This is a genomic window from Kordia sp. (assembly GCF_022447245.1).
Lineage (GTDB): Bacteria > Bacteroidota > Bacteroidia > Flavobacteriales > Flavobacteriaceae > Kordia.
The window spans coordinates 230686-276732 of record NZ_JAKVBC010000003.1 but is presented as its reverse complement, the minus strand read 5'-3'; the positions used below and the strand labels follow the sequence as shown (position 1 = coordinate 276732).

52 protein-coding genes (1 of these 52 only partly in view) are annotated in these 46047 nt (G+C 32.8%); 27 read left to right on the top strand and 25 right to left on the bottom strand.

What is annotated here, in order from left to right:
- Positions 1-327 precede the first annotated feature (327 nt).
- The 10 genes from MK119_RS04015 (at position 328) to MK119_RS03970 (ending at position 8901) form a co-directional block, all read left to right on the top strand.
- The gene (locus MK119_RS04015) at positions 328-2823 is read left to right on the top strand and encodes a zinc-dependent metalloprotease (RefSeq protein WP_290671127.1); all 2496 of its coding nucleotides are present in this window, start codon (positions 328-330) and stop codon (positions 2821-2823) included.
- A gap of 132 nt (positions 2824-2955) precedes the next feature.
- Complete coding sequence (locus MK119_RS04010) at positions 2956-4221, top strand: Y-family DNA polymerase (RefSeq protein WP_290671125.1); 1266 nt, start codon at positions 2956-2958, stop codon at positions 4219-4221.
- Between the two features lie 12 nt (positions 4222-4233).
- Positions 4234-4674, top strand: coding sequence for a translesion error-prone DNA polymerase V autoproteolytic subunit (gene umuD, locus MK119_RS04005; RefSeq protein WP_290671123.1), 441 nt, complete (start codon positions 4234-4236; stop codon positions 4672-4674).
- A gap of 96 nt (positions 4675-4770) precedes the next feature.
- Positions 4771-5859, top strand: a complete 1089-nt coding sequence (locus MK119_RS04000; RefSeq protein ID WP_290671121.1) for a hypothetical protein — start codon at positions 4771-4773, stop codon at positions 5857-5859.
- 62 nt (positions 5860-5921) lie between these two features.
- Entirely contained in the window at positions 5922-6116 is a 195-nt protein-coding gene (locus MK119_RS03995) for a hypothetical protein (protein ID WP_290671119.1), read from the top strand.
- Positions 6104-6388, top strand: coding sequence for a hypothetical protein (locus MK119_RS03990; protein ID WP_290671117.1), 285 nt, complete (start codon positions 6104-6106; stop codon positions 6386-6388). Before MK119_RS03995 ends, MK119_RS03990 begins: the two co-directional genes overlap by 13 nt.
- A gap of 24 nt (positions 6389-6412) precedes the next feature.
- Positions 6413-6907: a GNAT family N-acetyltransferase gene (locus MK119_RS03985; RefSeq protein ID WP_290671115.1), complete on the top strand. Its 495-nt coding sequence runs from the start codon at positions 6413-6415 to the stop codon at positions 6905-6907.
- 68 nt (positions 6908-6975) lie between these two features.
- On the top strand, positions 6976-7938 hold the full coding sequence (locus MK119_RS03980; protein WP_290671113.1) for a hypothetical protein: 963 nt from the start codon (positions 6976-6978) through the stop codon (positions 7936-7938).
- Positions 7939-7988: 50 nt separating this feature from the next.
- On the top strand, positions 7989-8444 hold the full coding sequence (locus tag MK119_RS03975; protein ID WP_290671112.1) for a hypothetical protein: 456 nt from the start codon (positions 7989-7991) through the stop codon (positions 8442-8444).
- Positions 8445-8448: 4 nt separating this feature from the next.
- Positions 8449-8901, top strand: coding sequence for a hypothetical protein (locus tag MK119_RS03970; RefSeq protein WP_290671111.1), 453 nt, complete (start codon positions 8449-8451; stop codon positions 8899-8901).
- A gap of 93 nt (positions 8902-8994) precedes the next feature.
- On the opposite strand, the gene MK119_RS03965 is transcribed toward MK119_RS03970, so the two are convergent.
- The 6 genes from MK119_RS03965 to MK119_RS03940 form a co-directional block, all read right to left on the bottom strand.
- The gene (locus tag MK119_RS03965; protein WP_290671110.1) at positions 8995-9177 is read right to left on the bottom strand and encodes a hypothetical protein; all 183 of its coding nucleotides are present in this window, start codon (positions 9175-9177) and stop codon (positions 8995-8997) included.
- A gap of 34 nt (positions 9178-9211) precedes the next feature.
- A complete protein-coding gene (locus MK119_RS03960) occupies positions 9212-9946 on the bottom strand; it encodes a TlpA disulfide reductase family protein (protein ID WP_290671109.1) in 735 nt (244 codons plus the stop codon).
- A 213-nt stretch (positions 9947-10159) separates the two neighbouring features.
- The gene (locus MK119_RS03955) at positions 10160-10588 is read right to left on the bottom strand and encodes a DUF4268 domain-containing protein (protein ID WP_290671107.1); all 429 of its coding nucleotides are present in this window, start codon (positions 10586-10588) and stop codon (positions 10160-10162) included.
- Positions 10589-10701: 113 nt separating this feature from the next.
- The gene (locus MK119_RS03950; RefSeq protein WP_290671106.1) at positions 10702-11373 is read right to left on the bottom strand and encodes a ZIP family metal transporter; all 672 of its coding nucleotides are present in this window, start codon (positions 11371-11373) and stop codon (positions 10702-10704) included.
- A complete protein-coding gene (locus MK119_RS03945) occupies positions 11370-12101 on the bottom strand; it encodes a class I SAM-dependent methyltransferase (RefSeq protein ID WP_290671104.1) in 732 nt (243 codons plus the stop codon). The genes MK119_RS03950 and MK119_RS03945 overlap by 4 nt, the downstream gene beginning before the upstream one ends.
- A 197-nt stretch (positions 12102-12298) precedes the next feature.
- The gene (locus tag MK119_RS03940) at positions 12299-13015 is read right to left on the bottom strand and encodes a hypothetical protein (protein WP_290671102.1); all 717 of its coding nucleotides are present in this window, start codon (positions 13013-13015) and stop codon (positions 12299-12301) included.
- Between the two features lie 132 nt (positions 13016-13147).
- On the opposite strand from MK119_RS03940, the gene MK119_RS03935 reads away from it, so the two are divergent.
- From MK119_RS03935 to MK119_RS03925, 3 genes are all read left to right on the top strand, one after another.
- On the top strand, positions 13148-13705 hold the full coding sequence (locus MK119_RS03935; protein WP_290671100.1) for a PAS domain-containing protein: 558 nt from the start codon (positions 13148-13150) through the stop codon (positions 13703-13705).
- Positions 13706-13888: 183 nt separating this feature from the next.
- A complete protein-coding gene (locus MK119_RS03930) occupies positions 13889-14566 on the top strand; it encodes a hypothetical protein (RefSeq protein ID WP_290671098.1) in 678 nt (225 codons plus the stop codon).
- A gap of 175 nt (positions 14567-14741) precedes the next feature.
- Positions 14742-15137, top strand: coding sequence for an HU family DNA-binding protein (locus MK119_RS03925; RefSeq protein ID WP_290671096.1), 396 nt, complete (start codon positions 14742-14744; stop codon positions 15135-15137).
- A gap of 295 nt (positions 15138-15432) precedes the next feature.
- Here the strand turns inward: MK119_RS03925 and MK119_RS03920 are convergent, their stop codons facing one another.
- The 3 genes from MK119_RS03920 to MK119_RS03910 all read right to left on the bottom strand — a co-directional run bounded on the left by MK119_RS03920 (position 15433) and on the right by MK119_RS03910 (position 16423).
- Complete coding sequence (locus MK119_RS03920) at positions 15433-15735, bottom strand: integrase core domain-containing protein (RefSeq protein WP_290671095.1); 303 nt, start codon at positions 15733-15735, stop codon at positions 15433-15435.
- The gene (locus MK119_RS03915; protein ID WP_290671093.1) at positions 15705-16118 is read right to left on the bottom strand and encodes a hypothetical protein; all 414 of its coding nucleotides are present in this window, start codon (positions 16116-16118) and stop codon (positions 15705-15707) included. The genes MK119_RS03920 and MK119_RS03915 overlap by 31 nt, the downstream gene beginning before the upstream one ends.
- A 77-nt stretch (positions 16119-16195) precedes the next feature.
- Positions 16196-16423 (bottom strand): transposase, encoded by a 228-nt coding sequence (locus MK119_RS03910; protein ID WP_290671091.1) that lies wholly within the window; start codon positions 16421-16423, stop codon positions 16196-16198.
- 244 nt (positions 16424-16667) lie between these two features.
- Here MK119_RS03910 and MK119_RS24200 point away from each other — a divergent pair, with 244 nt between their 5' ends.
- The 6 genes from MK119_RS24200 to MK119_RS03880 all read left to right on the top strand — a co-directional run bounded on the left by MK119_RS24200 (position 16668) and on the right by MK119_RS03880 (position 22885).
- Positions 16668-16805: a hypothetical protein gene (locus MK119_RS24200; RefSeq protein WP_366512766.1), complete on the top strand. Its 138-nt coding sequence runs from the start codon at positions 16668-16670 to the stop codon at positions 16803-16805.
- A 432-nt stretch (positions 16806-17237) separates the two neighbouring features.
- The gene (locus MK119_RS03900; protein WP_290671089.1) at positions 17238-20609 is read left to right on the top strand and encodes an endonuclease; all 3372 of its coding nucleotides are present in this window, start codon (positions 17238-17240) and stop codon (positions 20607-20609) included.
- 158 nt (positions 20610-20767) lie between these two features.
- Positions 20768-21172 (top strand): hypothetical protein, encoded by a 405-nt coding sequence (locus tag MK119_RS03895; protein WP_290671087.1) that lies wholly within the window; start codon positions 20768-20770, stop codon positions 21170-21172.
- A gap of 151 nt (positions 21173-21323) precedes the next feature.
- A complete protein-coding gene (locus MK119_RS03890) occupies positions 21324-21866 on the top strand; it encodes a hypothetical protein (protein ID WP_290671085.1) in 543 nt (180 codons plus the stop codon).
- Between the two features lie 81 nt (positions 21867-21947).
- Entirely contained in the window at positions 21948-22421 is a 474-nt protein-coding gene (locus MK119_RS03885) for a hypothetical protein (RefSeq protein ID WP_290671083.1), read from the top strand.
- Positions 22422-22465: 44 nt separating this feature from the next.
- Complete coding sequence (locus MK119_RS03880; protein ID WP_290671081.1) at positions 22466-22885, top strand: DUF4174 domain-containing protein; 420 nt, start codon at positions 22466-22468, stop codon at positions 22883-22885.
- Positions 22886-22990: 105 nt separating this feature from the next.
- Here MK119_RS03880 and MK119_RS03875 read toward each other — a convergent pair whose 3' ends face one another.
- Positions 22991-23749, bottom strand: a complete 759-nt coding sequence (locus MK119_RS03875) for a DUF481 domain-containing protein (RefSeq protein WP_290671079.1) — start codon at positions 23747-23749, stop codon at positions 22991-22993.
- Positions 23750-23927: 178 nt separating this feature from the next.
- On the opposite strand from MK119_RS03875, the gene MK119_RS03870 reads away from it, so the two are divergent.
- Positions 23928-24215, top strand: coding sequence for a DUF2911 domain-containing protein (locus MK119_RS03870; protein WP_290671077.1), 288 nt, complete (start codon positions 23928-23930; stop codon positions 24213-24215).
- The gene (locus MK119_RS03865; protein ID WP_290671075.1) at positions 24130-25038 is read left to right on the top strand and encodes a DUF2911 domain-containing protein; all 909 of its coding nucleotides are present in this window, start codon (positions 24130-24132) and stop codon (positions 25036-25038) included. Before MK119_RS03870 ends, MK119_RS03865 begins: the two co-directional genes overlap by 86 nt.
- A gap of 114 nt (positions 25039-25152) precedes the next feature.
- On the opposite strand, the gene MK119_RS03860 is transcribed toward MK119_RS03865, so the two are convergent.
- From MK119_RS03860 to MK119_RS03850, 3 genes are all read right to left on the bottom strand, one after another.
- On the bottom strand, positions 25153-25524 hold the full coding sequence (locus MK119_RS03860) for a VOC family protein (RefSeq protein WP_290671074.1): 372 nt from the start codon (positions 25522-25524) through the stop codon (positions 25153-25155).
- Positions 25525-25700: 176 nt separating this feature from the next.
- Complete coding sequence (locus MK119_RS03855; protein ID WP_290671072.1) at positions 25701-27194, bottom strand: ankyrin repeat domain-containing protein; 1494 nt, start codon at positions 27192-27194, stop codon at positions 25701-25703.
- A 36-nt stretch (positions 27195-27230) separates the two neighbouring features.
- Positions 27231-28391, bottom strand: a complete 1161-nt coding sequence (locus MK119_RS03850) for an acyl-CoA dehydrogenase family protein (protein ID WP_290671071.1) — start codon at positions 28389-28391, stop codon at positions 27231-27233.
- 250 nt (positions 28392-28641) lie between these two features.
- Here MK119_RS03850 and MK119_RS03845 point away from each other — a divergent pair, with 250 nt between their 5' ends.
- Positions 28642-29916, top strand: coding sequence for a ribonucleotide-diphosphate reductase subunit beta (locus tag MK119_RS03845; protein WP_290671069.1), 1275 nt, complete (start codon positions 28642-28644; stop codon positions 29914-29916).
- A 3-nt stretch (positions 29917-29919) separates the two neighbouring features.
- Positions 29920-31707 carry a ribonucleoside-diphosphate reductase subunit alpha gene (locus MK119_RS03840; RefSeq protein ID WP_290671067.1) on the top strand — a complete coding sequence of 596 codons (1788 nt, stop codon included), beginning with the start codon at positions 29920-29922 and terminating at the stop codon, positions 31705-31707.
- A 312-nt stretch (positions 31708-32019) separates the two neighbouring features.
- On the opposite strand, the gene recG is transcribed toward MK119_RS03840, so the two are convergent.
- The gene (gene recG, locus MK119_RS03835) at positions 32020-34125 is read right to left on the bottom strand and encodes an ATP-dependent DNA helicase RecG (RefSeq protein WP_290671066.1); all 2106 of its coding nucleotides are present in this window, start codon (positions 34123-34125) and stop codon (positions 32020-32022) included.
- A 316-nt stretch (positions 34126-34441) separates the two neighbouring features.
- Between recG and MK119_RS03830 the strand changes: the two genes are divergently transcribed.
- The gene (locus tag MK119_RS03830; RefSeq protein WP_290671064.1) at positions 34442-34813 is read left to right on the top strand and encodes a DUF1842 domain-containing protein; all 372 of its coding nucleotides are present in this window, start codon (positions 34442-34444) and stop codon (positions 34811-34813) included.
- 79 nt (positions 34814-34892) lie between these two features.
- Here the strand turns inward: MK119_RS03830 and MK119_RS03825 are convergent, their stop codons facing one another.
- The 9 genes from MK119_RS03825 to MK119_RS03785 form a co-directional block, all read right to left on the bottom strand.
- The gene (locus tag MK119_RS03825; protein WP_290671062.1) at positions 34893-35429 is read right to left on the bottom strand and encodes a CAP domain-containing protein; all 537 of its coding nucleotides are present in this window, start codon (positions 35427-35429) and stop codon (positions 34893-34895) included.
- Between the two features lie 69 nt (positions 35430-35498).
- Positions 35499-35750 (bottom strand): GlsB/YeaQ/YmgE family stress response membrane protein, encoded by a 252-nt coding sequence (locus MK119_RS03820; RefSeq protein WP_290671060.1) that lies wholly within the window; start codon positions 35748-35750, stop codon positions 35499-35501.
- Positions 35751-35879: 129 nt separating this feature from the next.
- The gene (locus MK119_RS03815) at positions 35880-36320 is read right to left on the bottom strand and encodes a hypothetical protein (protein WP_290671059.1); all 441 of its coding nucleotides are present in this window, start codon (positions 36318-36320) and stop codon (positions 35880-35882) included.
- A gap of 191 nt (positions 36321-36511) precedes the next feature.
- On the bottom strand, positions 36512-37075 hold the full coding sequence (locus MK119_RS03810; protein WP_290671057.1) for a hypothetical protein: 564 nt from the start codon (positions 37073-37075) through the stop codon (positions 36512-36514).
- A gap of 54 nt (positions 37076-37129) precedes the next feature.
- Entirely contained in the window at positions 37130-37480 is a 351-nt protein-coding gene (locus MK119_RS03805; protein ID WP_290671055.1) for a ribose-5-phosphate isomerase, read from the bottom strand.
- Positions 37481-37556: 76 nt separating this feature from the next.
- A complete protein-coding gene (locus MK119_RS03800) occupies positions 37557-39071 on the bottom strand; it encodes a M20/M25/M40 family metallo-hydrolase (RefSeq protein WP_290671053.1) in 1515 nt (504 codons plus the stop codon).
- Positions 39072-39140: 69 nt separating this feature from the next.
- Complete coding sequence (locus tag MK119_RS03795) at positions 39141-39524, bottom strand: DUF3037 domain-containing protein (protein ID WP_290671051.1); 384 nt, start codon at positions 39522-39524, stop codon at positions 39141-39143.
- A complete protein-coding gene (locus MK119_RS03790; RefSeq protein WP_290671050.1) occupies positions 39514-40293 on the bottom strand; it encodes a HipA family kinase in 780 nt (259 codons plus the stop codon). Before MK119_RS03790 ends, MK119_RS03795 begins: the two co-directional genes overlap by 11 nt.
- Positions 40294-40378: 85 nt before the next feature.
- Positions 40379-40663, bottom strand: a complete 285-nt coding sequence (locus MK119_RS03785; RefSeq protein ID WP_290671048.1) for a hypothetical protein — start codon at positions 40661-40663, stop codon at positions 40379-40381.
- 398 nt (positions 40664-41061) lie between these two features.
- On the opposite strand from MK119_RS03785, the gene MK119_RS03780 reads away from it, so the two are divergent.
- Positions 41062-41364, top strand: coding sequence for a hypothetical protein (locus MK119_RS03780; RefSeq protein WP_290671047.1), 303 nt, complete (start codon positions 41062-41064; stop codon positions 41362-41364).
- A gap of 36 nt (positions 41365-41400) precedes the next feature.
- Here MK119_RS03780 and MK119_RS03775 read toward each other — a convergent pair whose 3' ends face one another.
- Both MK119_RS03775 and MK119_RS03770 read right to left on the bottom strand, forming a co-directional pair.
- Positions 41401-41697: a hypothetical protein gene (locus MK119_RS03775; protein WP_290671045.1), complete on the bottom strand. Its 297-nt coding sequence runs from the start codon at positions 41695-41697 to the stop codon at positions 41401-41403.
- 437 nt (positions 41698-42134) lie between these two features.
- Positions 42135-42638, bottom strand: a complete 504-nt coding sequence (locus MK119_RS03770; RefSeq protein WP_290671043.1) for an SMI1/KNR4 family protein — start codon at positions 42636-42638, stop codon at positions 42135-42137.
- A gap of 218 nt (positions 42639-42856) precedes the next feature.
- On the opposite strand from MK119_RS03770, the gene MK119_RS03765 reads away from it, so the two are divergent.
- Both MK119_RS03765 and MK119_RS03760 read left to right on the top strand, forming a co-directional pair.
- The gene (locus MK119_RS03765) at positions 42857-45088 is read left to right on the top strand and encodes a TonB-dependent receptor (RefSeq protein ID WP_290671041.1); all 2232 of its coding nucleotides are present in this window, start codon (positions 42857-42859) and stop codon (positions 45086-45088) included.
- A 20-nt stretch (positions 45089-45108) separates the two neighbouring features.
- Positions 45109-46047 carry the 5' portion of a PQQ-dependent sugar dehydrogenase gene (locus MK119_RS03760; RefSeq protein ID WP_366512765.1) on the top strand. Its footprint extends 699 nt past the window's final position, so only the first 939 of its 1638 coding nucleotides appear in the window; it begins with the start codon at positions 45109-45111; its stop codon lies beyond the right edge, outside the window.

Here is a 46047-nt window from a genome sequence, read left to right as displayed (position 1 = left end):
ATGGTACTGCAGAAATGTGGGAGAGTATGTCGCCGCCTTTTTTTAAAACCCTTATCATAACTGATAAGGGTTTTTTTGTGTGAGAAATTTAAGAATTTAACTTCTAATCCTTCATGCCTTCTAACTGATAATTTTCTTTCTTTACATCAGATTGTAGTTAATAAATGAATTCTTTAATTAGTCACTGATATTTTTAATAGAATATGTTGTACTAGGTTGCGTCTAAGAATCTTATATTCAAGTTAAAGATATCTTAAAATATACTTTACATAGCTTATTAGTGTTGTCTTATTATTAATTTCACAGTCATAACTAATTAATCAAACTATGTTGAGAAAAATACCACTATTTCTGTTGGGGATATTGTTAGTTTCTATAACTTCTTGTTCGACAGCGAAAAAAGCCTCTGCAAGTAATAAGAAAGGAACAGTAGCTTCAACAAAACCTAAAAAGAAATCAAAAAAAGGAGGAATTCAGCCTTATAGTAAAGTAATTACGAAAGAGGCAAAAAGTGATGAAGGACTATTTACAGTTCATGAAGTAAATGACAAATATTTTTATGAAATTCCAGATACTCTTTTTAACAGAGAGATGTTAATGGTGACAAGAATTGCAAAAACAGCTTCAGGGCTTGGTTTTGGAGGAGGAAAGCAAAATACGCAAGTTCTTCGCTGGGAAAAAAAGAAAAAACAAGTTCTGCTAAGAGTCGTTTCTCATAGCGTTGTAGCAGAAGATTCATTGCCAGTACATGAAGCAGTTGTAAATTCTAACTTTGAGCCTATTTTATATGCATTTCCAATCAAAGCATTTAGTAAAGATTCATTAAATACAGTTATTGATGTTACTCCTTTGTTTTCAAAAGATGTGAAAGCATTAGGGCTTCCACAATTTAGAAGAAGACAATATAAGATTTCACGTTTAGATGCTTCCAGATCGTATATTGATAAGTTAAAGAGTTATCCTTTAAATATTGAGGCTAGACACGTTAAAACATATAATGCAGGTTCACCACCATCCAATGGAAGTGTAGGTTCTATTTCTGTAGAAATGAGTAATTCAATGATTTTACTTCCAAAAGAACCAATGAAGCGACGTTATTTTGATGAGCGTGTAGGTTGGTTTACAAGTAGTCAAGTTGATTACGGATTAAAAGCACAAAAAAGTAAACGAGTAACTTTCTTAGATCGATGGAGATTAGAAGTAAGAGATGAAGATATCGAAAAATTCAAAAGAGGAGAACTTGTAGTGCCAAAAAAGCAAATTGTATATTATGTTGATAGAGCCACTCCAGAAGAATGGAAACCTTACATCAAGCAAGGTATCGAAGATTGGCAAGTAGCTTTTGAAGCGGCTGGTTTCAAAGATGCAATTATAGCAAAAGATCCTCCAACCGTAGAAGAAGATCCAGATTGGAGCCCAGAAGATGTTCGTTATTCAGTAGTTCGTTACTTAGCATCTCCAATTCCAAACGCAAATGGTCCACACGTAAGTGATCCAAGAAGCGGGGAAATTCTTGAAAGTGATATCAACTGGTATCATAACGTAATGAGCTTGTTAAGAAACTGGTTCTTTATTCAAACAGCTGCAATAAACCCTGAAGCACAGACATTGGAGTTTAAAAATGAAGTAATGGGACGTTTGATTCGTTTTGTATCATCTCATGAAGTTGGTCATACACTAGGTTTGCCACATAATATGGGAAGTAGCGCTGCATATTCTGTAGAAAACTTACGTAGTCCTGAGTTCACTAAAAAATATAGTACTGCTCCATCAATTATGGATTATGCACGTTTCAATTATGTAGCACAGCCAGGAGACGAAGGAGTAGCATTAATGCCAAATATTGGTCCTTATGATAAATATTCAATCAATTGGGGATATCGTCCAATTTTAGAAGCAAAAACAGGAAAAGATGAAAAGAAAATCTTAGATAGTTGGATTCTTGAAAAGGCAGGTGATCCATTATACAGATTTGGACATCAACAAGCAGGTGACGTAGTTGATCCTAGTTCTCAAACAGAAGATTTAGGAGATGATGCAATGAAAGCAAGTGATTACGGAATCAAAAACTTAAAAAGAATTGTTCCTAACTTAATCAAGTGGACTGCAGAAGATGGTAAAAATTATGATGATTTAGATGAAATGTACGGTCAAGTATTAGGTCAGTTCAATCGTTATATGGGGCATGTTTCTTCAAACATTGGTGGTGTATATGAGCATTACAAAACTTATGATCAAGAAGGAGCTGTATATACGCATGTAGCAAAGGCAGATCAAAAAAGAGCTGTAAAATTCATCAACGATCAGTTATTTAAAACTCCAGAATGGTTATTGGACGAAGAAATTTTCAACAAAACACAATACTCTGGAACTGTTGAAAGAATTCGCGGAATGCAAGTACGTTCATTAAACAGAATCTTAAGTTTAGGTAGATTGGCACGTGTATTAGAAAACGAAGCGCTAAACGGAAATGAAGCTTATAAAATTCTTGATTTAATGCGTGACTTACGCAACGGAGTTTGGATAGAATTACGTTCTGGTAGAACTATTGATATGTACCGTCGTAACTTACAAAGAGCACATATTGACAGATTAGGATATTTAATGACGGCTAAAAATCAGCAAGCATTTAGAGGAAGTGCTTATGTAAAATCAACTCCTTTAAATACAAGTCAATCTGACTTACGTGCTGTTGTAAGAGCTGAATTAAACACGTTAAAAAGACAAATAAGAAATGCTATTGGACGTACAAGTGATTCTATGAGTAAAATTCACTTAAGAGATGCTATTGAGCGTATCGATGCTATTTTAGATCCAAAATAATACATTTCTCACATACCTTATAAAAAGCAGCTTTCGAGCTGCTTTTTTTTGCTGCAAAGACAGGAATAGCTAACATAATTCTTCTTAAAAGAGCATACTACAAATTATTTTTATACATAATTCCCCTTAAATATGTATGCAATAATTGACTGTAATAGTTTTTTTGCTTCTTGCGAAAGAGCTTTTAATCCAGAGTTGATGGACAAACCATTGGCTATTTTATCGAACAATGACGGTTGTGTAATTTCTAGAAGTAGAGAAGCCAAAGCGTTAGGAATTCCTATGGGAGCACCACTTTTTAAATACAAGCAAATCATTCTTGAAAAAAACATTCAAGTACGCTCATCCAATTATTCTTTATATGGTGATATGAGCGAGCGCGTTATGAAACTTCTCGAAAACTTTTCACCAGAAGTAGAAGTGTATAGTATTGATGAAGCTTTTTTGAAATTGCCCGAATCAAAAGATTATCAAACAGTAGGACATACCATTAAAACCTATATTTACCAATGTACAGGAATCCCTGTAAGTGTTGGTATTGCTCCTACAAAAGCACTATCAAAAGCAGCTAATAATATTGCTAAGAAATTTCCCGAAAAAACAAACGGTTATCATGTAATAGATACCGAAGAGAAACGCATCAAAATGCTCAAATGGCTTTCTATAAAAGATATTTGGGGAATCGGGCGTGGAAATGCCCAACGTTTACAACTCAAAGGTGCGCACACTGCGTATGAGTTTACACAACTTACGGATGATTGGGTAAAGCGTAATATATCGATTGTGGGACTGCGACTCAAAAAAGATTTAGAAGGCGAACCTACAATTCAACTTGAAAATGAAGTACAAAACAAAAAGGCCATTGCAACGACGCGAAGTTTTGAATTTACATTTTCAGACAAAGAAAATATGAAGGAACGTATTGCCACGTTTGCTTCTCGTTGTGCAGAAAAATTGCGCATGCAACATTGTTCATGCAACATTGTGATGGTGTTTTTAAGAAGTGATCGAAATAAACGAAACGAATCGCAATATAGAGCAAGCAAAGTCGTAACGTTACCATACGCAACAAATTCTACACTCATCATCAATCAATTTGCACAAAAGACATTAAACGAAATTTTTAAACCAGGAGTTAAATACAAAAGAGCAGGTGTTATGCTCATGGGATTGATCAATACGGATGCATTGCAACTCGATTTATTCAAAAATGAAGATCCAAAACACAAAGAATTAATGAAAGCCATGGATACATTAAATGAAAAATATGGAGGACGAAAAATTAAAATGGCAAATCAAGATTTACAACGCACATGGAAAATGCGACAAGCGCACTTATCGCCAGAATACACTACAAAATTTAGTGATATCATTACCTTAAACTGTGATACGATTTAATATAAGAGAACAATGAAGAAATACAAAAATGACAGATCGCTCATATTTTACGAATCCATTCAAGGAGACATAGCACTTCCGTATGTTGAAGAAGGAATCTCTGCAGGATTTCCATCTCCAGCAGATGATTTTAAAAACAGACGCATCAGTTTAGACAGAGAATTGATTCGAAATGAAAACACAACCTATTATGCGCGTGTCAGTGGAGAATCTATGATTGGTGCAGGTTTAGATAATAACGACTTATTAGTAATAGATAAAAGTATTTCCCCAAAAGATGGCAAAATAGCAGTGTGTTATGTAGATGGTGAATTTACCGTAAAGCGCCTAAAAATAACAGAAGAGTGTGTATATCTCATGCCCGAAAATGACAATTACAAACCTATCAAAGTTACCAAAGATAAGCAGTTGCTTATTTGGGGAATTGTGACGTATGTTATTAAAAAAGTATGATTGTATAAAAAGTAGTAGTAACAATTCTATTCAAAAATATACCCATATAGTCAAGAATATATAATTTTTAAGAAACTACTATTAATTATCACGCGAATGAATATAGACATTGACAAAATACAATTAGACATTAAAAAGAAGTTTATTTATAAATACAAACCAGAATTTTCAGAATCGTTTGTTACAAAAATTAAGGATACTCAAATCATACCTTTAGGAATTAAAGTTTTTGAAAAATTGGAATGGAATATTGTATATGTTAGTCAAAACTCTATAGAGGCAAAAAGGAAAAATACATGGGGGAAATTTACCGAGAAAATTACAATTACTAAAAAAGCAACTGGAAGAATTGAAGTGCATAGCAAAACGTTAGAAGGTAATTTTATTGATTTTGGAAGAAATTCAATGCGAACAGGAGTGTTCATCACAGTATTTAAAAAATTAGCAGAAGCCTACGAAAAAAGTGGTGAACTTTCCGAAATACAAGCAGCTTATGAAAAAGAGTTGAGTTGGGAAGAATATGAAGTTCCTACTGAATTGCCAAAACCTATAGTTCATAAAGAATCACATGTTGCTGTTCCTATGATAGGTGGTTTAATTATTGCGATCATTTTTGGAGTACTTCTGGGCATACTCATCACAAATCTAGGACACATTATAGGATTATATGAAGTAGGACTGGGACTGGGAATAGGCTATGTATTTGGAAAAGTTCTCAAAAAGACGAACTATATTAATTTTAAAATGATCAATATACTTCTAGCAGGTATGATGTTAGTCATGTTTATAACTAGTTTATTTACACAATATCTATGGATTATTTCAGAAGCTAATATTGTAGATGTATCTTTTTTTGAATTTTTAGGAATACGACTTGAAGGTGGACTCACCATTAAAAGTTCCAATATAGGTTGGATTGGACTTGTATTGAGCTGGCTTTTTCAAATAATAATTCCATACATCATTGCTCAATTTAAGGCAGGAACCATGGTGTTAAATAGTCTTATTGAAAGAGTACCAGAAACGGTACTTGAATATACAGTCTATCTATTTGAAAAAGGAAAAACTGAAACTGAAGTAAGAGTAGAATTGGCACAAAAAGGTTGGGGTTTAGAAGAAGAACAAGACAGTGTTTTTAATGCGCTTGGAGCAATTCAAGGATATAAAGAAAGTTATCGTGAATAAGATAATGATATTTAATTATTGTTAAAACCTTATCTTAGAAAAACAAATTAGAAACTAGTTATGTGGCAAAAAGAAAATCCTATGCAGAAGAAGTAGAAAAACTATGTAAAGTCATAGATATTGCAATAGAAGCTTACAAGAAACATCCACCGCAAGGTTGGGATTCAAAAAATATAGATTGGGTGACTTCTTGTCTTGAGAAGGATAAAGTAAGTAGGCTTACAGCTGAAAAAAGTTCAGAAACATGGCATCTTTAAAATATGATATTGAAGCTGTATTTACATATTTTCAAGAAGCAGCAGGAGAAACTTTGGAATATTTTTGGGCGAAACTAAACGAAGCAGGACTTGATTATAAGCGAGAAAATAAACTAGAAAAGATTCTAAATAGAGGAAAAATTAAAGGAGATATTGAATACAATTATGTAACAGATATGTTGGTGGTTGCAGAAGAAGTAGGTTTAACGACAGCGGTTCAAAATGCGCAGCTCAACGAAATACTTGGCGTGTATGAATCTAAAAAGAAGTAGTAATATTTGAAGAAGCATAACTACATGTTAAAAAGAGCAACATTAACAGATATTGCTGAATTACAAGAAATTTGCAAGAAATCATATTCCCAAGTATTTGCCGATCATTGGACTAAAAATGGGATGGAACTATATTTAGAACAAGAATTTGGAACCAATCGGTTGAATTCAGAATTGGCAGATGATAACTATGAATATTATTTTATTCAATACAATGGAGAGAATATTGAATTTCTAAAAATGAATTATAAATCATCTAGGGAGTTATCTGAACTGGATAATTGCGAATTAGAAAAAATATACATACTTCCCAAACATGGAGGAAAAGGAATCGGGAAAACAGTGATGACCCAAATGATAAAGCATAGTCAAGAAAAGAATAAAAAAAATCTTTTTCTTTGCGTAATTGATACCAATGAAAACGCTAATGCTTTCTATATAAAATTAGGATTTAAATTTCATAGCAAAACCCGATTAGAGGTAGCACATTTCAAAGAAGAATTAAAAGGAATGCATTGAATGGCGCTTGAATTGGAATAAAAACACTGCACGAAAGAAAGAGTTTAAGTATACTTTTAAGAAGAAAAATGATTTGGAAAGACATCACAAATGACGCTGAATTATGGACAGGTTTACGAATTGAAGTTGACAATAAAATTTCTGGAATACTTCAGCTTGAATCAGGAGTTAATTGCCGTTTTAAATTACTAAATAAAGATATCCCAATTCTTTGGGGAACGTTTGGTAAAGAATATTGGGGCGTGTGGCTCTTGCAGAATAAAGTTGATTGGGAATTGGAAGACATGCCAATAAAACCTATAAATTCAGAAACTATTGAAGCATCAAAAAATGCCGACTATTATAAATTCTGGTCTCGTTTTTTTGCTAAGTCTTTGGGAGATGAAAAACAACCAATACTATCAGATGGACTTTGGACACTAACGATTGGAGCTTCTCCTGAAAACAAAGAAAAAAACACTTCAATTAAAGTCGGTGATATTGCCAAAGCTTTTGATGTAGAAAATCCTAGATGGATTACATGGGATATTGGTCGAAACGATAGCCTTGTCGCATTAAAAAATGAGCCAAATGAAAAGAATGGTAGGGTAAAATGGTTTCGAAAATTAGTTAAACAAGGATCTTGCCCACCAATATTAGTTTGGTATTTGAGTTGTATTGGTGGTTATGTTGTACTTGATGGGCATTGTCGCTTAAAAGCATTTCAGATTGAATCTGTTCCTGTCAAGTTTTTAGTCTTAGATTCTATTGTAGAACAAGAAATTAAAAAAGACCCTAAGGTGCAGCAAAATATTTTACTTGCTATTGAGAAAACACAAAAAAATCAAGTAAAACGAAAAATAAATGTAGAAGAAATAAATAAAGTGCTAATTAGGGCATTTGATAATAGGCCTTATTGTCATCCAATTACCAATGCAAAAGCTAGGCATAATTTTGAAGAAAAATGGACAACAGAAGTGCGAGATATGGGAATATCTTTGAACCTGAACTCAGATGATATTGAAATTATGATTAAACGAATAGAAGAGTAATGAATTGAACTTTAGATTCTATCAGACCAGTAATGATTAATTAAAGAAAAATGAAAATATTTAAATACATAAAAGAACTTGACTGTTTTGTAGTAAATCCAGAATATAAAGTAATAGCTGATCAACTTGGTTTGACAGAATGGAATGAAGTAGTTTGGATTGGGCGATTTTTTACTTTAGATAATGATTATGGAGAACACTGGTTTGATAATTGGGAAGAGCGAGACAAGCTTCAAGAAAAAGCTGTATCTATGGGAATTAAATATGATGATTTGTTAGTGATTAATCCAGATAGATTTAAAAATAATGCAGACGGACCATGTCACACACCAGCTGAAAGGAAAAGATTTTGGACAGATGTGTTAAAATCTCTTGACTTAAGTCTTGAAACTATAATTTCGGAAGCATTAAAGTTGAATGATGAAAATAGAAAAGCTGGAGAAGACTATATCGCTGAATTGAATACAATCATTGAAAAAATACAAGCAATAATCAATAACAATTGATGAAATGATAAAACGAATATTCAGAATTTTAATTCTAGTAATGCTTATAGCCTGTGAGCAAGGTGCAGGTAAATCACCTAAAGAAGTAAGATATGAAGACTCAAATGGAAACATATTTATTGAAAAAGGAAGTGATATTTCTATAATACCTGCTACATATAATAAAACAGGAAAGTCATATAAAATATTCATTTACAATGAAACTTCTAAAGAAATAGAAGTTGTTGAAGGCTTAAAAATTGAAACGAATACATTTAAAACCTTTGATCTAAAAGATACTGATACACTTACATTGGATATTGGAGTCCAATTAATGTTTGGAGAAAAGTACGGTCTAGAAATAGAAGACAAGAAGTCTCAAATAAGCAGTCTTGGAGGAAAGTTTTTAGAAGTATATGGAGTTCCTGAAGATGTTGAATGGGCTTTTGTGATAGTTCCAGAAGGAAAAGGAGATTAAAGAATATAAGTGAGAAATAAACATCATAATATATAAAGTCCATTTGCTTCTTATTTAGAAACAAACGGACTTTATTATAAAATTAAAGAAGAGCTATCGTCCTTCCACTAACTGTGCTGTAAATGGTACTTGTCGTAATTTTGGAGCGCTAAAGCCTTCCATTTTTACGCATAAACCAAAAGCGACTAATGCTGAAGAAACAGCACCTTCTTGCCAACCTGACAAAGCAGATAATTGATCGCCAACAATATAAAAGCCATCATTACCTTCTTGCAATTATTATTGAAGTCAAGTTTTATAGAAGTCTAATCTACTTCAATAAATCATCTAAAATGGTTTCCAAATAGGCAAGATCTTTTTCGGTAAAATCAAGTACCTTTTTAGTCTTCTTATCAAATCTAGGCGGAATTCCTTTGTCTACATATCGTACAATACCATCTTTATCTACAATCATAATCATTGGATAAATTTTTACACCCAAATCATTCTTTATAAAAGACTTTGCATTTACCAAATGCTCAAAAGTATAGGCGTTTGTTTCTAAAAATGTCTTTACCTTTTCTTTGGTATCAAAAGTGATGGACTTAAAGTCTACTTTATCTTTATATTTTTCGTGGAGTATATTTAATAGTGGCATTTCGCGTCTGCAAGGATAACAATTTACAAACCATATATTTATAAACGTAATCTTTCCTTTGAGGCCTTTTTGAGTTATTTTTTCGCCTTTTACATTTCGGAGTTTAAAATCAGGGAACGGTTTATTTTCCAAATCGTATATCTTTCCTGTTCTATTAACTTTACGATCAAAATCATATCTAATAAAGTTAATAATGGAATCGTTTCGTTTGATAGTTTCCTCAATAGTATAACTTACTGTAGTAATGGAAATATCGGTTTTTAATTTGTTATTAAGACTTTGAATAACCTTATCTAATTCGCCTTTGGTATAAATTTTAGGACTATTTTTTGCTTTGTAATATTCTTGCGCCTGTACAGTAGTAAAACATAAAAGGCAACACAGTGGTAAAAAGAGATGTTTTAACATGGTTTTAATGGGTAAATTGTTTGCAAACAGTTGGTAATGTTACTTAAATATACATTAAAAAATAATAGGAATACCTGCCAAAATAGTAATGATACATTGAATCTGTTGAAATGTGAAACCTATCTAAAAAACCAAAAAATCTAAGGAGTCTAACAATCCAAGAAGTCCAACAATCTGAGAACTCTAACACAAAGCTGATAGAGCGAAGTCTAATCAAGCTTTAATAAAATCTTCATATTCATAATAAAAGGTTTCAAACTGCTGCATGGTTTCATTTAAGAAGATCATTGTTTCTTGCCATGTGTTTTTATTGTGAATAGATACTTTGTGTTTTTCTAAGTAAATTCTAGAAATTTCTTTGCCATTATCTAAAACATAGGCTTCATCAAAAATAGCATTAGGAAGAAATTCGTTTGTCAAAATAGCTTTTAAGGAAACCATTTTGTCCCAGTATTTGATACGATTTTCAAGATTTTGATCTTCAATATCAAGAGAAACCATCGCTTTTTTCTTGTCAAAATAAAACTTAAACGAAAAATCTCGGATCTTTGTATTATATAAAACCCACTTACGAGGAAAAGATTTTCCAAACGAAATCCAAAAATCTTGTCGTAATTTCCTTGATTCTGCCTTGCTAAACATAAAAAATATTTATTGATTCTGAACTTGCTTGATACGAAATTTTCTTTTTAAAACTAAAAGTGGCCTATACTGAGCAAAGCCAAGTCTATATGCTGGGCGAAGCACGAAGTATATTATATAAAATACGCCAATACTGTTGCGCTAATAATCACTAACAATTTAGTCAAATTAAATTTATGACCTTCCGAACTTTCAAATAATATTGTAGTTGAAATATGTAAAAAGATTCCAATAACCAACGCGGTAATTTCATTTTGGTACGCTTCTAAAAACGTCAACTGTTCAGACAAAAAGCTTCCTAACGGTGTCATTACGGCAAACAAACATAAGAAGTTTAGGATAGAAGTTCTTGTCATTTTTGACTTATAAAAGAAGGTTGTCAAAATAATAGCAATGGGTACTTTGTGCACTACAATTCCATAAATCAAATGGTCGTGCTGATGCATTGGAAAACCTTCTAAAACCGCATGAATACTTAAACTTACAAATAATAACCAAGGAAATTTTTGACTATCTTTATCTATATGTACATGCCCGTGTTCGGCACCTTTAGAGAAAAATTCTAGGAAAACTTGCAGCAAAATTCCCGCCATTACAAAAATGCCATAACGTCCTTTATAATCGCTAAAAACATTGGGTAATAAATTAAAAATAGTAATTGCTAATAGGAAAGCTCCACTAAACGCCAGCAATAACTTCATGTGCTGCTTTTGCTGCGGCTTAAAAATAGTAACAAAAAGAAATCCTAGTATTACGGCTAAGATGGGTAGTAAATAATACATCATTTAAAAATCATAATCAGTCTACTGGAAGTTTTCTTATCAAACTTTCCCAAACTATAATCGCCAAAAATAGCTAATAAATCGATATCAGCCGCAGTAAAATACGATTCAAAATCTTTTAAACTCAATGCTTTTACTTTTTCTGTGTAATGATGCTCGCGTCCATCAGCTTCAAAACGAATATCTTTATAAATAAATCCGTCTTCTACATAGCGGTGCAAGCGGAAGATAATACCATCTACTTCTTTGATTTCATTTTCTACTAAGTTCTCTATAACAAAATCTGCATTTAAGAAATCAATCACACCAAAGCCGTTTTCATTAAGTTCTGTTTTGATAGATTTTATGGTACGCAAATTATCAGATTCGTTTTCAAAATAGCCAAAACTAGTAAACAAATTAAACACTGCATCAAACTGTTTTGAATAGGGCTTGCACATGTCATGTACTTCAAAGCGAAGCGTATCATTAGCAAATTGAGATGCAAGTGCAATACTATTTGGAGACAAATCGACTCCAATTACATCATACCCCATTTTATTCAAAAACACGGAATGTCTACCTTTTCCACAAGCTAAATCTAAAATAGTTCCATCTTCGGGCAAGTTCAAAAACTCTACTAAATGTTTCATAAATGCCTCTGCTTCGTCATATCCTCTGTCTTTATATAAAATATGATAATAAGGAGTATCAAACCACGACGCGTACCAAGTTGTATTCTCTGACTGCATAATTTCTTTTTGGGTACACTGAACTTTTCAAAGTGTACATTGGTTAGGTTATTTGCTAATATCCCTTAAACCAATTATTAACTATAAATACTAAAAGTGCAAAATTAATGTATTTTGCACTTTTTATAGTCGTTGCTAGGGCGAAATAATTTCAAAGTATTGATAATACCTATGAAAGCATAGTATCCTGAGTGTTTTTATAAATTATTGATATACTTGATTAGCTTTATTAAATCAGCTTCTTTTTGAACCTTTATATTTTCATGTTGAATAAAAGCTTCTATTTGTGCTCTTTTAGTAGAAAACAAAGCTGCAAAGTCTTTATTTTTTCTTGGTAACGGAATGGCGATACCTGAGTTATTGGTTTCTACATAAAATTCAGTGCGGGCATTTTTAAACTCTCCGTTGACTCTAGGTCTGTGACTTCCGGGAGCTACATACTTTTTACGATCCTTTCTGTACAAGGACAAATAATTGTTTTCTTCTAATTGGACAAAATACCCTAAAGCAATCCTTTCATCGTCTTTTCTTTCTTTTAATACTTTATAATGGATATTGGTAGTAGGAAAAGAGACCAAGTGTTTTTGGTGTTTCTTATCAATAAACACAACAGCATCGCCGTCTAAAATTTCCATTTCATCCAAAAAAGCGTTGTAGCGAACCTTAAAAGCATTTTTGGTGTTGGAGATCGTTGCTTGTCTAAACGTTTCGTCATAAAACTGCGAACCTTTTGTTTTACTAATAACACTTTTTAGAGTTTCTTCTTTAGGAATATCAGTATACGCTAGCGAATTAATATTGTTCCTAAAAGGATTAAATTCTGTGCGGATACCACTTCTATCAATTTGTGAGTAAATTTCGCTTGTAACAAATAGTATTAGTACTGAGCAGATCATTTTTATTGGTAACTTCATAATGTTTTGGTTTTGAGTGTTAATGACTTATTTACCTATTGCAAAAACTATACCGAAAATATATTTTGATTTTACATAAGTTTCGCCTAGTTTTAACAATTATAAGTCCATGCTTTACTTGATTAAAATGCCATGAAAAACAATCTCAAAAACAAAGAAACTCTACAAATGAAGCTAACTGATAAGGAATACGAATACATAAGATCAAAAACAATATCGCCTAATCACAAGTCTATGCCTTTAATAAGTTGGGATATTTTTATGGAAAACTATCACAATACACTTCAAGCATCAAAAAAGAAAGTAGAATTGACTCAAGTAACTACACTGGCAAAAAAATACAATTGGCAAAACGACTTGGAGCTGGTTTTTTCTAAACATGATTACGAAGCCCTAATCATTACTGACATTAACCAAAATATTATTTGGGTCAATGAAGGCTTTACAAACATGACAGGCTATTCGCAAAAATACGCTATCAATAAAACGCCAAGATTCTTACAAGGAGCACAAACATCGGTAGAAACTAAAAATAGGATTCGCGAAAAAATACAACTACAACAGCCTTTTAAAGAAGTTATTATCAACCACAAAAAGGACAAAACTACGTATAAGTGCGAAGTAAACATTATTCCGTTGTATAGTGAGGAAACCACACATTTTATAGCACTAGAAAAGCAAGTAGTATAGTTCAGCGTTTGATATACAAACTGCAAAGTAAAGTCCAGGCCGCAGCGTAAAGTCTCCCGACTTTACTCAAATCAAACTATTAAAAAGCACAACGCGTATTATAAAAACAAAATGCTTATAAAATAATATTGTCAACTTTATAAAAACGATATTTAAAACCTATTTTAACGTTATAAACTCATCATGCCTACAAAGTCGTATTTACTTATTTTTTTAATTAGCATAAGCTTTGTACAGGCGCAAAAAAATGTAAAAAAGTATTATTATCCTCTCGGCAAAAAGAAAACAGTTGCGGTATATAAATACGTAAATAAAAATGATACTACGCATGTTGAGTATTGGAAAGTCATAACGTCACCAAAAGATCAAAGCATAAAAACTATTTCTTATGATAAAGACTTTAGGGTTTACAATGTTTTTGAAGAGATCATTACTAAAAAAGGTGCAAAACTTAGCAAGTATACTGATTACAGAATATCCGATACGGGCAAAAATATTCCCATGCCAGCAACTATTGTAGAATCAGATGTATATTTATGGAAATCTACTGAAACTTTCTCTTATGCTGTTACCTATACTAGTAAGTATGGACATTCAGAGTTTACAAAAAGCAGAACGTTTGATGGAATAGAAAGGATTACAGTGAACGGAAAGCAATACAAAGTTGCTGTTTTTAAAGATGACTATCATATATATATAAAGGATTATAATGATAGCTACAGCTATCCACAACGTACCTATTATGCAAAACATATAGGAATGGTAAAGTACGAACGAAAACTACCAAATGAAAAAACGCCAATTAAGTTAGAGCTTACCGAAATACTCACCGAAACTGCTTTTAAAGATTTACAACGTTAAGATATAATTAGTACTACTTTACTGTGTTTTTTCGTCAAAACACGACGCTTATTTGAAAAAAGTGACGCTTACAAAATACTTTGGTAAAATTCCAAAAAGTCTTCCGATATTGGATGAAAATTTAATAGAAACCAACTGCAGTTCGTTTTCTAATAACCATTAAAATAGGAAAAACATGGCTATTAAATTCAAAGTTATTCCGCGCAGAAATCCAAGGGATTTGGCTGCGCCACAAAAGTATTATCCAAGCTCAGTAACAGGAAGTATATTGGACTTAGATAAACTAGCCGATTTGGTTGGCGATGGTTCTACCGTACGCCGTAATGATGTATATGCAGTTTTAATTGGATTGGTAGATGTTGCGAAGCGACAATTAGAATTGGGAAATATGGTGCGTTTAGGCGATTTAGGAAGTTTTGCCGTAAACGTATCGGGTGAAGGAAAAGAAACTGCTGTTGAGGTAACAGGTGCTACTATTGATAAAAGTAAAATAATCTTTAGACCAAGCAGCAACTTAAAAAAGATGTTAAAAACCCTAAACTTTGAAAAAGTAGGAGAGTCTTCTATGTAAATTTAAGATTCAATACCGATAGGTATTTTCCATAATTAGTTTTACTTAAAAATTCTTTCAAGATAAAGTGCAGATTTTATCAAGATAGAATTTTTTTTTGTCTTGATGTTTTTTGCAACTTATCAAGATAAAAATATTTTTTATCAAGATGTTTTTTAGCTGTCTCTAAGCCCAGTATTTATAAGGGTTTGGAGATTGATACAAAATAGTATCACATCGAGCGCAGTTAAGGTATTTTTTATAGCATTTTGAAGACTTACCCTTTTTCGGAAAGTTCTAAATTAAACAAAATAGATTACAAAGGGGCTGGTCCCTTTGTAAATTCTCTTAAAACTTCATTAGGGCTTTTTCTTCCTAATGATTTATGCGGATGATATTCATTATAATCTTCTCTAAAGGTTTTATTAAATCGCTCTACATATCCATTCTGAGTCGGTTCTCCTGGTGCTGTATAGTTGATAGATATTCCTTCTGTATCACAAAAATTAACAAACAGATTTGATAAAAATTCTGGTCCATTATCTACTCGTATTTCTAGTGGTTTACCATAAACTTCAATCGCTTGTTTTATATAAGATACAACCCTGATGGCTGGCATTGAAAAATTTGCCTCAGTACACATGCCTGTCTGTTATAATCATCTATCATATTAAATACTCTAAAGGAACGCCCTGTAACTAGGCTATCACTCATAAAATCAGCACTCCATACTTGGCATGGAGCTTCTGGTTGCTCTAATGGTGTTTTTACTCGTGCAGGAAGGCGTTTCTTTTTCCTTTTTCTATTAAGATATAATCCCATTAATCTATATACTCGTAATACACGTTTACGATTCCATAAATAGCCTTGTTTACCAATACGATGATAGTAATAGTCAATCCCTCGATTTGGTTTTAACTCATTTATTTCTAAAAGTTTTTCTATTACTTGGCTATCATCTCTTGTAGTATTGTAATACCACATGGAACGACTCAGACACACTAGCGCACAGGATCTTTTAATACTCAGATCTTATTCAGTTATAATCGTTTGAGCCAATTCTTTTCGTTCACAAGGCGCTAGAGCTTTTTTTCAATGATATCCTTTAAAATACGGTGATCTAAGCTTAAATCCGCATACATCTGCTTTAAACGACGATTTTCCTCTTGGAATGACTTTAATTCTTTGAGTTGGTGGGCATCCATACCTTCATATTTGCGCTTCCAACTGTAAAAAGTGGCTGTAGTAATTCCTTTTTCTCTACAGATATCGGTTACTTTAATTCCTGATTCGTACTGTTGAAGCATAGCTATTATTTGAGCTTCACTAAATCTGCTTTTCTTTATAATTCAAAAATAGTTGATTTTTAAACTGTCTGAAAAATGGGGAAGCTTAAAAAAATGGAACTTGGTGTCCTAATTGCTTGGATGAATCTACCTATCATTCAAAATATGCGAAAGAATATCCAGACTTACAATTTATTGCCTTAGCTTTTGAATATGTAAAGACAAAAGAAAAACATTCAAAAATATCAAAAAGTTACAAAAACGATTGCATATTCCATATCCAATTTTGTTAGCACAGTTTGGAACTTCAAACAAACAAAAAGCACAAGAAAAATTGCCAATGTTGAATCATGTATTATCGTATCCAACGACTATTTTTATAGATAAAAAGGGAAAAGTCTGACGTATTCATACAGGTTTTAATGGTCCTCCGATTGGAGACAAATATGTAGACTTTGTAAAAGACTTTGAAAACTTCGTTTTTGAACTAACAAACAAATAAATATTACGGTTTAATCTATTGATTAGTAGGGTGTAAACATAAAAATGCATTTTAAATAGAAAGTCAACAATTTCTTAACATTATTTTGGGAGTGAAAATTTTGAAACTACCTATTTTTAGCATGTAGAAAGTGAAATTATGCAGCAGAAATTTTTACAGCCAATAGCAAAAAAATATAGTACATGTTATCAAATAAAATGTTAAACCAAAACGTCTTATTTCCGTGTGGAACTAAGGCGTTTTTTCTTTGGTAATTGCTATAATTTCATGCGTTAAAGTAAAATACAAAGAGCATAGTTTCCAACTAATAAACACAACCTAAAATTACAATCCATGAAGAAACTTTTACTTTGGCTATTTTTAGCCGTAAGCATCACTGCGTATGCTCAAATTCCATCGTATTATAGCGATGTAAACCTTTCTCAATCGGGAGCAAACTTAAAAGATGAGCTCGCAACCAAAATCATTTCAACACATACAACCTTTTTATCCTACACACCAGGTGTTTGGAATGCGCTACAACAATCGGATATAGATTTAAACAACAATTCAAACGTATTATTAATTTATGGACATAATGATACAGATGGAAATGTAAAAACAGACAGAACACGAGATAAATTCCAAAATGGAGGAAGTGTAGGCGATTGGAATAGAGAGCATGTATTTGCAAAATCACTCGCGAATCCAAACCTAGGAACTTCTGGTCCAGGAGCAGATGCGCACAACTTACGTGCCTGTGATTTTCAACAAAATTCTACACGTAACAATCGTAAATTTGGAACAGGTTCTGGCGCGGCTGGATATATAAATCCAAGTGGCGATTGGTATCCAGGAGACGAATGGAAAGGTGATGTAGCACGTATCATTTTGTTTATGTATGTACGATACGGAAACCAGTGTCTGCCTGTAAATGTAGGAACAGGAACTCCGTTAAGTATTGATAGTAATATGATAGATATGTTTTTACAATGGAATGTTGACGATCCAGTTTCTGCGTATGAAGAAAATCGTAACAACATTTTAGCAGGAATTCAAGGAAATAGAAACCCTTTTATTGACAATCCAGCATTTGCAACACAAATTTGGGGCGGACCACAAGCAGAAGACAAATTTGGATCAGGAAGCAACGATACAGAAGCTCCTTCAATACCTCAAAATTTAACAGCTTCTAATACTACTTCAACGGCAACTACATTGAATTGGACGCCTTCAACAGATAACGTAGCGGTGACTTCGTATGATGTATTTAGAAATGGAGTGCTCATGGGAAATACACCAAATACTACATACAATGTGTCTGGATTATCTGCTAGTACTTCATATACATTTACAGCAAGAGCTAAAGATGCAGCAGGAAATACTTCAAGCACAAGCTTCGGAGTAAATGTAACAACAAATGCGGCTGGTGATACGGCAGAATTATTCTTTTCTGAATATGTAGAAGGTTCGTCGTATAATAAAGCGTTGGAAATTGCCAACTTTACAGGAAGTTCAGTCAATTTGTCTAGCTATACAATTAAAAAGCAAACTAATGGAGCAGGAAGCTGGTCTTCAGGCTATGCATTAAGTGGAACTTTAACAAATGGAGATGTATATGTTTTGGGACATAGTTCAGCAGCTTCAGGGATTACTTCAGTAGCAGATGCAACCACAACAAATTCAGCAATTACATTTAATGGAAATGATGCTGTTGGATTATTTAGAAATGATGTTTTAATTGATATCGTAGGAACTTTTGGATCAAGTGCAAATTTTGGACAGAATGTTACTTTACGTAGAAAAGCTGATATCACAAATCCAAATACTATATATACAACTTCAGAATGGGATACTTTTGCAAATGATACCTTTGCAGATTTGGGAGCACATTCAGTAAATGGTGGAACGACTCCAGATACAGAAGCTCCATCCGTTCCAACAAATATTACAGCATCTTATATTACAGAAACAAGCACAACGTTAAATTGGACTGCTGCTACTGATAATATTGGTGTTACAGTGTATGAAGTATATAGAAACGGAACTTTAGTAGGAAGTACAGCGACAACATCATACAATGTGTCTGGACTTACGGTAGCAACTACGTATACTTTTACAGTAAGAGCAAAAGATGCAGCAGGAAACACATCTGCAGCCAGCTCAGGAACTAATGTGACTACTATTGATACAACTGCACCAACAATTCCAACGAATGTTGTAGCTTCTAACGAGACGCAAACTACTATTGATTTAAATTGGACTGCATCAACAGATAATGTAGCTGTTACAGCATACGACGTATACAGAAATGAAACGCTCATTAGTAATACAGCTTCAACTTCATACCAAGTTACAGGACTTACGCCAGATACAGCATATACATTTATAATAAGAGCAAAAGATGCTGCAGGAAATACATCAGCAAACAGTACGGCTGTAAATGCTAGTACACTATCAAATCCTGTTTCTAGTGGAGATGATTTATTATTTTCAGAATATGTAGAAGGATCATCGTATAACAAGGCATTAGAGATCGCCAATATTACAGGAAATACGGTTGACTTGTCATTGTATACAATTAAAAAGCAAACGAATGGAGCTGGAAGCTGGTCTGCAGGATATGCGTTAACAGGAAACTTATCTAACGGAAATGTATATGTAATTGGACACAGTTCAGCAGCTTCAGGAATTACTTCTAAGTCAGATGTTACGACTACAAATTCAATCATGATATTCAATGGAAACGATGCAATTGGATTGTTTAAAAATGATGTTTTAGTTGATATTATTAGAACATTCAATAGTACAGCAACGTTTGGAAGTAATGTTACTTTACAGAGAAAAACATCCGTTACAGGGCCAAATGTAGTATATACTGTGGCAGAATGGGATGAATTGCCAAACGATACATTTGATGGTTTAGGAAACTTCAACGGATCAAGTGCTGGAGCAACTGTAGTATTGCATGAAGGGTTCTTTGAATCTGGAATGGACGGTTGGATTGATGGTGGAGGCGATTGCTACCGTTACTCTGGAAGCAGATCGTATGAAGGAAACTATTCAATTCGTATTCGTGACAACTCAAGTACTGCATCTTCTATGACTTTAAATAATGTAGATGTAAGTCCGTATGATACGGTTGAGGTTGAATTCCATTTCTATTCGTATAGTATGGAAACTGGAGAAGATTTCTGGTTGCGTTACAATAATGGTTCTGGTTGGCAAACGGTAAAAGCGTATGCAAGCGGAACGGATTTCCAAAACAATAACTTCTACAGTTCTAAAGTGACTTTAGATAGCGGCTCTTATAACTTTGTAAACGACGCAAGTTTCAGATTCCAATGTGATGCTTCTGCAAATGCAGATCAAATTTACATTGATCAAGTAAGTATCAAAGGAATTACCAATGGAGGAGCTGCCAGACAAGCTATTAAAGCTTCTAAAGATACTGTTGAAACTAAATACTTATACAGTCTAAATGAAGAAGAAGTTTCTGAAGAAGACTTTACAGTATATCCAAATCCAACAGTAAATGAATTGGAAGTTTGTATTTTTACGGAAGGAAATACTACGTATCAAATTCACTCAATGTTAGGTCAGTTAGTAAAAGTTGGAAACTTGAACCATAAAACGATTGATGTACGTAATTTGAAAGCAGGAATGTATATTTTACAAATCAATGATGGTGATGAAATCTTAACAAAGAAATTTGTGAAGAAATAGTCACTATTTATATATAAATTATGAAAAGCCTTTCCTTGGGAGAGGCTTTTTTTGTCTTTTAAAAATGATAAAAAGCACAAACGTATACAATTCATAGACATTAGCAGTTTTACAAGTTGAATAAAGACTTTTAAGGATTAAAATACATATGTTTAACTATGAATTCTTATAAAAATAAGCCTGTAAAGTCTCAAAACACATCAGTAGCGAATACTATTACTACCAGACAAAACGATACAAAAACTTCTTTTCAGTTAAAAGATAATCGCTCGGAAGTGGTCTCGCAACTAAAATTAGTAGATGTAATGCATACAAATACTACTTTGCAAAAAAAAGCACCAATACAACTAGCAAAAGGTGTAACAGGTAAAAAACAGCCAGGTAGTAAAGGAGATAAAGCAGCCAGAGGAGTTGGAAAGGCAACACATTCGCCTGAAGCAGAATTTAATAATGGTACAATAGCAACTTTTCAATCGGGATCCCATGTGGCAGCTAGCAATGCAGCCAAAGGTATGGCAAATAGAAGTGGAACTACAGTAAAAGATGTGAATCAACTGAGTTAACTAAAATTGCATTGGAACGAAAGGTGTCATAAACAAAACCATTGATTTTTGTAACAATAAATATTTATAATTTCAGTTCATATTTAATAGCTTTCAGAATCAATCAAAAAACTAAATTAAGAAAGGAATGAAAAAAGCAATCTTATTCATATTGATCATTTCATTTTTTATATCATGTAACGAAGCAGTTCAAAAAGAAGTAAATCCCATAGAAAAAAAGAAATATCTGAATTATTTGAAAGCTATCAGTAATGGGAGTACTGTTCAAAACTTTCTCGTTATTAAGGTTAAAAATCTGAATAATGGAGAAACCAGAGAATATTGTGCAAAAGGAAATTTTTTGTGGGGAGCATTAAAAATGGAAATGAATGCTAACCATGCTAAAAATGAATACAAAAATGTTTATGAAATGGTAAGAAAAAATAAGGAGAGATATTTTGAGTTTAAAAGTGATAGCGCTTTATGGAATATTAGCGCATTTTGTGAATACTCTATGAAAGAACTGTCTGAATATGAAAATCAAATCAAAATAGATTCTTTAGTGTACAGAATTGAAAATGGAAAAGATTGGGGAATTACCATCAAAAATGACAATGAAATGAGAATGTGCGCACATGCTTTATTTAATAAAGGAATTTTAACAGCGGAAAATAGTTGCTTTGGTGGAATGTTATTGCTTGATAAAACTCGATAGTATTAAAAAACACCTATTTTTTTATTATTGCTTGAATATTCTTACTAACTTTAAAGAACACTTCATTCAAAACTGATAACCATGAAAAAAACAATTGCATTGGTATTTCTTTTTACGTTTATGCTAACTGGATACAGTCAAAATGAAACACCTTTTAAATGTATATATGATAAAGAAAATGTAGTTGCTAGCGCTATTGACGGGACTTGGAAACATGAAAAAGATGATGTAACAATTATGTTTAAAAAAGATACATCAATTCTTAGCCTGATACCTGAAAAATTTAATAAAGATTTTGCAGGCGAAGTTATATACCATGCTGGATTTATGACAATTTTCATGAAAGGAAAAGAACTAAAAGTACCATTTATCTTAATAACCAATCACGGAAATCCTCACATGGTATTTTTTAGAGACCGTCAAGGTGATCCCTATGGTGATGCAGAATCTTTTAACCTCTTTGTAGCAAAAGGAAAAACCAAAGAAACAGATAGACTATTTGTCGGAGGCGATTTTAATAATCAAGAATTTCGTGAACTAGTTAGAATAGAATGATACCTAAACTGTTAACATTGTTTCGGAATATTGTATTATTCAGTATGATAGGATTTTGTGCGAATCTGTTTGCACAAGATCTAAAACAGCATCGATGGGAAAACCGAATTCTTATTGTAAAAACTACGTATCCTGAATCCAAACAGTTCCAAGCCCAACTCAATCAAATTAAAAATGTAGCAAGCGAATTGATAGAGCGTAAATTTGTACTGTATACAATCATTGAAGAGGATTTTACATTCATAAATTATAAAAATCTAACGCTTAATAACGTTGGGAAACTGCACGGGAAGCTTGCAAAAATTGTCAATAATAAAAGCGAGTTTGAAGTTATTCTTATAGGCTTGGATGGTGGCGTGAAGCTACAGCAAAACAATGTATTGACTAAAACGAAACTCTTCAATAAAGTAGATTCCATGCCAATGCGTAGAAGCGAAATGAGAAGGAAGAAAAATGATGAATAGTGAATGCTGTAGTTTGAATATTTATAAGTTTAGGATGTACGTTTGAAATTAAAATAGGAGAAATATTTTCCAGTACCACTAAAGCGAAGCTACCCAATACCCAAACTAATAACTCTTCAAGGTCAATCCAAACGTTAAAAATTGATCCTCTTGCTTCTGATCATTAATTACAACACTTTCAAACGTATGTAAATAATTCACTTTAAAGTTTAAAAACTTCCAAATAGGCAGTTCGACACCAATATCGGCTTGCCAACGAAAATTATTACTATAACGGAAAGAAGGTTGAAAATAGCTTTCATGACTCAGAATAACTTTGTCTTTGAACAAATGATATTTTCCATTGATCCAAATGGTACCTCGAAGCGTATTAATGGTTCCACTGTTGTCAAATTCATCATAATTGAAATCAGCCATAGAGAAACGGGTATATTCATACTCGCTAGTTAGCGAAACTTTTAGCCAATGTTTTTTGTGTGTTAGAATTTGATAGGTAAATCCACCACCAACAAGATAACGCAGATCAATTTCTCTGCGGAAATTCGTACTTACAAAAGCCAATGCTAACGGATAAAATTTTCGTTCTGGATTTAGATACAAAAAATTAAGACTCAAAATATCTTCATCCGCTTTTTCTTTGCCAAACTCTTGATACACATAGGAGTTTTTTGTTTTAAAAACCCATTTTCGAAACGGTGTAAAGGCTACTTCCGATTTGGCTCTAAAAATAAACGTATCTACATTTCCGCCTTGCCAAAATCCAGTCAAAGATAAATCAGCTTTTAACTTTAGTGAATCACTTTCATTAATTTGTGCAGTAAGGAATAGCGGGAAAAACAGTAAACAATACAGTATCTTCTTCATGTCAATCTTGTACTAAAATTTAGATCTCAAAAACGGTCGAAATATACTAACATTTTCTTAGATAGGCTGTTATCTTACAAATGTTAATTAACATATTTAGTTACAAGATTAACAAAGTTATAACAAGAATGCAAAATTTGAAATTTACCCCACAAAAACCTAATTAACACCTAAGATTATGAAATCAAAAACTACCTTTATGGGAAGCATATCCTTATTTATATGCATGCTTTTTGCAACGACTTCTTTTGCACAACTCAACATACCTCGCGGAAGTCAAAAAGCCACCGTTTCTCAAACAGTTGGAATATCTGAAGTTTCAGTTACGTACTCAAGACCGAGTGTTCGCGGACGTGAAATTTGGGGAAAATTGGTTCCTTATGGACTCACTAACCTTGGATTTGGAACATCAAAAGCAGCTCCTTGGCGTGCAGGTGCCAATGAAAATACCCACAATTACATTTAGCGATGATGCTACTGTAGAAGGAAAAGCTATCAAAGCTGGATCGTACGGATTACAAATGATTGTCAGAGATAATGGAAATGTAACCGTTATTTTTTCTAGTAATAGTACCTCATGGGGAAGCTATTTTTACAAACCATCAGAAGATGTGTTACAAGTAGATGTAACTTCAAAAGAAATTCCTCATGTAGAATTATTAACATATAACTTTGTAAGTGTTGATGCAAATTCTGCAACCTTAGCTTTGCAATGGGGAAAGAAAGAAATTCCTTTTAAAGTAGGCTTTGACGTAACAAATATTGTATTTACAGATATTCGTAATAAAATGCAAGATCAGCCAGGATTTCAACGTCAAACTTGGGAACAAGCTGCAAACTATGCTCTAAATAATGGAGGCAATTTAGACGAGGCATTGACTTGGATTAACAGTGCTATTTCTGGACAATTTTTCAGTAAGAGAACTTTTGCCAATTCACAAATAAAGGCAGCAATATTGATGAAGCAAAACAAGAAAACAGAAGCTTTAGCAGCAATGGATGAAGTATTACCTACTGCAACTGTCTTTGAAATTCATCAATATGGACGTCAATTAATTGGACAGGGAATGAACGATAAAGCGATGGAAGTTTTTGAATACAATACTAAAAAGAACAAAGGAACATGGCCAGTACATTACGGATTAGCAAGAGCTTATTCTGCAAAAGGAGATCATAAATCTGCAGCAAAGCACTTGAAAAAAGCCTTAGCAAATCCACCAAATGAAGCAAGCAAAGGCAGAGTTCAAGCCAATTTAGATAAAGCTAATAAAGGAGAGAGTATCAACTAAATATATACAATAAGACACAAAAAAATTGCTATGTGAATGAGAATCAATCACCGTCATTCATCACATAAAAAAAGCGCTTACACTAAACGCAATCAAAGTGAAGTGAATCTAAAATTATACATGTTGATCCATCAAAATGACATTACCATCCGGATCTTTAATGACAAAACTTGCAGGTCCAGAAGCACTTTCGTCGGCCTCTGTTGAAAATTCGAAGTTTTTACTTTTCAGTTCTTTCTGAATCTCTCTAATATCTGTAAACGATTCCATAGGTTGTGCATCTTGTGTCCAACCAGGATTAAAGGTTAAAATATTATCTTCAAACATTCCTTGAAAAAGTCCAATGACAATTTGCTCATTTTTCATAATCAACCAATTCTGATTGATATCTCCATGGAACGTTGAAAAACCAAGATTTTCATAAAAAGCTTTAGAAGTATGAATGTCTTTTACAGCAAGACTCACCGAAAATGCACCTAATTTCATATTATTATTATTTTGATTGATTTATGTTCAAGACTGATTTAAATGTACGATTTTTTGTTAAAATCATCATTATAAAAAAACTCCTTCTGTTTTTGCAAAAGGAGTTTAAATTTTCCTAATAGGAAAACGAAACACAAATGATAATAATTTAAATTATATCAGAAACGACTGAGAAACTAATCTATTTTCAAAAGTGTTAAATCAGTTTTTTCTTTATTAAGTAATTCATTTTGTATGGCCATGTCATATGGACTTTCATTAAAGTTCGTGCGTATATTTTTATCAGCACCATAGGCTAATAGTATTGATATCAACTTGGTGTCTTTGGCTTTCATGGCTGCTAAATGTAATGGACTCAAATTGATATCATTTTTTTGATTCAAATCAACTCCAAGGTCAATGGCTTTTTTCAAAAGAAAAGAATCATTTTCCTCAATGGCTATATGTGCTAATGTGTTACCATCTTTATAAGTTTTAGAATTATATACGCCTTTAGTTTTTAATATCTCTATAATATGTTTTGAAGCTTCTTCTTTGCGAGAATTGTACGATTTAAAGGCATAATGCATCAAATCGTTTCCTTGATTATCTTTTATATTATAGTCAGCACCATTTGCTATTAAAAAGTCAAAATTATCTTTGGCGTTTCTTTTAACAGCCATTGTCAATGCTGATTCCCCTTTATGATTACGATGGTTTATTTGATTTGTTCTGGATATTATTTTTTCTAAATTATTTTTAGATCCAACAGCTGCATTTATAAGGGCAGTATTACCATTTTCATCAATTTGGTTTACAGATACACCATTTGCCAAAAAAAAATCTAATAATTCAGGCTTAGCTCTTCTAACTGCAAGATGTAATGGTGTTTTTCCTTCCCAATTTACAACATCAATTTCTAGTTTTAACTCTTCTGATAAGTATTTAAAAGTTTCAAGCTGTAAAGTTCTACGTCTCATTCCATATGTTGCAAACAATAATGCATTTTCTCCTTTAGTATTTACATAATCATGTGCTACACCTTTTTCTTTCCAAAATTTCATAGCATTAATATCTCCTCCACGCGCTGCATAGAAAAAGAGATTATTTCCGTTTGTATCTTTCACATCTAGAGGAACATTTTTATTGATGAAATATTTAAAAATAGTATGATCTTTTAATGTAGAACCAGATAACAACAATAGCGCATTTGCTCCAGATTCATTGGTATAATCAATTGGAATTCCTTGCGCTAGAATTAATTCGTACACTTCAGGGTTTTCTACACCACCAACAGCGGCCATCAAAAGCATATTTGTTCCTCTTGAAGTTGTAAAGCTTGAATCTGCTCCTAAACTCAATAAGTGACGCATGATATCTTGATTCCCTTTATACGAAGCCCATAATAAATAAGTTATACCACCATGCGTAGGTTTAGAAACTGAATTTCCTTCTATAGTCAACAAATACTTTATGCTTTCTACAGGAGCATTATCCATAATAGCATAGGATACCGCATCAAAAGAAAAACGATCTTTTTCTGTAGGATCATTTCCTTTTTTAATGTTTTGTTTGATTTCTGAAACACTTGGTTTGGATTTCCAGAATTCACGTTTCAAAAAGATATTTTCTTCTTGTGCATTCACAAACAAAATAGAAAAAAGAAAAAAGAGTGATAGTATAAGTCTCATGGTTGGTTGGTTTTTATTTTTTGTCAAAAATTGTCTTTAAATAGCATTGATTCCTGTAATGTCTCTTCCTGTAATTAGTAAATGCATTTCATGGGTTCCTTGATAGGTAATTAGTGTTTCCAGATTCATCAGATGTCGCATGATGGGATAATCATTTGTAATTCCCATTCCACCTAAAATTTGTCTAGCTTCTTTAGCAACAAACTGCGCCATTTCTACATTGCTACGTTTCGCCATGGAAATCTGTTGATAATTTACTTTATTATTATCCATCAATGTACCCAATTGATAACAAAGCAATTGCGCTTTTGTAATTTCGGTAATCATTTCTGCTAGTTTCTTTTGAATAAGTTGTTTACTAGCAATAGGATTTCCAAATTGAATGCGTTGTTGCGAATAAAGCAACGCTGTTTCATAACAGTCAATGGCAATGCCAATACTTCCCCAAGCTACAGCATATCTACCAATATTTAAACACTCATAGGCATCGCTAATACTGTTGTTTTTTGGTAAAATTTGTGATTTAGAAATTTCAGATTCGGAAAAAATAAGCTCTCCTGTTTTTGATGCTCGGAATGACCATTTATCTTCAATTAGAGAAGAATTAAAATTTGATATTTTATCAGTTTCAACAATAATTCCACGTACGTTAGATTTTTCATCTTTCGCCGATACAATGGCTATATCACAGGCAGTAGAATTCCCGATCCACATTTTACTTCCATTCAAAATTATTTTATCGTCTACTTCTCGAAAATGGCAATGCATCCCTGCTGTATTTGAACCAAAATTAGGCTCAGTAAGTCCGAAAGCTCCTAAATATTCTCCTGTTGCTAATTTGGGAAGATATTTTTCCTTTTGCTCTTCAGAACCAAAAGTCATAATAGCATACATGACTAATGAAGTTTGTATGGAACTCATTACTCTTACCGAAGTATCTCCACGTTCTAATTCTTGCATCATTAATCCATAAGAAACATAATCTGCTCCCATACCTCCATATTTTTCTGGAATGATTAAACCGAAAGCTCCAATTCTGGAAAGTTCATCTACTATATTAGGTATGGGCTTAGATTTTTGAAAGCATTTTTGAATTTGTGGAGTTACATAACGGTTAACCCATTCTCTTGTAGACTCCTGAATTAATTTTTGCTCTTCAGTGTATTGGAATGCAATATTATAGTAATCAGTAGTCATAATCTCTAATTAATAGTTAATGGTAAGACATTTAAATTAATTTGTTTCAATGACACAAAAGTAGTTATTTAAAATAAATCTAAATAAAAATAATGATTTAAAAATTATTTTATTTACAATTACCAGTGTTTAACATACTTTATCAATCATTGTTAATAACAGTGTTAAAAATTAGTCTTACGCCTTTCAAAAATTTATAATAAAAAGTATCAAATTTGCCTATTTAGAATTAATCTAAATAAATCACATCATGAGCGTCAAATATATTATAAAACGAGATTTTAGTAAAAAACCATTCAATTTAGAAAAGATTACCCAAGCAATAGAAAAAGCAATGAGAGCTGTAGATCAAGGCACTACAGATGATGCTCAAAATATTTCCATGATTGTATTCAAAGAGTTAGTTGACTTAGATGATCATGACTCTGATTATATCCCTACTGTAGAAAAAGTACAGGATATTGTAGAATCCAAATTAATGGAGAGTAAGTTTACAGAAGTCGCAAAGGCATACATTCTTTACAGAAATAAAAGAGCCCAAGAGCGAAAAGGTAATATTTTTGAAAAGCGTATCAATTTAAAACCTTATGAATATCCTCAATTGTATGAATATGTGCCTGCTATTCGCCACTCATACTGGATTCATACAGAATTTAATTTTACAAGTGATATTCAAGACTTCAAATCTCGTCTCACAGCTATTGAAAGAAATACCATAAAAAATACAATGCTTGCTATTTCACAGATAGAAGTAGCTGTAAAAACATTTTGGGGCGATTTGTACCATAGAATGCCCAAACCCGAAATTGGTGCAGTAGGAGCTACTTTTGCAGAAAGTGAAGTACGTCATGCAGATGCATACTCTCATTTATTGGAAATTTTAGGACTCAATTCTGAATTTAAAGTACTAAAAAAGAAACCTGTGATTATGAAACGGGTACAGTATTTAGAAGCAGCTTTACGTAATTCCAAAAATGAAGATGACAAAAAATATGCAGAATCAATTTTATTATTTTCCCTATTTATAGAACATGTATCCCTATTTTCTCAGTTCCTAATCATTATGGCTTTTAATAAGCATAAAAATATGCTAAAAGGAATTTCTAATGTAGTTGAAGCAACTTCGAAAGAAGAACAAATACATGGAGATTTCGGAATTGATTTAATTAAAATTTTACAAGAAGAACATCCAGAATGGTTCACCACTGAATACCATGCAAAAATCCAAGAAATGTGCATAAATGCATACGAATCTGAATACCAACTCCTCAATTGGATATTTGAAGATGGTGAACTAGACTTTTTACCTAAAACTGTCATTGCAGAATTTTTAAAACATCGTTTTAACAAATCATTAGAAAGCATAGGTATTAAGAAAGTTTTTAATATCGACAATGAATTAGTAGCTCAAACAGAATGGTTTGATGATGAAATTATCGGTACTAAACATGGTGACTTTTTTGTAAAGCGCTCTATTAATTACAGTAAAAGAACACAAAGTATCACAAGCGACGATCTTTTTTAAACTATGCAGAAAAACAAACTTAAAAACCTAGAACAAGTAACAGAAAACTCGTATGAAGACACATTAGTCAATGCGCGCAAAAAAGCTTTAACTAAAGCAAATTCATCAGATAACACTGATTTTTATTGGCTCAATGAAAATAGTCATAAATTTTTAGAAGCAGGTTATTTAACAGAAGGCGTAACCCCAAAAATACGTATCAAAGAAATTGCACAAACAGCTGAAAATATTTTACAAATCTCAGGATATGCTGATAAGTTTTATAAGTATATGTCCGAAGGATATTTTTCTTTGGCTTCACCAGTTTGGTCCAACTTTGGAAAAAAACGAGGGTTGCCAGTGAGCTGTTTTGGGTCGCATATAGATGATGATATTGGAAATATACTTTATACACAATCTGAAGTTGGAATGATGTCAAAACTTGGAGGTGGAACTTCAGGCTATTTTGGAAAAATTCGTCATAGAGGAGCGCCTATAAAAAATAATGGAGAAGCTTCGGGAGCTGTACATATTATGCGCCTTTTTGAATCTATGGTTGATGTCGTAAGTCAAGGCTCAGTTCGTAGAGGTAGATTTTCTCCGTATTTACCTATTGATCATCCAGATATTATGGAGTTTTTAAAAATTGGAACTGAAGGAAACCCTATTCAAGAACTCACCCATGGAGTTACTGTTTCCAACCAATGGATGCAAGAAATGATTGATGGTGATGTAAGTAAACGAACTGTTTGGGCAAAAGTATTGCAAAGTAGAGGCGAAATGGGATATCCGTATGTATTCTTCTCAGACAATGCCAATAATAATGCAGCAGATGTGTACAAGGATAAAAATCATCCTATTTATGCAAGTAATCTTTGTACAGAAATTATGTTGCCTTCTAATGATGATTGGTCATTTGTATGTGTATTATCAAGCATTAATGTTTTGCACTATGATAAGTGGAAAAATACAGATGCAGTAGAAACTATGATTTATTTTTTAGATGCAGTAATTACAGAATTTATAGAAAAACTGGAAAGCTACAGAGACTCTGTAAACCGAGATGATCGTCAGACATTCTTATTCATGGAACGTGCTTATAATTTTGCAAAAGAAAATAGAGCTCTTGGATTAGGCGTGTTAGGTTGGCATTCATTGCTACAATCAAAAATGCTTTCTTTTGATAGTCAAGAAGCATATAATTTGAATACTGAAATTTTTAAGACCATACAAGATCGCTCATACAAAGCTTCAGAGGAATTGGCTGTACGTTTTGGAGAACCTAAAGTGTTAAAAGGATATGGAAGAAGAAATACAACACTAAATGCGGTAGCGCCTACAACTTCTTCTGCCTTTATCTTAGGGCAGGTTTCTCAAGGTATTGAACCAATTTGGTCTAATATTTACGTAAAAGATATTGCTAAAATAAAGACGACTATCAAGAATCCATTTCTTCAAAAATTGCTAGAAGAAAAAGACATGGATACTCCAGAAGTTTGGCGCAATATAAGAGATCATGATGGATCTGTTCAACATCTAGATTTCTTATCATATCAAGAGAAAGAAGTATTTAAAACATATTCAGAAATTAACCAAATGGATATTATTTATCAAGCGGCTAACAGACAATATCATATTGATCAAGGACAATCTGTAAACATTATCATTCATCCTGATATGCCAACCAAAGAGATTAATAAAATACACATTACTGCCTGGAAATTAGGCTTAAAATCATTGTATTATCAACATAGTATGAATGCAGCACAAAAATTCAGACAAAAGAAAGAATGTACTAGTTGTGAAGCATAAAACAATCTAAAAAATATGGATAATTTAACTTTTATATTAATATTCGGACTAATATTTTTAATATTATTTATCTTATTCTTATCGATTTTTATTGCTTACATAAAGATGAATAAAAAAGACTAGATTAATTTTATGATATAGAGATTATTACTTGTTTTAATATTATTCTTTGCACACTACATTGTTAGTGTTGCTATAGAAACGGATATTAAAACAAGTAGTTTTTTTAAGGGTCGAAGCATGTCCACATTTCGACTCCGCTCAATGTGTCAATTTTCTTAAAATCTAAAGATAAAGAGTGTCTAAAATTATCTAACTAATATAATTCCAAATATTCTTATGCTTTACCAATTGAGCAAAGGTATAACGAACAGCTTTATGTTCTGGAAGTGCTAAATTTGGATCGGCTTTTAAAACTTGTAAGGCAAAATAACGAGCCGTTTTTAAAATGTCATTGTCTTTAACGATATCGGCAATTTTTAAATTTAACACACCACTTTGCTGAGTTCCCATAATATTTCCCGGACCGCGAAGTTTTAAATCAACTTCTGCAATTTCAAAACCATCGCTAGTTTGTACCATAGTTTCCAAACGTGTTTTTCCATCAGCACTTAATTTGTGACTTGTCATTAAAATACAAAAACTCTGTTCGGCACCACGACCTACACGACCGCGTAGCTGATGCAATTGTGATAAACCAAAACGTTCGGCACTTTCAATAATCATCACAGAAGCATTGGGCACATTTACACCAACTTCAATTACCGTTGTAGCTACCATAATTTGGGTTTCACCTTTAATAAAACGATTCATTTCAAAATCTTTATCCGCAGGTTTCATTTTTCCATGAACAATCGAAATTTGATAATCTGGCATTGGAAATTCTCTTGCAACACTTTCGTAACCGTCCATTAAATCTTTATAATCCAATTGTTCCGATTCTTGAATTAATGGATATACAATATAAATCTGTCGTCCTTTGGCAATTTCATCACGAATAAATCGAAACACTTTTAAACGATTGCTATCATAGCGATGTACAGTTTTAATAGCTTTTCTGCCAGGCGGCAATTCATCAATCACAGAAACATCCAAATCACCATACAAACTCATGGCAAGCGTTCTTGGGATTGGAGTAGCTGTCATTACTAAAATATGTGGTGGCACTGTGTTTTTTCTCCATAATTTGGCACGTTGTGCTACACCAAAACGATGCTGCTCATCAATAATGGCTAAACCAAGATTTTTAAATAGAACTTTATCTTCTAAAATGGCATGTGTTCCTATCAGAATGTCTAATGAACCATCTTCTAGCATTTCGTGAATCACACGTCGCTCTTTAGCTTTTGTAGAACCTGTCAATAGCTTTATGTTTAATCCTAAAGGTTCTACTAATTCCACGATACCATTATAATGTTGAATCGCTAAAATCTCGGTAGGCGCCATAATGCAGGCTTGAAACTCGTTATCAATTGCTAATAACATAGACATTAATGCAACAATCGTTTTTCCAGAACCTACATCACCTTGTAACAAACGATTCATTTGTGCATTACTTCCTAAATCGTTTCGAATTTCTTTAATTACGCGTTTTTGCGCATTGGTTAAATCGAAAGGCAAATGGTTTTTGTAAAACTCATTAAACTTTTCACCAACTTGATTAAATGGAAAACCTTTAATTTTACTTTTATGGATGAGGTTTTTGGTGATGAGTTGTATTTGAATGTAAAATAACTCTTCAAACTTTAAACGATATTGTGCTTTTGCTAGTAATTCTTGATTTTTTGGAAAGTGAATATTGAATAAAGCTTCACTTTTAGAAATCAATTTCAGTTCGTTTAAGATGGTAGGAGGTAAGGTTTCATAAAATTGTGTACGCGATTCTATAAACAGTTGCTGCATCAACTTATTGACGACTCTATTGGTAATGCCTATATTGTTTAACTTTTCTGTAGAAGGATACACAGGTTGCATGGCTGTTCGTAAGCTTTGTTCATGCTCTTTTAACAGTTCCATTTCTGGATGTGGCATGGAGAATGTACCGTTGTACCAATTGGTTTTTCCAAAAATTACATACGGTGTATTTAGTTTTAAGCTATCCTTAATCCATCTATGACCGCGAAACCAAACCAATTCCATTTCGGCGGTTCCGTCCGTAAAAGTTGCTACCAAACGTTTTCCACGTTTTTGTTGTACCATTTTGATATGGACAATCTTCCCGACAACTTGTACTTCCGAAGAATTTCGTTGCAACTCATTGATCTTAAAATAACGTGTTTTATCGATGTATCTATTTGGAAAGAGGTTGATAAAATCCTGATAAGTGTGTATTCCTAACTCTTTACGGAGCAAATCGGCACGGTTGGGCCCAACGCCTTTTAGGTAATCGATAGGAGTTTGTAATACATTCGGATTCATTAACTCAAAAATAGGTCTTTTGATTGAAGAATTAAAAAATTATACGATTGAAAGAGTAAACTGCTGAATTTTTGAAAGTTAGCAAGGTATTCATAGTTTTTTTTAGTAACACGTACTAATACCTATGCACTATACAATTCTAACGATTTTGCTAAACAGGGTAATTCTTACCTTAATAAATACTGTGATTGGTGAGACATTTGTAATGTAATCAAAAACAAATAATTCAATAGAGTAGCTACCAAATATTTGATTACAAAGGCGTAACCCGAAAAGCCATTTTTTAATAGAGTAGGAATTATAAAATTTAGATATCATGTCAACATTAATCATTAGAGGTACTATGGGAAGTACTGTAAACTTAAATTCGCCAATCGTTAATTTCAATTTAACTGCTGATCCAGAAACACGTAAAGTTCACGGAAGTGTCGAAATTACCTTAGGAAATCCTGAAGATAAGCCATATAGAGGAAACATAACAGGAACTTTATATGCTACAGGTTTTAAGCAGTTTGTGAAAGTGATTTCTTTACAAGGTTATATTCCATCAAACAATCCTTTTACACCTATTGAGTTTGGTTTCAATGCAAATATGGGTTTAGAAGCAGATGGTCAAGGAGTTGGAGGATTTAACTTTAAAGGACAACATTATGAAGAACTACCAATAACTTATAAAGTAGAAAATTAGTGCGTATTAATTATCAAAAAACCAATATCATGTTTTACTTTACAACATGATATTGGTTTTTTATTTTTATATATTTTAGTTATTCATCTTTTACTTTTCCAAACCAAACAACGGCATAGTTTTTATACATGCCAACTCCTATAGCATTCCATGAGTTTTTCCATTTTCCTATGTTGAGAATTACTTTGTTATGCGCACTGCTTTTTTTCCATCCTTCTAAAGTATCTTCTGCGTTCACCATATACCGTTTACTAGTACTACCATACGCAATTTCAAAGCCATGACCTTGATAGGAAGTTAATTCGCGTGGTTTGTTCCACATACAAGCTGCTTTTTTATGATCGCGCGTGTAGCAACAAGCTGTCCAATTTCCTTTATCTGACCAACTGTGCATGTTGCATGTTTTTCCTTTGTTAGGATTGTTGTTATGTAAATCTTTTACATGGGTTTGTGCCACAAAGGTCAAAGATTTAGATAATGGAATAGGAGGTAAATTGTTTTCCTTTCGATATTCCATTAGTAAATCGTACAGTTTTTGTTCTTCTTGAGTTAATTTTTGGGCAGATACGCCAAATGTAATAAAACAAACAATTAATGCTAACATGCTATTTTTCATAAGTTTCACGATTTAAATGGATCCTACAAAAACAAACAGCATATCAAAAATAATATTGTTTCTAGTGGATTATTTCTTAAAAAGACTCGCTACAAATAATACAACAGAAGCTCCAATGGCACCTTTTAAAATATCTGCAAGAATACTATTAATGCTATTAAACCAATCAATATTTAGTTCTTTGAATAACCAACCAGCAACAACGCCACCAATAATACCTAATATAATATTCAATAAAACTCCAAATCCGCCACCTCTCATTAATTTTCCTGCAAGCCAACCTGCAACTGCACCGACTAATAAAGAATAGAGTAATCCCATAATTAAAAATTATTAAGTTGATTTTAAAGATTGAAAAATCATACTTAAGTATGTATGTGTTAAATGATTTTAATCTTTAAATAAGTTGTCTAAATTTTAATAACTGCCGTTCCTTTATAGTAACATCGGTCATAGAAATTGATAAATATTGTAGAGCAGTCCGATTGTTTTCTTCTTCACCTGAAAAACCGATAGAGAGAATAGACTCGATAATAAAATATTTCCAAAATCATTATACGCTTTTTGAAATGTATAAATTTTATTCAACGCTTGAATTTTTTCCACAGTATACTCATTGACCAATCCAGTTTGTGCTACAGTTTCAAAAGCGCTTCTTGATAGTATTAAAACATTGATGCCTCTAAACATTTTTGGGAGTTTATGACGTTTAACTTTTAGATAATAACGCGAGCCATCTCTAAGTAATTCATGATATTCAATAACTTTTGCAATTCTATCATGGTTATTTTGAATCTCTGTACGTATGTTTTCACTGAGCGTATCGGTTTTTTGTTTTTGTTGTTTGCTTTCGGACCAAGAGGTATTTTCTACTTTAAGGTGATTTGCCAAATTGGAGGTATACTTTATTTTTTAATCGCAATGGTTTTAAAGCTATTTTCTTCATGATATATTGTAGTTTTAATGTTTATGATCATGACGAAAATAGAGAATCAAAAGAGTGGAGGTGTAAGGGAAAGCCGTAATTGAAATATTTGAAAGCAGTCTTCAACAGAAGTAATGAAGCTTTGTAGTTACTTTTCTTATTTTAAATCAACAGTTATACGTTGTATATTACTAAAAGGTTCATAGTCTTCCATATACTGTAAAATATCGAAGGCAATTGCAGATTTTCCCTTTTTAATTTCTGTATTCACAACATTTTCTATGAATTTGATTCCCAGTGCACCAATAGCATAATAATCAAATAGAATAACATCGTATTTAAGAAAATTTGCTTTTATAATTAAAGCTCTTTTCTTTATGTGGTCCAAGTAGTGAAATCTATCCTCAAAATTGACTTCTATTTCTTCAATAGCCTGAATAGCTAAATATTTATCCAGTTTCATCACTCGTAATAAATAGCGCTCAACGGTTAATGGATAAAGCTTTTCTATTAAACTATTTGAACTAAAATTTTTTGCCCAAGGTACATGATCTTTGTTTTGAAAATGATTGATAATTCTCAGTTTTAAATCTTTATGAACGTCTTTTTTTATCAAATTTGGAATATATAAACGTACTAGTTTTCCTTTTGTAAGTACAATTTCAGGAATTTGAATTCCTTCTATTTTAAAGGGTTTAGAGTGAAAAGTGATTTCTGACATTTACATTTTTAAGTTTAGTTCTGGGGGATCTAATAATCTAAGTTAGTCTAAAATCTAATTAAACCAAACGGCATAGCCTTTTCTACGCAATTCTAAAGCAAGAATTCGTTCCATTTGCTCTGCTTGATGTCGCGTTGGTAATGGATCAATATGATTGTATAAACTCGGACGTAAATAGGAACCGTATTTTTGAACAATGCTAGAAGAAAGTTTGTGTCCCTTTTTATTACGATATCCTGTTTTGTGTTGTATAAAGCGTTCTTTCGGAGTCTTACTCGTCATTCCTACATACAAACATTCCAACACACCGTTAAACTGCGGATTTGCCAAGCGAAATTTGGTATTCTCAGTAAATATTTTTTTAGAAAGTTCTATGACATATACACGGTATTCTATCCTTGGCATATTTTTTTAGTTATGAGTTATGAGTTAATAGTATTTAGAATATTTGTAAGTGCATTGAGCGGAGCGGAAATGCAAGCTATAATTCCATAGATAATATCGCTAAACAAATTTTAATTCCTTGTGTAATATTTCCAATGCGAATGTTCTCGTTTGGATTGTGTTGATTGTTGTCCATATTTACCATCGGAACAATAATTGCAGGAATGTTTAATACTTGTATAGCAGGTGTAATAGGAACAGTTCCACCCATTGTACGAATCATGATAGGATCGTTCCCAAATTCACTAGAAATGGTTTTCCGCAATTTTGTACCAATAAACGAATTGATATCAGTTCGGAAAGCATTGACACCAGCATTTGATGTGAAGGTTGCGATTTTGCCATGTTTCAAACGTTCTGCATCTGTTGGTTTGCGATCTAGTATCAAATACCCTTGATTTTCTATGTGTTTTTTAATTTTGACTAATTGTGCTTGTCCATCGGTTTCTTTCACCAAACGTACATCCAAATAAGCAGTGACAACTTCCGGAATAATCGTTTTTAAACCAGGACCTTTCCAAGAAGTTTCTATATGACGGATATTTAACGAAGGATATTGCAAGGCTTCTTGATAGGTTTTGCCCACATTATCTGCAATATGAATACCTAAATTTTCTTGAATTTTACGATTGTCATCTGGAACTTGCGCTAACAATTTTTGTGTTTCAGCATCTAAGGTAATTCCATCATAAAAACCATCAATGATCACTTTTCCAGTATGATCTTTCATGCTTGCTAGTAGATGCGATATTTTAAATACTGGATTTGGTGCATAATTTCCAAAATGTCCACTATGTTGCGGTAATTTTGCTCCGTAAATGCTAATATTGCAGGTAGCGATGCCACGACAGCCAAAAGTCAATGTTGGTTTGTTGGTAGGATGTGCAGGTCCATCCATAATAATCATATAATCGGCAGCATAACGATCCTTATATTTTTTAAGTGTACTCAAAAAACCTCTTGAACGGGGTTCTTCTTGTAAATCCAGAATGATTTTTACATTGTATTTTAGCTTTTGTTGTTGCTTTTGCATAAAATCTAATGCAGTCAACATCATAATAATTGGCGCTTTATCATCCGCTGCGGCACGACCAAATATTCGCCAATCAGGATTGATTTTTCCATCTATATATGACCAATCAATAATTTCCCAATTGCCATCAGAATTTTGTTTTTTTAAGACAGGTTGAAACGGATCTTTTTGTTGCCATTTCTCTGGATTCACAGCTTGACCATCCAAATGCAAATAGAATAATATTGTTTTTGCTTTTGGATTGACTTGCTTCTCTGCAAAGAAAACAGGCAATGTTGAGGTTTGTAAGATGGAAACTTTAAAGTCTAGTTTTTCAAACGCACTGGTAACCCAATCAACATTTTTCATCATATTAGGTTCATCGGAAGCCACATTCGGAATACTAACAAGTTCACGATGTTTTTTAAGAATGGAAGGAAGTTTTTGCTGAATTTTAGCATCCCAATTGGTTTGGGAAAATACATTGCTTACTAGCAAGAAGCTAAATAGTAAAATTGAAGTTTTGAGTCGGTTTTTCATAATTATCCATAAAGATAATCTTAATTTGCGATTTGTGATCTCAGATAGATAATTTTCTAAAAACAAGATTTACAGCACATACTTCTCAAAAATATGCTCCAATTCCTGTTGTGGATTATCAGTCAAACCTGCATGTGTAGACGAACATAAAATCATGGTACTTTTGGATGCTGCTAACCAACGGAAACGATCTGCCATTTCAAAGGTTCCTATTTTCCCACCATGTGGCGCACCTTTACAAATATTGTTCCAAGCATTTAAGTATTCGTTAAGCTCATCCTGCGTGATTTCGCATGAAAATGCTGCCAATTTTTTAGCATCTACATGATATTTTAATGCCAGAAACTTTTTTCGTTTTGAGAATACAATTACGCCAATATTAAAGAATTCTTCACGCTCCACTTTGGGCATAAATCGTATCATAGCATATTCAAAGGTCACTTTATCTTGCATTTTCCGCTTCTTTTATGAGTGAATCAATCATGGCTAATTTCGCTTTTAAATACGTTTTGTAGGCTTGTCGCATTTCATCAGGAGACAAGTCATCAGCTTCGTGCTGCAACCAGTCTTCAGGAATTGTATGAATGATTTCTGCTAGTTTTTCATCCGTAATTAGTTTCTGAAACTCAACAGCAACTTCTTTGAGTTTCGTAGCTTGTGGCAGTAACACATGATCTTTAATTAACGGAAATGTTCGTGTCAAATGATTTTCCCAAGTTGCCCAATTGTGATGAAAGTAGAAGCTTGCGCCATTATCAATTACCCATAATTCATTATTCCAATGTAGTAAATTGGTGTTTTTCACGGTTCTATCAATATTACTAATAATACTGTCTAATAAAACCACTTTCGAAGCAGTGACGGCATCTACCGAAGTTACTAAAGGATCAAACGTAATGGCACTTGATAAAAAATGTAAGCCCAAATTGAGTCCGACACTAAATTTGAGCAAATCCTGAATTTCCTCGTCTGGTTCTGTTTTACTAAAAGAATCATCTAAATTCATAAAAACGAGTTCAGGAATCTTTAAGCCAAAAGCACGCGCTAATTCGCCACCAATCAATTCAGCAATCAGTGCTTTTTTTCCTTGTCCTGCGCCTCTAAATTTAAGCACATACAAAAAATCATCATCCGCTTTTACAATAGCTGGAAGCGATCCGCCTTCACGTAACGGTTTTATGTATTGAACCACATTTACGGTTCTAATATCAAGTGTATTCATTGTCGCGAAGATATAGAAAGTTCAGCATTCATAACAAATACATGGCAACAGTTTTATCTTAGGTATATTGTAAATTCAGTTGCATTTACAATTCTGTCTGTTTGTAGAATTCTACTCTGTTATTAGTAAAAATATATACATCTCCTTTTATTGCTTCTTTTTTTAAGCGCAAAGAGTCAAAAGAAGAACCGCGGAGATTTACGGTATGTCTCTTTCCATTGGGTGAAATTTTTAACACTTCACAACTTTCAGTAGATAACATATAGTCAACGGAGAAATTTTCTAGAATTGTATATGCTCTTTTCATGGAGGTGAATTTTTCCAATGTCATATTGTTGAAATCTCCATCGTCATTTGTTAAAACAGTCATTTTTGGTTTTGGAAATGGAATCACTCTAAAAGAAAGTTCTTTTACTACATTTTACTTTCAAGCTTAATAGTTGTTTTATATTCGAAATCGATCAATACGGTAAGAACAGATTTTTTAACCTCCAGAATTTCGCCATTTGAAATTGATATTTTATACTTTTCTAAATCAATATCTTTAAAGTAAATCATATTGGGAACATCGTGGTATAACAAATTCTACATTTTTGTAGTTCCAATTATCTGTTGCGCTTTCAAGGAATTCACAAGTGAAAAAACAATAAACATTGAAGAGAAAAGTTTCATTTGAAAAGGAAGTTTAGTTGTTAGTGACAAAGGCATAAACATTTTGGGACTAGAATATTCTTTTCAACTTAGTGTAATTATTTATCTTTGAACATTATGAAGAAAATTCTTGGTTTTTTATTGCTAATCATCGGAGCATATATTGCTGTAACGCTTTTTATAAAAGTACCTTCAACTATTGAAAAGCTTAAAGATACATCGAAGATAGAAGCCGAAGATCCTAATGGTTATTTACTAGGAATCTTCATTGGCGGCGTATTGCTATTAATTATTGGGATGATGGCTATTTATTTTGGAGTTCAGTTGATAAAAAAAGCAAAAATAGAAGCTGCTCAAGCAAAGGCGAATAAAGTTGTAAATACTGATAAAAAAACTACAAATTTGACCGAAAAGAAATAGCTTATTCTTTCGTTTTTGAAAGACGAATAATTTCTTTCATGTAGGTTTCGATACTAATCTCATTTTGTATGGCGCTGAAATGTCATTATTAAAATATTGCTGACGTACAAGCATATTGATAAAAATACGATCTTCTACCAACTTAAAGTTTTCTTTACTTTTTAAATTTAAAAGATTACCGTGATTTATGATGTATGGTTCAATTGTATTTGAACAAAGTGTGATGTCAATATTTACACGTTCAGAATAATTTGTTAAAACATCTTTCCAAGAAACCAAATATTTACGGAGTGTATTGTTTTGAATTAAATTAATATCTCCTGAACTTATCAACGATTCTACAACTCCATTAGATGGATAATACGCATAAACGTCAGAAACACCTTGTACATAACGATATACAGAATCTCTTCACGCAGGAATGTGCATTTTATCCAGATTTTTGAAAACAACTTGTCCAGCATTAAAGGTATTTAACTGTGCTTTTTTTATGGGAGGAAACATGGCTAAGTTCTTTGAAAACTCACTGTTTAGTTGGTTTAAAATGACTTTTTATTTGCTTCGATTTTTGCGATTTTAATTCCAAGTATTTACTTGTAAAGCCAATAATATTCCGACCATTACCAGAATAATTTCGCCAAGTGCATATTATAAGATACTTACGAATATTATTTTCCCGTAAGCTTTTATGGCGTTTATTTCTGAATAAGTTGATGATTGCGTTTGTTTTACTAGCTTTATAATAGCATTAGTAGAAAAAAAGAAAAACGTTACTCTGTTTCGTTTAAGAATTCTAAAGCATTTTCAAAATAATCTTCCAAATTGTCAAAAGGTTCTTCTCCCGGAAACCAAGAAGCAAATTTCCAATAACGCCAATGTTTATTCTCTTCACTTGGCGGAATAATCAGAAACTGTTGTTCTTCTTCAAATCCAGCAATTAAAATACTTTGCGTCAATACATGTGCAATATCTTCGTTTCCCGTTTCTTTCCAAATTTGTATGAGTTCAGCATCCTTATTTTTTAAATAATCAATATATGCCACCGTATGAAAAGTAGGTTCAATATCACTAAAGGCATGAAAACCATTTGCGATAGCTAAGAATTCTTTATAATCTTCTGGTAAAGTAACTTGCAATCGTTCTTCTGCTTGTTGAATAGCATCCGTTGTTGCAGGTTCGTTTCCAAACCATTTGGATTGTAATTGTTCTTCAGGATAGTGGAATTCATCCAATCGAATCATTTCTAATGAAATAGCTTCTAAAATTGTTTTCATATTGTTGTCAGATAACAAGACTTTCAATATACTAATTAAAAGGGAATTTTAAAAAACGGAAGTTATCACAATCAGCACAAGAAATGTTAACTTTAATAAAAGAAACGACAAATGAAGAATAATCTGTTTATTTTTATGCCTTAAAAATTAAATCCGTGCTTAAAACAATCTCACACAACCACATTTTTACTCTTCTCATTTTTTGTTTTACAATACCAATGCTTGCTCAATATCAGGTAGAAGGAACCGTTATTGATGCTTCGACAAATATTCCATTAGCCAATGCTGTTGTGACTGATGTTGGCACCAAAACAGAAGTTAAAACGAATTCTAAAGGAAAGTTTATAATAGAAGGAGTTTCACTGGTACCGCGAATTCGTATTTCATTAGAAGGTTATTATGCAAAACTCGTTTTTGATATTAAAGAAAATCCTATTGTTGCGTTACATCCTAAAACGAATGAGTTAGATCAAGTTGTTATAAACGGAATTACCATTCAACAAAAACTACAACAAACTGCTGAAGCCGTGAGTATTGTTCCTAAAAGTGAAATTTACAGTGAAAACACAGTACAATTAGCACCAATACTAAATAGAGTTCCTGGTGTTTTTATGCAAAGTGGTTCGCTCAATACCAATAGAATTACCATAAGAGGAATTGGCGCACGAAGTCCATTTTCTACAGCAAACATTCGTGCGTATTATGCAGATATTCCGCTAACAGATGGAAATGGTGAATCAGCCATTGAAGATCTGGAACTCGCTGCCATTTCACGTATGGAAATACACAAAGGACCTTCTTCTAGTAGTTATGGCGTTGGTTTGGGAGGAACAATTTTATTATATCCTGAATATGCAAAGTTTAATGAAACCAATGCTAATTTGTTTACAACTGTAGGAAGTTATGGTTTGTTCAGAACTGTTGCTAAAGTGGCACACGGCGGCAAAAAAGCAAATGTAAATGTAATTTATAGCAATACACATTCCGATGGATATCGTGATAATAACTCTTTAGACAAAGCTACGGCAACGATTACCTCTAATTGGTTGGTTGATGATAAGAATGAATTGACATTTATTGGAAACTACACAAGCCTCAAAGCATTTATTCCGAGTTCATTGAACAGAGAAGATTTTGAAAATTCACCAAGAAACGCTGCAACTTTTTGGCAACGTGCGCGTGGATTTGAAGATTTTAAGAAAACACTTTTTGGTGTAAATTGGAGTCATGATTTTAATGAAACGTACACACAAAAAACAAGTGTATTTACTAGTTTTAATAACAATTACGAACCAAGACCTTTCAATATTTTAGAAGAAGAAGCCATGACATTTGGAGTTCGTACGCGTTTACTTGCTACTAAAAACTTTGAAAACAGTTCCTTAAAATGGTCTGTTGGAGGCGAATTGTTCTTTGATGATTACAATGCAAAACAATTTGACAATCTATACCAAGATTTCCCTGAAGGAACAGGAAGTATAGCTGGAGATATTTTGTCAAATCTTGATGAGAATCGAAACTATTTCAACCTTTTTGCAGAAGCAATTTATACAGTAAAGAAATTATCTTTTAGTGTTGGATTACACATAAATCAAACCAAATATAAAGTACAAGATCAATTGAATACTTCAAGTAATGAAGAAGATTTTACTTTTGATGCAATTGTGTCTCCTAAGTTTGGTGTTAACTATGAAATTTCTAACAATTTCAATCTATTTGCAAGTGCGGCACATGGTTTTTCAACACCAACTACAGAAGAAACCTTATTGCCAGATGGTGTATTCAATCCAGAGATAAAGGCAGAACGTGGTTGGAATTTTGAAATTGGTTCTCGCTTTCACACCAAAAATAGAAAATTATCAGGATCTGTTTCTATTTACACGATGGCAGTCAGCGATTTATTAGTCAATAGAAGAACAGCAACGGATCAAAATATCACGCTCAATGCAGGAAAGACAACACATAATGGAATAGAAGCAGCATTGCAGTATCAACTATTTAAAAGTAATACATTTTACATCAACTCGTATGCAAATGCAAGCATCAACGATTTTAGTTTCAAAGAATTTACGGAAACAAATGCAAACTTTTCTGGGAATGACCTTACGGGAGTTCCAAAATCTGTTGTAAATTTGGGTGTTGAAGCCACAAGTAATACTGGGTTTTATGGACGACTCGATTTTCAGGCAGTAGGAGAAATGCCTGCCAATGACGAAAACACTCTATACAGCGATGCTTTTGAATTGTTAAATGGTAAAATTGGCTATTCCAATACTATTGGAAGCCGATTTAGCTATGATCTATCCATAGGAGCCAACAATATATTTGATACAGCATACGCTTCACAATTACAAGTAAATGCGTTTGGAAACGACACCAATGCACGTTATTTTTATCCTGGATTGCCGTTCAATATGTACGGCGTCGTTCAACTCAACTATAAATTATAAAATCGCAAACCAACTGTACTATGATTATAAGACAATCTTTATACTTCCTAATTTTGGCCAGCTTTCTTTTGAGTTCTTGTGGACAAAAACAGAAAGAAGTAGCGAAAGTAAAAGTTCCTGTAGAAACTCCATTAACCGCAATTAAAACCACAGAAGACATTACAAAAGATCAACAAGATTACAAGGCCGAATTAGTCGTAGACGGCATTGAAGTTCCTTGGGGAATGACTTGGTTGCCAGATGGTAGTATGTTGGTGACAGATCGTTCTGGAGAATTATATCATGTAAAAGATGGACAGAAAACTGAAATAAAAAATGTACCAGAAGTATTTGCACGTAACCAAGGTGGATTACTAGATGTAATGATTCATCCAAATTATGAAAGCAATGGTTGGATATATATTACATATTCCATCGTAGACAAAAAAGAAAAAGGGAGTCATACGGCTTTGATTAGAGCAAAATTGGAAAACAACGCATTGACCTCAACTGAAAAATTATATCAAGGAAGTCCAAATGTAAAAACAGCACATCACTTTGGTTCGCGTATAGCTTTTGACAAATATGGATATGTATATTTTACGATTGGCGATCGTGGACAACGCGATATAAATCCGCAAGATATTACCAAAGATGGAGGAAAAGTATATCGTTTACATGATGATGGACGTATTCCGTCCGATAATCCTTTTGTAGGACAAAAAGATGCGAAAGAAGCTATTTACTCTTATGGACATCGTAATCCGCAAGGAATGGCAGTAAATCCACGAACAGGACAAGTTTGGGTACACGAACACGGACCGCGTGGTGGAGACGAAATCAATCCTGTAACAAAAGCTGTAAACTATGGTTGGCCAGTGATTACCTATGGAATCAACTATAGCGGAACAAAAATAACAGATGAAACAGCACGTGATGGAATGCAGCAACCTTTATACTATTTGGTTCCATCAATTGCA

What these genes read in the sequence shown, in the direction of transcription:
- MK119_RS03940 (WP_290671102.1), bottom strand. Translation starts at nt 13,015, where the DNA reads ATGAAGTTACCAATAAAAATGATCTGCTCAGTACTAATACTATTTGTT.
- MK119_RS03885 (WP_290671083.1), top strand. Translation starts at nt 21,948, where the DNA reads ATGAAAAAAACAATTGCATTGGTATTTCTTTTTACGTTTATGCTAACT.
- MK119_RS03910 (WP_290671091.1), bottom strand. Translation starts at nt 16,423, where the DNA reads ATGCTTCAACAGTACGAATCAGGAATTAAAGTAACCGATATCTGTAGA.
- MK119_RS03840 (WP_290671067.1), top strand. Translation starts at nt 29,920, where the DNA reads ATGCAGAAAAACAAACTTAAAAACCTAGAACAAGTAACAGAAAACTCG.
- MK119_RS03825 (WP_290671062.1), bottom strand. Translation starts at nt 35,429, where the DNA reads ATGAAAAATAGCATGTTAGCATTAATTGTTTGTTTTATTACATTTGGC.
- MK119_RS03870 (WP_290671077.1), top strand. Translation starts at nt 23,928, where the DNA reads ATGAAATCAAAAACTACCTTTATGGGAAGCATATCCTTATTTATATGC.
- MK119_RS03855 (WP_290671072.1), bottom strand. Translation starts at nt 27,194, where the DNA reads ATGAGACTTATACTATCACTCTTTTTTCTTTTTTCTATTTTGTTTGTG.
- umuD (WP_290671123.1), top strand. Translation starts at nt 4,234, where the DNA reads ATGAAGAAATACAAAAATGACAGATCGCTCATATTTTACGAATCCATT.
- MK119_RS03980 (WP_290671113.1), top strand. Translation starts at nt 6,976, where the DNA reads ATGATTTGGAAAGACATCACAAATGACGCTGAATTATGGACAGGTTTA.
- MK119_RS03900 (WP_290671089.1), top strand. Translation starts at nt 17,238, where the DNA reads ATGAAGAAACTTTTACTTTGGCTATTTTTAGCCGTAAGCATCACTGCG.
- MK119_RS03810 (WP_290671057.1), bottom strand. Translation starts at nt 37,075, where the DNA reads ATGTCAGAAATCACTTTTCACTCTAAACCCTTTAAAATAGAAGGAATT.
- MK119_RS03920 (WP_290671095.1), bottom strand. Translation starts at nt 15,735, where the DNA reads ATGCCAGCCATCAGGGTTGTATCTTATATAAAACAAGCGATTGAAGTT.
- MK119_RS03830 (WP_290671064.1), top strand. Translation starts at nt 34,442, where the DNA reads ATGTCAACATTAATCATTAGAGGTACTATGGGAAGTACTGTAAACTTA.
- MK119_RS03945 (WP_290671104.1), bottom strand. Translation starts at nt 12,101, where the DNA reads ATGCAGTCAGAGAATACAACTTGGTACGCGTCGTGGTTTGATACTCCT.
- MK119_RS04015 (WP_290671127.1), top strand. Translation starts at nt 328, where the DNA reads ATGTTGAGAAAAATACCACTATTTCTGTTGGGGATATTGTTAGTTTCT.
- MK119_RS03975 (WP_290671112.1), top strand. Translation starts at nt 7,989, where the DNA reads ATGAAAATATTTAAATACATAAAAGAACTTGACTGTTTTGTAGTAAAT.
- MK119_RS03950 (WP_290671106.1), bottom strand. Translation starts at nt 11,373, where the DNA reads ATGATGTATTATTTACTACCCATCTTAGCCGTAATACTAGGATTTCTT.
- MK119_RS03985 (WP_290671115.1), top strand. Translation starts at nt 6,413, where the DNA reads ATGTTAAAAAGAGCAACATTAACAGATATTGCTGAATTACAAGAAATT.
- MK119_RS03860 (WP_290671074.1), bottom strand. Translation starts at nt 25,524, where the DNA reads ATGAAATTAGGTGCATTTTCGGTGAGTCTTGCTGTAAAAGACATTCAT.
- MK119_RS04010 (WP_290671125.1), top strand. Translation starts at nt 2,956, where the DNA reads ATGTATGCAATAATTGACTGTAATAGTTTTTTTGCTTCTTGCGAAAGA.
- MK119_RS03785 (WP_290671048.1), bottom strand. Translation starts at nt 40,663, where the DNA reads ATGACTGTTTTAACAAATGACGATGGAGATTTCAACAATATGACATTG.
- MK119_RS03955 (WP_290671107.1), bottom strand. Translation starts at nt 10,588, where the DNA reads ATGTTTAGCAAGGCAGAATCAAGGAAATTACGACAAGATTTTTGGATT.
- MK119_RS03970 (WP_290671111.1), top strand. Translation starts at nt 8,449, where the DNA reads ATGATAAAACGAATATTCAGAATTTTAATTCTAGTAATGCTTATAGCC.
- MK119_RS03780 (WP_290671047.1), top strand. Translation starts at nt 41,062, where the DNA reads ATGAAGAAAATTCTTGGTTTTTTATTGCTAATCATCGGAGCATATATT.
- MK119_RS03770 (WP_290671043.1), bottom strand. Translation starts at nt 42,638, where the DNA reads ATGAAAACAATTTTAGAAGCTATTTCATTAGAAATGATTCGATTGGAT.
- MK119_RS03850 (WP_290671071.1), bottom strand. Translation starts at nt 28,391, where the DNA reads ATGACTACTGATTACTATAATATTGCATTCCAATACACTGAAGAGCAA.
- MK119_RS03925 (WP_290671096.1), top strand. Translation starts at nt 14,742, where the DNA reads ATGGCTATTAAATTCAAAGTTATTCCGCGCAGAAATCCAAGGGATTTG.
- MK119_RS03960 (WP_290671109.1), bottom strand. Translation starts at nt 9,946, where the DNA reads ATGTTAAAACATCTCTTTTTACCACTGTGTTGCCTTTTATGTTTTACT.
- MK119_RS03765 (WP_290671041.1), top strand. Translation starts at nt 42,857, where the DNA reads ATGCTTGCTCAATATCAGGTAGAAGGAACCGTTATTGATGCTTCGACA.
- MK119_RS03875 (WP_290671079.1), bottom strand. Translation starts at nt 23,749, where the DNA reads ATGAAGAAGATACTGTATTGTTTACTGTTTTTCCCGCTATTCCTTACT.
- MK119_RS03845 (WP_290671069.1), top strand. Translation starts at nt 28,642, where the DNA reads ATGAGCGTCAAATATATTATAAAACGAGATTTTAGTAAAAAACCATTC.
- MK119_RS03820 (WP_290671060.1), bottom strand. Translation starts at nt 35,750, where the DNA reads ATGGGATTACTCTATTCTTTATTAGTCGGTGCAGTTGCAGGTTGGCTT.
- MK119_RS03895 (WP_290671087.1), top strand. Translation starts at nt 20,768, where the DNA reads ATGAATTCTTATAAAAATAAGCCTGTAAAGTCTCAAAACACATCAGTA.
- recG (WP_290671066.1), bottom strand. Translation starts at nt 34,125, where the DNA reads ATGAATCCGAATGTATTACAAACTCCTATCGATTACCTAAAAGGCGTT.
- MK119_RS03805 (WP_290671055.1), bottom strand. Translation starts at nt 37,480, where the DNA reads ATGCCAAGGATAGAATACCGTGTATATGTCATAGAACTTTCTAAAAAA.
- MK119_RS04000 (WP_290671121.1), top strand. Translation starts at nt 4,771, where the DNA reads ATGAATATAGACATTGACAAAATACAATTAGACATTAAAAAGAAGTTT.
- MK119_RS03795 (WP_290671051.1), bottom strand. Translation starts at nt 39,524, where the DNA reads ATGCAAGATAAAGTGACCTTTGAATATGCTATGATACGATTTATGCCC.
- MK119_RS03990 (WP_290671117.1), top strand. Translation starts at nt 6,104, where the DNA reads ATGGCATCTTTAAAATATGATATTGAAGCTGTATTTACATATTTTCAA.
- MK119_RS03930 (WP_290671098.1), top strand. Translation starts at nt 13,889, where the DNA reads ATGCCTACAAAGTCGTATTTACTTATTTTTTTAATTAGCATAAGCTTT.
- MK119_RS03865 (WP_290671075.1), top strand. Translation starts at nt 24,130, where the DNA reads ATGGACTCACTAACCTTGGATTTGGAACATCAAAAGCAGCTCCTTGGC.
- MK119_RS03800 (WP_290671053.1), bottom strand. Translation starts at nt 39,071, where the DNA reads ATGAAAAACCGACTCAAAACTTCAATTTTACTATTTAGCTTCTTGCTA.
- MK119_RS03880 (WP_290671081.1), top strand. Translation starts at nt 22,466, where the DNA reads ATGATAGGATTTTGTGCGAATCTGTTTGCACAAGATCTAAAACAGCAT.
- MK119_RS03935 (WP_290671100.1), top strand. Translation starts at nt 13,148, where the DNA reads ATGAAAAACAATCTCAAAAACAAAGAAACTCTACAAATGAAGCTAACT.
- MK119_RS03790 (WP_290671050.1), bottom strand. Translation starts at nt 40,293, where the DNA reads ATGAATACACTTGATATTAGAACCGTAAATGTGGTTCAATACATAAAA.